Source organism: Microbacterium immunditiarum (assembly GCF_013409785.1).
GTDB classification, from domain to species: domain Bacteria; phylum Actinomycetota; class Actinomycetes; order Actinomycetales; family Microbacteriaceae; genus Microbacterium; species Microbacterium immunditiarum.
In genome coordinates this window covers 2,221,344-2,276,345 of sequence record NZ_JACCBV010000001.1, presented here as the reverse complement: position 1 = coordinate 2,276,345, position 55,002 = coordinate 2,221,344, and the positions used below count along the sequence as shown (strand labels likewise).

The 55,002-nt window shown below is 69.2% G+C and carries 59 protein-coding genes and 3 tRNA genes (2 of these 62 running past the window's edge); 21 read left to right on the top strand and 41 right to left on the bottom strand.

The window, feature by feature from the left end; all coding sequences use genetic code 11:
• Positions 1-171, bottom strand: the start of a protein-coding gene (locus BJ991_RS10570; protein WP_179489800.1) for a DUF72 domain-containing protein. The gene continues 585 nt to the left of window position 1, outside the view; 171 of the gene's 756 nt are visible here — the first part of the coding sequence; the start codon lies at positions 169-171; the stop codon falls past the left edge of the window.
• A gap of 246 nt (positions 172-417) precedes the next feature.
• Between BJ991_RS10570 and BJ991_RS10565 the strand changes: the two genes are divergently transcribed.
• The 3 genes from BJ991_RS10565 to BJ991_RS10555 are packed head-to-tail and all read left to right on the top strand — an operon-like array spanning position 418 to position 3,749.
• Positions 418-1,806 carry an extracellular solute-binding protein gene (locus BJ991_RS10565; protein WP_179489798.1) on the top strand — a complete coding sequence of 463 codons (1,389 nt, stop codon included), beginning with the start codon at positions 418-420 and terminating at the stop codon, positions 1,804-1,806.
• A gap of 39 nt (positions 1,807-1,845) precedes the next feature.
• Complete coding sequence (locus tag BJ991_RS10560) at positions 1,846-2,775, top strand: carbohydrate ABC transporter permease (protein WP_179492716.1); 930 nt, start codon at positions 1,846-1,848, stop codon at positions 2,773-2,775.
• A complete protein-coding gene (locus BJ991_RS10555; protein ID WP_179489796.1) occupies positions 2,772-3,749 on the top strand; it encodes a carbohydrate ABC transporter permease in 978 nt (325 codons plus the stop codon). Before BJ991_RS10560 ends, BJ991_RS10555 begins: the two co-directional genes overlap by 4 nt.
• 51 nt (positions 3,750-3,800) lie before the next feature.
• On the opposite strand, the gene BJ991_RS10550 is transcribed toward BJ991_RS10555, so the two are convergent.
• A tRNA-Glu gene (locus tag BJ991_RS10550) sits at positions 3,801-3,876 on the bottom strand.
• Positions 3,877-3,984: 108 nt separating this feature from the next.
• Between BJ991_RS10550 and BJ991_RS10545 the strand changes: the two genes are divergently transcribed.
• Positions 3,985-4,623: an MBL fold metallo-hydrolase gene (locus BJ991_RS10545; RefSeq protein ID WP_179489794.1), complete on the top strand. Its 639-nt coding sequence runs from the start codon at positions 3,985-3,987 to the stop codon at positions 4,621-4,623.
• A gap of 22 nt (positions 4,624-4,645) precedes the next feature.
• Positions 4,646-5,563 (top strand): aminoglycoside phosphotransferase family protein, encoded by a 918-nt coding sequence (locus tag BJ991_RS10540; RefSeq protein WP_179489792.1) that lies wholly within the window; start codon positions 4,646-4,648, stop codon positions 5,561-5,563.
• Between the two features lies 1 nt (position 5,564).
• On the opposite strand, the gene BJ991_RS10535 is transcribed toward BJ991_RS10540, so the two are convergent.
• From BJ991_RS10535 to BJ991_RS10520, 4 genes are all read right to left on the bottom strand, one after another.
• Positions 5,565-5,936 (bottom strand): hypothetical protein, encoded by a 372-nt coding sequence (locus tag BJ991_RS10535; protein WP_179489790.1) that lies wholly within the window; start codon positions 5,934-5,936, stop codon positions 5,565-5,567.
• A 378-nt stretch (positions 5,937-6,314) separates the two neighbouring features.
• Complete coding sequence (locus BJ991_RS10530) at positions 6,315-6,818, bottom strand: flavodoxin family protein (RefSeq protein WP_179489788.1); 504 nt, start codon at positions 6,816-6,818, stop codon at positions 6,315-6,317.
• A 125-nt stretch (positions 6,819-6,943) separates the two neighbouring features.
• Positions 6,944-7,648 carry a nucleoside/nucleotide kinase family protein gene (locus BJ991_RS10525; RefSeq protein ID WP_179489786.1) on the bottom strand — a complete coding sequence of 235 codons (705 nt, stop codon included), beginning with the start codon at positions 7,646-7,648 and terminating at the stop codon, positions 6,944-6,946.
• A gap of 229 nt (positions 7,649-7,877) precedes the next feature.
• Positions 7,878-8,783 carry a ribonuclease E domain-containing protein gene (locus BJ991_RS10520; protein WP_179489784.1) on the bottom strand — a complete coding sequence of 302 codons (906 nt, stop codon included), beginning with the start codon at positions 8,781-8,783 and terminating at the stop codon, positions 7,878-7,880.
• Between BJ991_RS10520 and BJ991_RS18830 the strand changes: the two genes are divergently transcribed.
• The gene (locus tag BJ991_RS18830; RefSeq protein WP_343048715.1) at positions 8,720-9,319 is read left to right on the top strand and encodes an HNH endonuclease; all 600 of its coding nucleotides are present in this window, start codon (positions 8,720-8,722) and stop codon (positions 9,317-9,319) included. The genes BJ991_RS10520 and BJ991_RS18830 overlap by 64 nt on opposite strands.
• 136 nt (positions 9,320-9,455) lie before the next feature.
• On the opposite strand, the gene BJ991_RS10510 is transcribed toward BJ991_RS18830, so the two are convergent.
• The 3 genes from BJ991_RS10510 to istA all read right to left on the bottom strand — a co-directional run bounded on the left by BJ991_RS10510 (position 9,456) and on the right by istA (position 12,617).
• A complete protein-coding gene (locus tag BJ991_RS10510; protein ID WP_179489782.1) occupies positions 9,456-9,782 on the bottom strand; it encodes a GNAT family N-acetyltransferase in 327 nt (108 codons plus the stop codon).
• A gap of 841 nt (positions 9,783-10,623) precedes the next feature.
• Positions 10,624-11,412, bottom strand: a complete 789-nt coding sequence (gene istB / locus BJ991_RS10505) for an IS21-like element helper ATPase IstB (protein ID WP_179487034.1) — start codon at positions 11,410-11,412, stop codon at positions 10,624-10,626.
• A complete protein-coding gene (gene istA / locus BJ991_RS10500; protein WP_179487033.1) occupies positions 11,412-12,617 on the bottom strand; it encodes an IS21 family transposase in 1,206 nt (401 codons plus the stop codon). The genes istB and istA overlap by 1 nt, the downstream gene beginning before the upstream one ends.
• A 42-nt stretch (positions 12,618-12,659) precedes the next feature.
• Between istA and BJ991_RS10495 the strand changes: the two genes are divergently transcribed.
• The 9 genes from BJ991_RS10495 to BJ991_RS10455 all read left to right on the top strand — a co-directional run bounded on the left by BJ991_RS10495 (position 12,660) and on the right by BJ991_RS10455 (position 19,868).
• The gene (locus tag BJ991_RS10495) at positions 12,660-12,866 is read left to right on the top strand and encodes a hypothetical protein (protein WP_179489781.1); all 207 of its coding nucleotides are present in this window, start codon (positions 12,660-12,662) and stop codon (positions 12,864-12,866) included.
• Positions 12,867-12,935: 69 nt separating this feature from the next.
• Entirely contained in the window at positions 12,936-14,141 is a 1,206-nt protein-coding gene (locus BJ991_RS10490; RefSeq protein ID WP_179489780.1) for an epoxide hydrolase family protein, read from the top strand.
• 8 nt (positions 14,142-14,149) lie between these two features.
• Positions 14,150-15,064 carry an NADP-dependent oxidoreductase gene (locus BJ991_RS10485; protein ID WP_179489779.1) on the top strand — a complete coding sequence of 305 codons (915 nt, stop codon included), beginning with the start codon at positions 14,150-14,152 and terminating at the stop codon, positions 15,062-15,064.
• Between the two features lie 112 nt (positions 15,065-15,176).
• Positions 15,177-15,776, top strand: a complete 600-nt coding sequence (locus BJ991_RS10480) for an NADPH-dependent FMN reductase (protein WP_179489778.1) — start codon at positions 15,177-15,179, stop codon at positions 15,774-15,776.
• 6 nt (positions 15,777-15,782) lie between these two features.
• Positions 15,783-16,331, top strand: coding sequence for a carboxymuconolactone decarboxylase family protein (locus BJ991_RS10475; protein WP_218852926.1), 549 nt, complete (start codon positions 15,783-15,785; stop codon positions 16,329-16,331).
• Positions 16,321-17,394, top strand: a complete 1,074-nt coding sequence (locus BJ991_RS10470; protein WP_179489777.1) for a redoxin domain-containing protein — start codon at positions 16,321-16,323, stop codon at positions 17,392-17,394. Before BJ991_RS10475 ends, BJ991_RS10470 begins: the two co-directional genes overlap by 11 nt.
• Positions 17,395-17,415: 21 nt before the next feature.
• The gene (locus BJ991_RS10465; RefSeq protein ID WP_179489776.1) at positions 17,416-17,973 is read left to right on the top strand and encodes a hypothetical protein; all 558 of its coding nucleotides are present in this window, start codon (positions 17,416-17,418) and stop codon (positions 17,971-17,973) included.
• 324 nt (positions 17,974-18,297) lie between these two features.
• Positions 18,298-18,936: a MerR family transcriptional regulator gene (locus BJ991_RS10460; RefSeq protein ID WP_179489774.1), complete on the top strand. Its 639-nt coding sequence runs from the start codon at positions 18,298-18,300 to the stop codon at positions 18,934-18,936.
• Complete coding sequence (locus BJ991_RS10455) at positions 18,933-19,868, top strand: NAD-dependent epimerase/dehydratase family protein (protein ID WP_179489772.1); 936 nt, start codon at positions 18,933-18,935, stop codon at positions 19,866-19,868. Before BJ991_RS10460 ends, BJ991_RS10455 begins: the two co-directional genes overlap by 4 nt.
• A gap of 541 nt (positions 19,869-20,409) precedes the next feature.
• Here BJ991_RS10455 and BJ991_RS10450 read toward each other — a convergent pair.
• The 3 genes from BJ991_RS10450 to BJ991_RS10440 form a co-directional block, all read right to left on the bottom strand.
• Positions 20,410-20,484 (bottom strand) — tRNA-Gln (locus BJ991_RS10450).
• An 84-nt stretch (positions 20,485-20,568) separates the two neighbouring features.
• The gene (gltX, locus tag BJ991_RS10445; protein ID WP_179489770.1) at positions 20,569-22,083 is read right to left on the bottom strand and encodes a glutamate--tRNA ligase; all 1,515 of its coding nucleotides are present in this window, start codon (positions 22,081-22,083) and stop codon (positions 20,569-20,571) included.
• A gap of 18 nt (positions 22,084-22,101) precedes the next feature.
• A complete protein-coding gene (locus BJ991_RS10440; RefSeq protein WP_179489768.1) occupies positions 22,102-23,079 on the bottom strand; it encodes a LysR family transcriptional regulator in 978 nt (325 codons plus the stop codon).
• Positions 23,080-23,161: 82 nt separating this feature from the next.
• Between BJ991_RS10440 and BJ991_RS10435 the strand changes: the two genes are divergently transcribed.
• Positions 23,162-24,265, top strand: a complete 1,104-nt coding sequence (locus BJ991_RS10435) for an aminotransferase class V-fold PLP-dependent enzyme (protein WP_179489766.1) — start codon at positions 23,162-23,164, stop codon at positions 24,263-24,265.
• Here BJ991_RS10435 and BJ991_RS10430 read toward each other — a convergent pair.
• The 13 genes from BJ991_RS10430 to BJ991_RS10370 form a co-directional block, all read right to left on the bottom strand.
• A complete protein-coding gene (locus tag BJ991_RS10430; protein WP_179489764.1) occupies positions 24,176-25,498 on the bottom strand; it encodes an MFS transporter in 1,323 nt (440 codons plus the stop codon). The two genes, BJ991_RS10435 and BJ991_RS10430, sit on opposite strands and share 90 nt — an antisense overlap.
• A 22-nt stretch (positions 25,499-25,520) precedes the next feature.
• Positions 25,521-26,288: a fumarylacetoacetate hydrolase family protein gene (locus BJ991_RS10425; protein ID WP_179489762.1), complete on the bottom strand. Its 768-nt coding sequence runs from the start codon at positions 26,286-26,288 to the stop codon at positions 25,521-25,523.
• A 46-nt stretch (positions 26,289-26,334) separates the two neighbouring features.
• Entirely contained in the window at positions 26,335-27,441 is a 1,107-nt protein-coding gene (locus tag BJ991_RS10420; RefSeq protein WP_179489760.1) for a branched-chain amino acid aminotransferase, read from the bottom strand.
• Between the two features lie 45 nt (positions 27,442-27,486).
• Entirely contained in the window at positions 27,487-28,539 is a 1,053-nt protein-coding gene (locus tag BJ991_RS10415) for a 3-isopropylmalate dehydrogenase (RefSeq protein WP_179489758.1), read from the bottom strand.
• Between the two features lie 55 nt (positions 28,540-28,594).
• Positions 28,595-30,199 carry a phosphoglycerate dehydrogenase gene (serA, locus tag BJ991_RS10410; protein WP_179489756.1) on the bottom strand — a complete coding sequence of 535 codons (1,605 nt, stop codon included), beginning with the start codon at positions 30,197-30,199 and terminating at the stop codon, positions 28,595-28,597.
• Positions 30,200-30,355: 156 nt separating this feature from the next.
• Positions 30,356-30,706 (bottom strand): bacitracin resistance protein, encoded by a 351-nt coding sequence (locus BJ991_RS10405; RefSeq protein ID WP_246301076.1) that lies wholly within the window; start codon positions 30,704-30,706, stop codon positions 30,356-30,358.
• The gene (locus BJ991_RS10400; protein ID WP_179489754.1) at positions 30,703-31,260 is read right to left on the bottom strand and encodes a DNA polymerase III subunit gamma/tau; all 558 of its coding nucleotides are present in this window, start codon (positions 31,258-31,260) and stop codon (positions 30,703-30,705) included. The genes BJ991_RS10405 and BJ991_RS10400 overlap by 4 nt, the downstream gene beginning before the upstream one ends.
• A 162-nt stretch (positions 31,261-31,422) precedes the next feature.
• The gene (gene ilvC / locus BJ991_RS10395) at positions 31,423-32,448 is read right to left on the bottom strand and encodes a ketol-acid reductoisomerase (protein WP_179489752.1); all 1,026 of its coding nucleotides are present in this window, start codon (positions 32,446-32,448) and stop codon (positions 31,423-31,425) included.
• A 77-nt stretch (positions 32,449-32,525) separates the two neighbouring features.
• Positions 32,526-33,035 carry an acetolactate synthase small subunit gene (ilvN, locus tag BJ991_RS10390; protein WP_179489750.1) on the bottom strand — a complete coding sequence of 170 codons (510 nt, stop codon included), beginning with the start codon at positions 33,033-33,035 and terminating at the stop codon, positions 32,526-32,528.
• Position 33,036: 1 nt separating this feature from the next.
• Positions 33,037-34,839 carry an acetolactate synthase large subunit gene (locus BJ991_RS10385; RefSeq protein ID WP_179489748.1) on the bottom strand — a complete coding sequence of 601 codons (1,803 nt, stop codon included), beginning with the start codon at positions 34,837-34,839 and terminating at the stop codon, positions 33,037-33,039.
• Between the two features lie 72 nt (positions 34,840-34,911).
• Positions 34,912-36,618, bottom strand: a complete 1,707-nt coding sequence (ilvD, locus tag BJ991_RS10380; RefSeq protein ID WP_179489746.1) for a dihydroxy-acid dehydratase — start codon at positions 36,616-36,618, stop codon at positions 34,912-34,914.
• Between the two features lie 9 nt (positions 36,619-36,627).
• Positions 36,628-37,428, bottom strand: coding sequence for a trehalose-phosphatase (otsB, locus tag BJ991_RS10375; RefSeq protein ID WP_343048714.1), 801 nt, complete (start codon positions 37,426-37,428; stop codon positions 36,628-36,630).
• Positions 37,425-38,876, bottom strand: coding sequence for a trehalose-6-phosphate synthase (locus BJ991_RS10370; protein WP_179489744.1), 1,452 nt, complete (start codon positions 38,874-38,876; stop codon positions 37,425-37,427). The genes otsB and BJ991_RS10370 overlap by 4 nt, the downstream gene beginning before the upstream one ends.
• 96 nt (positions 38,877-38,972) lie before the next feature.
• Between BJ991_RS10370 and BJ991_RS10365 the strand changes: the two genes are divergently transcribed.
• The gene (locus tag BJ991_RS10365; RefSeq protein WP_179489742.1) at positions 38,973-39,224 is read left to right on the top strand and encodes a hypothetical protein; all 252 of its coding nucleotides are present in this window, start codon (positions 38,973-38,975) and stop codon (positions 39,222-39,224) included.
• Between the two features lie 62 nt (positions 39,225-39,286).
• Here the strand turns inward: BJ991_RS10365 and BJ991_RS10360 are convergent, their stop codons facing one another.
• The 3 genes from BJ991_RS10360 to BJ991_RS10350 are packed head-to-tail and all read right to left on the bottom strand — an operon-like array spanning position 39,287 to position 41,954.
• Positions 39,287-40,471 (bottom strand): acetyl-CoA C-acetyltransferase, encoded by a 1,185-nt coding sequence (locus BJ991_RS10360; protein ID WP_179489740.1) that lies wholly within the window; start codon positions 40,469-40,471, stop codon positions 39,287-39,289.
• The gene (locus tag BJ991_RS10355) at positions 40,468-41,151 is read right to left on the bottom strand and encodes a 3-oxoacid CoA-transferase subunit B (protein WP_179492707.1); all 684 of its coding nucleotides are present in this window, start codon (positions 41,149-41,151) and stop codon (positions 40,468-40,470) included. Before BJ991_RS10355 ends, BJ991_RS10360 begins: the two co-directional genes overlap by 4 nt.
• Before the next feature lie 2 nt (positions 41,152-41,153).
• Positions 41,154-41,954 carry a 3-oxoacid CoA-transferase subunit A gene (locus tag BJ991_RS10350; protein ID WP_179489738.1) on the bottom strand — a complete coding sequence of 267 codons (801 nt, stop codon included), beginning with the start codon at positions 41,952-41,954 and terminating at the stop codon, positions 41,154-41,156.
• Between the two features lie 116 nt (positions 41,955-42,070).
• Between BJ991_RS10350 and BJ991_RS10345 the strand changes: the two genes are divergently transcribed.
• Positions 42,071-42,862: an IclR family transcriptional regulator domain-containing protein gene (locus BJ991_RS10345; RefSeq protein WP_179489736.1), complete on the top strand. Its 792-nt coding sequence runs from the start codon at positions 42,071-42,073 to the stop codon at positions 42,860-42,862.
• 5 nt (positions 42,863-42,867) lie between these two features.
• Here the strand turns inward: BJ991_RS10345 and BJ991_RS10340 are convergent, their stop codons facing one another.
• The 9 genes from BJ991_RS10340 to BJ991_RS10300 are packed head-to-tail and all read right to left on the bottom strand — an operon-like array spanning position 42,868 to position 51,486.
• Entirely contained in the window at positions 42,868-43,770 is a 903-nt protein-coding gene (locus tag BJ991_RS10340; RefSeq protein WP_246301075.1) for an alpha/beta hydrolase, read from the bottom strand.
• The gene (locus BJ991_RS10335) at positions 43,767-44,522 is read right to left on the bottom strand and encodes a 3-hydroxybutyrate dehydrogenase (protein ID WP_179489732.1); all 756 of its coding nucleotides are present in this window, start codon (positions 44,520-44,522) and stop codon (positions 43,767-43,769) included. The genes BJ991_RS10340 and BJ991_RS10335 overlap by 4 nt, the downstream gene beginning before the upstream one ends.
• Complete coding sequence (locus BJ991_RS10330; RefSeq protein WP_218852923.1) at positions 44,519-45,223, bottom strand: TetR/AcrR family transcriptional regulator; 705 nt, start codon at positions 45,221-45,223, stop codon at positions 44,519-44,521. Before BJ991_RS10330 ends, BJ991_RS10335 begins: the two co-directional genes overlap by 4 nt.
• Positions 45,220-46,782, bottom strand: a complete 1,563-nt coding sequence (locus tag BJ991_RS10325; RefSeq protein WP_343048713.1) for a class I adenylate-forming enzyme family protein — start codon at positions 46,780-46,782, stop codon at positions 45,220-45,222. The genes BJ991_RS10330 and BJ991_RS10325 overlap by 4 nt, the downstream gene beginning before the upstream one ends.
• Positions 46,779-47,879, bottom strand: coding sequence for a branched-chain amino acid ABC transporter permease (locus BJ991_RS10320; protein WP_179489728.1), 1,101 nt, complete (start codon positions 47,877-47,879; stop codon positions 46,779-46,781). Before BJ991_RS10320 ends, BJ991_RS10325 begins: the two co-directional genes overlap by 4 nt.
• Positions 47,876-48,751, bottom strand: coding sequence for a branched-chain amino acid ABC transporter permease (locus tag BJ991_RS10315; RefSeq protein WP_179489726.1), 876 nt, complete (start codon positions 48,749-48,751; stop codon positions 47,876-47,878). The genes BJ991_RS10320 and BJ991_RS10315 overlap by 4 nt, the downstream gene beginning before the upstream one ends.
• The gene (locus tag BJ991_RS10310; protein WP_179489724.1) at positions 48,748-49,461 is read right to left on the bottom strand and encodes an ABC transporter ATP-binding protein; all 714 of its coding nucleotides are present in this window, start codon (positions 49,459-49,461) and stop codon (positions 48,748-48,750) included. The genes BJ991_RS10315 and BJ991_RS10310 overlap by 4 nt, the downstream gene beginning before the upstream one ends.
• Complete coding sequence (locus BJ991_RS10305) at positions 49,458-50,264, bottom strand: ABC transporter ATP-binding protein (RefSeq protein WP_179489722.1); 807 nt, start codon at positions 50,262-50,264, stop codon at positions 49,458-49,460. Before BJ991_RS10305 ends, BJ991_RS10310 begins: the two co-directional genes overlap by 4 nt.
• Positions 50,265-50,283: 19 nt before the next feature.
• Entirely contained in the window at positions 50,284-51,486 is a 1,203-nt protein-coding gene (locus BJ991_RS10300) for a substrate-binding domain-containing protein (protein WP_179489720.1), read from the bottom strand.
• Between the two features lie 217 nt (positions 51,487-51,703).
• Here BJ991_RS10300 and BJ991_RS10295 point away from each other — a divergent pair, with 217 nt between their 5' ends.
• Complete coding sequence (locus BJ991_RS10295) at positions 51,704-51,895, top strand: hypothetical protein (protein ID WP_179489718.1); 192 nt, start codon at positions 51,704-51,706, stop codon at positions 51,893-51,895.
• 42 nt (positions 51,896-51,937) lie between these two features.
• On the opposite strand, the gene BJ991_RS10290 is transcribed toward BJ991_RS10295, so the two are convergent.
• Positions 51,938-52,010: transfer RNA gene (locus BJ991_RS10290), tRNA-Lys, on the bottom strand.
• A gap of 95 nt (positions 52,011-52,105) precedes the next feature.
• Here BJ991_RS10290 and BJ991_RS10285 point away from each other — a divergent pair.
• Positions 52,106-52,960, top strand: a complete 855-nt coding sequence (locus BJ991_RS10285; RefSeq protein WP_179489716.1) for an inositol monophosphatase family protein — start codon at positions 52,106-52,108, stop codon at positions 52,958-52,960.
• Positions 52,957-53,544, top strand: coding sequence for a DUF3558 domain-containing protein (locus BJ991_RS10280; protein WP_179489714.1), 588 nt, complete (start codon positions 52,957-52,959; stop codon positions 53,542-53,544). The genes BJ991_RS10285 and BJ991_RS10280 overlap by 4 nt, the downstream gene beginning before the upstream one ends.
• Before the next feature lie 37 nt (positions 53,545-53,581).
• Here the strand turns inward: BJ991_RS10280 and BJ991_RS10275 are convergent, their stop codons facing one another.
• The 3 genes in view from BJ991_RS10275 to BJ991_RS10265 are tightly spaced (at most 53 nt apart) and all read right to left on the bottom strand, a layout consistent with a single transcriptional unit that may run on beyond the window.
• Positions 53,582-53,767 (bottom strand): hypothetical protein, encoded by a 186-nt coding sequence (locus tag BJ991_RS10275; protein ID WP_179489712.1) that lies wholly within the window; start codon positions 53,765-53,767, stop codon positions 53,582-53,584.
• Positions 53,768-53,820: 53 nt separating this feature from the next.
• On the bottom strand, positions 53,821-54,330 hold the full coding sequence (locus tag BJ991_RS10270; RefSeq protein WP_179489710.1) for a hypothetical protein: 510 nt from the start codon (positions 54,328-54,330) through the stop codon (positions 53,821-53,823).
• Positions 54,327-55,002 carry the final stretch of a cation-translocating P-type ATPase gene (locus tag BJ991_RS10265; RefSeq protein ID WP_179489708.1) on the bottom strand. It continues 2,042 nt past the right edge of the window, so only the last 676 of its 2,718 coding nucleotides appear in the window; its start codon lies beyond the right edge, outside the window — the gene reads right to left on this strand; its stop codon occupies positions 54,327-54,329. The genes BJ991_RS10270 and BJ991_RS10265 overlap by 4 nt, the downstream gene beginning before the upstream one ends.

Below are 55,002 nucleotides of genomic sequence, written 5' to 3'. Positions count from 1 at the left end.
ATAGAAGCTCGTGTTGAGCTCGACCGTGTCGAAGCTCTCGGCATAGACCTCCAGCCGGCGCCCCGACGGCGTGCCCCGCGAGTACAGCACGTCCTTCCAGTGGTCGTAGCTCCAGCCCGAGGTGCCGACGCGCACGTCGCCGGCCCGCAGGCCCGCTCCCGGTGTTGTCATGCGCCGTCCTCCGCCTGTGCGAGCCACCACCGTCTCCGCACCGCGCGGCGCGTGTCAACCCCCTCGAGCCGCCGGGTGGACCGCCGTAGCGTGGCGTCGCAAGAGCACGCGTACCCCGCTCCCCCCGCGTCAAGGACCGGCGAACTGGCACATCCGTGTCACTTGGTCAAGCCCCTTTGGCCTGACAGCGTCGCTTCTTACGTTGGCCGCTCCGCTCACTTCGAAGGGCGGTCGGAGGTGGACAACGTGAGAAGCGGAAACTCGAAGGCGTTCGGCGGGCTGATCCTCGTGAGCGCCGCCGCGATCGCGGTCACCGGATGCGCCGTCGGAACCGGCCAGTCCGAGACCGCTGACATCGACTTCTCGTCGGATGCCGAGCTCACCGGGACGCTGAGCGTCATGGGTTTCTCGGGGGTCGACGAGGTGGCGACCTCCCGCATGGATCTCGCCGAGGAGGCGCTCGGCGATGTGAGCGTGGATCTGATCGAGGGCGACCTGGATCTGCAGCAGTTCCTGTCCGCTGTCGCGACCGGGTCACCGCCCGACATCGTGTACGCCGACCGCGACCAGATCGGCTCGCTCGCCGCGCGCGGCGCGGTGATCCCGCTCGAGGACTGCATCGATGGCGAAGGCATAGACACCGGTCAGTTCGTGGAGGCCGCGATCGACCAGGTTTCGCTCGACGGCACGGTGTACGGCATCCCCGAGTTCAACACCGTGCAGCTGACGATGGCCAACGGCGATCTGCTGTCGGCCGCGGGAGTCGCGATCGAGGACGTCAACGGGTCTGACTGGGAGGCGATGAGCGCCGCGAACCAGGCGCTCACGAAGTCGGACGGCGGCAAGCTGAGCGTCATCGGCGTCGACAGCAAGCTCCCCGAGTTCCTGCCCCTGTGGGCGAAGGCGAACGGCGCCGACCTCATCTCGAAGGACGGCAAGACCGCGCAGCTCGACGCTCCCGAAGTCGTCGAGGCGCTCACGTGGGCCGTCTCGATCTACGACGACCAGGGCGGCTTCAGCGCCGTGAAGGCGTACCGCGACTCGGCCGACTTCTTCGGCGAGGGCAACCAGTTCGCGACCGGCGTGCTCGGCGCGATGCCCATGGAGCAGTGGTACGTGAACGTCCTCAACGACGTCTCCCCGGATGCCCCGATGGCCTTCGACACCGTCCGCGACCGCAACGGCGAGACGATCGCCTACGCGTCCGGCTCGGCATGGGCGATCCCGGCCGGGAGCGACAACCCCGAGGCCGCATGCCGCTGGGCGCGTGTCATGACGTCGATCGACGCGTGGCAGGCCGCTGCGGAGGCCCGCATCGAGGTCCGCGAGGGCGAGGGCAAGCCCTTCACGGGAATCCTCACCGGCAACGCGCAGGCCGACGAGATGATCTCGGGCATGGTGACCTCCGGCGGCGAGCCGTGGGACACGGCGGTCGAGAAGATGTACGAGGCGAACGATGCGACGTTCGCGATGCCCGCCAACCCGGCGGACGCCGAGTTCGAGCAGGCTCTCCAGGACGCGGTCAACGCCGTGCTCAATGGCCAGGCGGAGCCGGAGGAGGCGCTGGCGAACGCGCAGGAGACGGCACAGTCGGCGCTCGACGACGCATGGGCCGAGCTCGAGTCGAGAGAGTGACCCGAGGTGAACATCTCGACCGCCGTTGCCGCGCCGACGATGACGCCGGAGCGGCAGCGGTCGCGCCGCCGAGCGAGGCGCAGGAATGCGGCATCCGCGTTTCTGTTCCTCTCGCCGTGGCTGATCGGGTTCGGCGTCTTCACGGCGTGGCCGATCCTGTACAGCGCGTACCTGTCGCTCACCGACTACGACGTCATCAACGACCCGCGGTTCGTCGGGTTCGAGAACTACGCGCAGCTCTTCGAGGACCCGAAGATCGCGCTGGCGATCGGCAACACACTGCTGTTCACCGCGCTGCAGGTGCCCGCGTACGTGATCGTCTCGCTCATGCTGGCGCTGCTGCTGGACCGGGCGGGGCGCAGCGCGGGGTTCTTCCGGACGATCTTCTTCCTCCCGAAGATGACTCCCCCGGTGGCCGTCGGCATCCTGTTCCTGCTGCTGTTCAACGGGCAGAACGGGCTCATCAACACCGTGCTCGGATGGTTCGGCGTCGCGGGGCCGGCGTGGACGACCGACCCGGCCTGGGTCAAGCCCGGCCTCATCCTCATGAGCCTGTGGACGGTCGGGGCATCCGTCATCATCCTGCTGGCCGCCCTCCAGGACGTGCCGACTGAGCTCTACGAGTCGTCGAAGCTCGACGGCGCCGGGTTCTGGCGGCAGTCGATCAGCGTGACGCTGCCGATGATCAGTCCGGCGCTGTTCTTCATCATCGTCGTCAACACGATCGCGGGGCTGCAGACCTTCGATGAGGCGTACACCGCCTTCTTCGGGTCGGGCAACACCACCTACAGCAACGACGCCGCCCTCTTCTACGTGATCTATCTGTTCCAGCAGGCGTTCGAGTTCCTGCACATGGGCTACGCGTCGGCGATGGCGTGGATCCTGTTCGCGATCATCATGGCGATCACAGCCGTGCAGCTCATCGTGTCGCGACGGCTCGTCTACTACGAGGGCGAGGCACCCAAATGAGCAGAGTCCTGCCACCGGGCGCACCGGATCGCCCGTACGAGATCGAGCCCGTGCCGACCGGACCGTTGGCGACGCTGGACGCCATCCGCGTGCCGGACAGGCGCGAGCTGCGCAGACGGTCGGATGCCGGCGCGGCGCACCGCCGCCGGAAGCCGATCGTGCGCGCTCTCGTCATCGCCGCACTCGTGATCCTCGGCGTCGTCTTCGCCTACCCGTTCGTCTGGCTCGTGAGCGCGTCGTTCAAGCCGCGCGGCGAGGTCTTCGACAACAAGCTCATCCCCGAGACCTTCACGCTCGAGAACTATGTCACCGTCTGGCAGGAGGCGCCGCTGGGGCTGTGGCTGTTGAACACGCTGATCGTAACGGTGCTGGCTGCGGTGACGGTCACGATCTCGAGCGCGATGGTCGCATGGGGTTTCTCGTACTTCCGCTTCCGCGGGCGAGGCGCGCTCTTCGGGCTCGTGCTCGCGTCGATGATGCTCCCGGGCGCTGTCACGATGATCCCGACGTTCCTCATCTGGAACGCCCTGGGCTTCGTGGGAACCCTCGTGCCCCTGTGGGCCGGCAACCTCTTCGGCAGCGCGTTCTACATCTTCCTGCTCCGGCAGTTCATGCTCGGCCTGCCGCGCGACCTGTTCGAAGCGGCGCGCGTCGACGGGGCTTCGCAATGGACGCTGTTCTGGCGCATCGCGCTCCCCCTCTGCAAACCCGCGCTCGCCGTGACGCTCGTGTTCGAGGTGCAGGCCGTGTGGACCGACCTCATGCGGGCGCTCATCTACCTGCGCGACTCGTCGACCTTCACGATTCCACGCGGCCTGAAGTCGCTCGTCGACGCGTTCGGGTTCGGCGGCGAATGGCACTGGGAGATCATCGTGACCGCGAGCGTCATCGCCACGATCCCGATGATCATCGTGTTCTTCATCGGGCAGCGGCAGATCATCCAGGGGGTGAGCACGAGCGGGTTGAAGGGGTAGTGGCGGACGAACGTCAGAAGCCCGGCCGATGGACCGGGCTTCTGACGTTTGTGGTGACCCCAGCGGGATTCGAACCCGCGTTACCGCCGTGAGAGGGCGGCGTACTAGGCCGCTATACGATGGGGCCGTTTTGCAACCGTTCAAGTATGCCATGGGGGAACAGGGCGACCAAATCGAGGCCGGGATGGGGCATCCGGCTTGCCGTCGCCGCCCCGCGGCCGGTTGACTCGAACACATGCGAGTGACGAAGTATGAGCACGCGGCGCTGGCCGTCCAGGATTCCGGCAAGACCCTCGTGATCGATCCCGGATCGTTCACCAACCCCCTCGACGAGCTCGACAACGTCGTCGCGATCATGCTCACTCACGAGCACCCCGACCACTGGACCCCCGAGCACCTCGACAGGCTCCTGACGAAGTTCCCGGGCACGCCGATCTTCGGACCGCAGGGCGTCGCCGACGCGGCCGGCGGCTACGAGGTGACGGTCGTGAGCCCCGGCGACACCGTGACCGTCGACCCCTTCACGCTGCGGTTCTTCGGCGGACGCCACGCCGTCATCCACGAGTCGATCCCCGTCATCGACAACGTCGGCGTGCTCGTCAACGATGCGTTCTACTACCCCGGCGACTCGTACGCCGTGCCCGAAGGCGTCGACGTCAAGCTGCTCGCCGCCCCCGCCGGCGCCCCGTGGCTCAAGATCGGCGAGGCGATGGACTTCGTGCTCGCCGTCAAGCCGCGCCGCGCGTTCGGCACCCACGACATGACCCTGTCGGTCATCGGCCGGGGCATGCATCGCCAGCGCCTCAAGTGGGCGGTCGAACAGAACGGCGGCGAGTTCCTCGAGCTCGACCCGCGCGACAGCGCCGACGTCTGACCGACCCGGTATCGTCGGCGGGATGCCCGACAAGCCCGCGGCCGAGGTCGCGATCGATGAACCGCTGATCCGTGGCCTGCTCGCCGAGCAGGCGAGCGACGTCATTCCGGATGCCCAGACCCGCCCGCTCTCGCTCGCGGAGGCGGGCTGGGACTGCGAGATGTGGCGACTCGGCGACGACTTGGCCGTGCGGATGCCGCGCCGCGCCGTCGCCGCGAAGCTCGTCGTCCATGAGCACGAGGTGGTGCCGACGCTCGCGCGTTTGATCGCCCCGAGCGTCGTCGGCGTGCCCGCTCCCCTAGTGCGCGGGCTCCCGTCGGGCGGCTACCCGTGGCACTGGTCGGTCGTGCCGTGGTTCGACGGAGCGAGCGCGCTGTCGGTCCGGCGCGCGGAGCGCACGCCGTGGGCAGCCGACCTCGCCCGCGCGCTGCGCTTGATGCACGTGGAGGCGCCGGCGGAGCATCCGGTGAATCCGTTTCGAGGAGTGCCGCTCGCGGATCGCGACGAGGCGGTCGAGGCGCGCCTCGCGTCTCTCCGCGCCAGGCGCGCCGCGCCGGAAGACCAGCTCGACGCGGGGCACGAACTGTGGCGCGCGGCGGTCGCGGCGCCCGTCCATTCGGGCCGGCCGGTCTGGGTGCACGGCGATCTGCACCCCGGCAACCTCGTCGCGGACGCCGGCAGGCTCGCGGCGATCATCGACTTCGGAGACGTGACCGCGGGCGATCCCGCGTACGACCTCGCGGTCGCGTGGCTCGCGTTCGACGCGGCCGGTCGCGAGCGCTTCATTGCGATGCTCGCCGATCGGCACGACGCTGACGCGTGGACACGCGCGCGCGGGTGGGCCGTGGCGGTCGCCGCGATGCTTCTCGATCACAGCGACGACAACCCGGAGTACGCCGCACTCGGCGCCGAAGCGCTCGCCGAGGTGACGGCTCGGTAGGTCAGCGCTCGAAGACGCGCGTCGGGCCGTCTCCTTCGTGGATCCACACCTCGACGAGGTCTCCGTCGAGCACCAGGCGGATCGTGCTGCCCTCGGGGAGGTCGGGGTCGGCGATCTCCTGCAGCCCGTAGTCGTCGTTGATGTCGAACACCGCGCCGAGCTCGTCGGGCGCGCACCCGCCGTTGAGCCAGCGCTCGGGCTGAGCCGCCGCCGCGGCGGCGAACCCGACGCCCGCGGCAGCGCCCGCGAGGACGCCGACGACCGCGATCGCCCATCGCGGGATGCGCCGCCAAAGGGCCGACGACCCCGCGACGCGGCTCGGGCACCTCCGGTGCGGGTGCCTCCTCGGTCGCGTCGGCGTCGGGAGGGGCATCCGGTTCGTCCTGCGGTCCGGCGGTCGAGTCGACTCCGCCCTCCGCAACCGGATCCCGGGCGGGCGCGTGCGAGCCGTTGCCCCCGACGGCGGCCATCGACTGCTGATCGGTCACGAGCGTCGCCGACTGTGTCTCGACCGGGTCGACCACTGACGGAGCCTCATCGATGGCCGGAGCCTGCTCGGCCACCTCGGCACGACGGGCGAGTTCCTCGAGCTCGTGAAGCCGCGCGACGGCGGAGCCGTCTTCGTGGATGTCGGCGTGCGGACCGTACGCGCGCACCGCCGCAGAGCGGCGAGCTCATCCAGGCGCTCGGGCGACGGCGACGATGCGGTCATCCACCCATCATCGCCGCCCCACGAGGAGCGGCTCGGCTGTCAGCGAGGTGCCCCGTTCCCGGCGAGCTGCTCGCCCCAACGCCGTGCGCGCTCCAGCTCACCGTCGGCAACCGGGCCGCTGTAGCCGTGGACTCCGAACGACTCGGGCTTGGCAGCGGGGCGGAAGCCGAGGGCGACGAGCCGCTTCATCGCCTTCTTGGCCGCGGAGCCGGGCAGTCGCGGCGTGGTGACCCGTGTGTCGAACGTCGCGACAGCGATGTCCCGCCTCGGCGAGGACAGGGACGTGATCCATTCACGGATGCCGCGGAGCGGGATGTTCTGCGCACCTTGCTGCTTGGCCGACTCACGCGTCTTCTCCGAGGACATCGAGAATGCGTGCGTCGGGCCCCCGACGACCAGAAGGTCGACACTGGACTCGAGATCCGCGGGCGCCGAAACGGCGTCCACCACCTCCGTGGATTCCACTCCGATGCCTTCAGCGATCTCGCGGGCGATCTGCTCCGTATTCCCCCACAACGTCTCGAACACAACTACTGCGTGCATGATGGCTCCTTGGCGGGTTTCTCTCCTTATGATCGCGACTCCTCCGCCCGGTGCGCCAGGGCCCCTTCGTGTGCCGGCGCCTCGCGCGGATCAGCCGGACGACGGAGGTCGCAGCTGCGCGCGGGTCACGCGCCGGTATCGGACGCGAGTCTGAGACGGCTGCCCGAGCGGACGTACACAGTCGGGGCCTCCAAGTGATCATTGTTGAAGATCAAGTCAGCATGCTGTTCTGGCTGCGCTTCGGCCTCGTAGATCTCGTAAGCGGGTCGGTACCGCTTCTCGTACGAGATCCGAGCCTGATCCCTTCCTCCGAGACTGCCAGCGTCGCGATCAAGGCCGCGTGCAAGGCTGACTGTTGGGTCGGTTTGCACGAAGAGTGCAGCATCCCAGTGCGGCGCAAGCTCGGGACGCTGCAGGAACGTCCCGTCGACGATCAGGATTGCATCGTGTGATGCCACCTCGGGCTCGCCGGTGATTGGCTTGTCTTCGATGAGGTCGAACGACGCAGCCCGGAACAGTCGATCGCCACCCCTGTTCAGCGGCTCGAGCAAATACGTGACGATCGCGTCCAGATCGCGCGCGTCATAGTAGTAGCCCTCGGCCGACAGCCGGCCTCGCCGATAGCGTTCGACTTTCGGACGGTGGAACCCATCGATTGATGCCCGAATGACTGGCCGCCCCATATCCCCGATGGTCGATGCGAGCTCATTCGCGAAGGTGGTCTTCCCCGATGCCGTCCGACCATCGACGGCGACACGAAGGGTCTTCCCGTCGGCAAGCCGGACGAGGCGATCGGCGACGTCATTGATCACGGTCTGTCGGTTGCGCATCGCATGAAAGTACCAGCGCGAGAGCGTCGTGATCGGGAGAAGAATCCGACGCGGGGCCAAGCGCGCGACTACTTGGTCTCGTATCTGATCGCCGAGCCAATCGACGCGTGGACACGCGCGCGTGGGTGTGCCGTGGCGGTCGCCGCGATGCTGCTCGATCACAGCGACGACAACCCGGAGTACGCCGCACTCGGCGCCGAAGCGCTCGCCGAGGTGACGGCTCGGTAGGTCAGCGCTCGAAGACGCGCGTCGGGCCGTCTCCTTCGTGGATCCACACCTCGACGAGGTCTCCGTCGAGCACCAGGCGGATCGTGCTGCCCTCGGGGAGGTCGGGGTCGGCGATCTCCTGCAGCCCGTAGTCGTCGTTGATGTCGAACACCGCGCCGAGCTCGGCGGGCGCGCACCCGCCGTTGAGCCAGCGCTCCCCGACGGCGGCGAAGAGGCACTCGTGACCGAACTCGTTGGTGCCGGTGACGACCTGCAGGTCGCCGTACATCTCGTGCATGCGCAGGTCGGACTGCTCGAGCCCGTAGTAGACGAGCGCCCCCGACGGCAGGAACACGGCACCGGACGCCTCACGCGTGGGATCGATCGCGAGCCGCGCCTCGGGTTGAGCCGCCGCCGCGGCGGCGAGCCCGACGCCCGCGGCAGCGCCCGCGATGACGCCGACGACCGCGATCGCCCATCGCGGGATGCGCCGCCAAAGGCCCACGACCCCGCGACGCGGCTCGGGCACCTCCGGTGCGGGAGCCGCCTCGGTCGCGTCGGCGTCGGGATCGGCGTCGGGAGAGGCATCCGGTTCGTCCTGCGGTTCAGCGGTCGAATCGGATGCTGCGCCCACCGTCTCCGGGTCATCGACGGGCGCCGGCGAGCCGTTGCGCTCGACGACGACTGTTGACTGCGGGAATGCCTCGGCCATCGCCGGCTGCTCTCGCACCGGATCGACGGTCGTGGGAGTGTCGGCGGCAGGCGGGGACACCTCGTCCAGCTCCGCTCGCCGGGCGAGCTCCTCGAGCTCGTGCAGCCGCGCGACGGCTCCGGCGTCCTCGTGGATGTCGGCGTCCGGACCGTATGCGCGCGCCCGTAGAGCAGCGAGCTCATCCATGCGCTCGGGTGACAGCGACGATGCGGTCATCCCTCCATTATCGTGCTCGGCCGCGTCTGTGCCGCCGCCCGATCGTCCCGCACCGCGCTCCGGGGCCACCTCCCCGGCCGGGCCACGATGGCGCCCGACAACCTCGTGGCGTCCGAGGCTGCCCTCCGGTGTCGCAGTACCGTGGGAGGGTGTCCTCGAACCGCCGGTTGCCCGCAACGAAGCGATCAGCGGCGGCGCGCGAGCGTTACGCGAAGCGGCGCAGCCGGCGACTCGCCCGCGTCGACAACGATCTCACGACCGCACAATGGGCTGATCTCAGGGCGGCTTGGGAAGGGTGCGCGTACTGCCGGGCGACCGACGTGCCTCTGCAGCGCGACTGCCTCCTGCCGGTCTCTCGCGGCGGGCGCTACACGCTCGAGAACGTGGTTCCGGCGTGCGCGTCGTGCAACGCCAGCAAGCATAACTCCGAAGTCACCGGCTGGCTTCGACGCAAGAGGCTCGACGAGCGGGCGTTCCTGCTCCGCCACGCGACGATCCTGGCAGCCCTCGTCCGAGATATGAACACCGAGCCCTGACGAAACACCGGTCGGCGGCTGTGCGAGCAGATCGATGTCGGTGCTACACGGAGGGGTGACTCAGTAGGTGGTCGGGGTCAAGCGTTGTGCGGCCCCGAGTGCACGCACGTGCGGTGTTCGATGCGCCGTCGAGTCGTCAATAGTCGGGGCGGGATGCGTCGACAAGGTCGAGGTTCTCGGGGTACCTCTCGAGGAACGCTTTGACAACTGGGCACAGAACCGTGATGCGTTCGCTTCGCCGGCGGATGTCGTCGAGTGCGTAGGCAATGAGTTCGTCGGATATCCCCCGGCCCCGGTACGCGGGTATCACGGTGGTCGTCAACAGCACCAGCCGCTCATCGGATCGTTCGTACTGAACGGTCGCGACCTCCAGGTCCGCGAGCGTGGCGACGTACGCGTGGCGGTCCTCGCGGCGCATGACGGCTAGATCGTCGTCGAGCTCCGTGGACGGCTCATCCGACACGACGTCTGCGCGCTGTGGTCTCGAGTGATTCGTCCCCACGATGCGCGGTCCCTTCCGATACGTGGAATCTTCGTAGTCATCTGCGGCGGAGCAGCAAGGCAGGCCATACCCCCGGCTTGTTCCCCGGTCCGCGCGGCGAGCCTCCCTCGCCGCACGGCTTTTGAGGCGACCTCACTGAGGCGGGGACCTTGAGATTCGGCTGTATCGAGACATCGCTCTCACCGGCGGTGGGCCAATGCACCTCGTCCAGCGCTTGCGGACTGGTCATGTGTCGGTGCCTGCACGCGCTCGTTGCGAGCTCGCAACCTCACAGGGATACCGGGACGAGGCGGAAGGTACTCACTCCGGAGGTTGGATCGGGTGACCGCCGCGACGCGTTCCACAGGTGCGCGAAGCGGGGTTGGGGAATCGTGGGGATCGTCCGGATTCCGAACTGCGCCGTCTTCATTGATCCCGACGCGGCACAGGACGATACCGGCATATCGGATCCGCCACAACCCTTGCCGCCGACACGATGCGAGCGTATATTGCCAGCCACGTCCAGCTTCCCCGGCTGGTGATGGCAGATCCTCGTCGCAGTTCACAAGAGGCGGCGCCGGCGGTCTCCCCGACAGTTCGGGTACTCGCAAACCAGCTCGACGACCTCACCCTCGTGCGCCATCTGCGCGCGACCCGCCAGTCGGCCTCCAGTTATTCGCGTCATCGGCGACTCCGCGTCGCCTGAGTGGTTGCGACACTCGTGCGCCCGACTAGCTGGACTTCCTCTGGGAGCGGTGTCGGCGACGGTTGAGAACCAGGCCAAAACGACGGGCGAAAACTAGGCCACCGATTCGTCGTTTCGTCAGTCTGCCGGATCTTGCGTCTTGATGCTGGGGAGGCTGTCGATGCCTCGTCCGCGGAGCCGGTAACTGGCGCCCTTCAGCGTGAGCACGTCGGCGTGGTGGACGATCCGGTCGATCATCGCGGCGGCGACGGCTTGGTCTCCGAAGACGCCGCCCCAGCCAGAGAACGGCAGGTTGCTGGTGAGGATCAATGAGGCGTGTTCGTAGCGGGATGAGACGAGCTGGAAGAAGAGGTTTGCGGCGTCTTGCTCGAACGGGAGGTAGCCGACTTCGTCGACGATGATCAGCCCGTAGCGTCGTAGCCGGGCGAGTTCCTGCGGGAGCCGGCCCTGCCGGTGAGCGTCGGTGAGACGGGTGACCCAGTCCGTCGCGGTCGCGAACAACACCCGGTGCCCGTGCCTCGCGGCAACGATCCCGAGAGCGGTCGCGAGATGAGTCTTGCCGGTTCCGGGCGGGCCGAGCAGGACGACGTTCTGCGCCTCGAGGAGGAACCCTCCGGAGGCGAGTCCGGCGATCTGCTGACGGGCTGCCGGCTGAGCGTCCCAGTCGAAGTCCTCGAGAGTCTTCCGGGCGGGGAACCCGGCGGCTTTGATCCGCAGCTCCGCGCCAGACGCGTTCCGCGCTGAGACTTCGCGTTCGAGGACGGCGGCGAGGTAGTCCTCGAACGACCAGCCCGCGTCCCGTGCTTGGGTGGCCATCCGGCCGGCCGCTTCAGTGATCCTCGGTGCTTTCAGCGCTCCGGCGAGATAGGTGATCTGCTTGACGGCGTCGGTCTGCTTGGCGGCCATCAGGCGACTCCCTCGATCCCGAAGGCGCGGTCGTAGTCAGCGAGATCCCTGGTGAGGTCGTCTCCGACGACGGCAGGGCGGGGCTGCTGGAACTGCTGCCGCAACCGTCGCGCCGTCTCGACATGAGCCGGGTCCGTGACGATGCTTCCGCGCGCCCAGACCCGGGCGTGGTCGGCGACGACGCGCCCATCCATCCTGACTCGGACGCGGTCCAGGTCTGCGGTCACGTCAACGATGCGGCCGATCGCTTGCGGGTCGACGGAGTAGTCGGACGCATCGAGGCGGACGTAATAGTCCCGGCCGAGCCTGACCCGTTCCCGCCAGCCCAGCTGCAACGGGATCGGCGGCAACGGCAGCATCCTCGAGCGGTCGTGCTCGATCAGATCGACCGGACGTGCCTTGAGGGTCCGCACGACCCTGCCGTTCGCGTTCTCCAGCCAGTCGGCGAGCTGGGCGTTGAAGTCCGCCGGTGAGGCGAAGGCCCGGCCGGGCATGAACGAGGTCTCGAACCAGCCGTTGCGCCGCTCGACGATCCCCTTCGACTCCGGGTCGAAGGGGCGCAGCTGCACGACCTTCGCCGCGAGGGTCCCCGCGAATGCGGCGACGCCTTGCGCGAGCCGCCCCTTCTGACCGATGCCGGGCTCGTTGTCCCAGATCAGCCGTCGCGGCACCGCCCCTAGTTGCTGGATCAGCTCCCACGACCCGAGCAGCAGATCCTCCGTCTTGCGCGTCGGGATCATCCTCGCGGTCACGAACCTCGAATGCGCCGCGACGATCACCAACACCGGCAGCAGCACCGCCGTGCCGTCCTCGAGCGGGATCTTCCGGGGCGGGAACCACAGGTCGCACTGCGCCGCATCACCCGCTGCCCAACTGAGCCGATCAGCGGGATCGACCGGGCGGTGCTCCGGCCGCAGCCGACGCACGTTCTCCCGGAACCAGGTGATCGACCCCGACCACTCAAGCCGCTCCGCGATCACCGTCGCCGGCATCGACGGATGCTCCGCCAGCAACGCTCTGACTCTCGCCTCGAACGGCGAGAACGACGTCGGCTGCAGCGGCCGCTGATACCTCGGCGGCCGGTCAGACCGCACCGCCGCCGCGACCGTGTCCCGCGCGATACCGAGATCTCGAGCAACCTGACGCTGCGGAACACCGTCCGCGACAAGCCGCCTGATCAACGCCCAATCTTCCAAGGAGATCACCCACCCAATCTGGTCCGGGTGGCCTAGTTTTCAAGCGTCGTTTTGGCCGGGTTCTGGAGCGTCGTCGACAAGCGGTTCGCCGACCCCTCCGCCGGCCTGCACGGGCAACTTGACCTCCGCGCGGGCAGACCCACCGGCTCCTCCTGGGAGGCGGCCAACTTCGACATCATCCTGTGGTCCGCTTCCTGGGGGGCATCGGTCCTCTACTGGGACGTGCGCACCGCGCTCGACGCCGATTGGAGCCCATGAACACCCGCATCACCGCACCAGTCCCCTCAACCCAATCCACAAATCGTCCCGAACAGAACGGACACTGTCATGGTCATCTCCGCTGAAGCCGAAGTCGGCCTGCGGCCCTTCCAGATCGACATCCCCGAAGCCGACCTCGCCGACCTCCGCGCCCGAATCGACGCCACCCGCTGGCCCTCACGCGAACTCGTCGACGACCGCTCACAGGGCGTGCAACTCGCCACCCTCAGAGCCCTCGCCAAGTACTGGGCCACCGAGTACGACTGGCGGCGAGTCGAAGCCCGGCTCAACGCCATGCCGCAGTACATGACCGAGATCGACGGCATCGACATCCACTTCATCCACGTCCGCTCTCCGCATGAGAACGCGATGCCGCTCATCATGACCCACGGCTGGCCCGGGTCGGTGATCGAGCTGCTGGACGTCATCGACCCGCTCACCAACCCCACCGTCTACGGGGGCAGCGCTGAGGACGCCTTCCACGTGGTCCTCCCGTCCCTTCCCGGCTACGGCTTCTCGGGCGAGCCGACCGAACTGGGCTGGGAGAACGGACCCATCGCCCACGCGTGGGCGCAGTTGATGGACCGCCTCGGCTACACCGAGTACGTCGCGCAAGGCGGCGACGTAGGCGCGGCTGTCACCGACGCGATGGGCCGGCAGGCCCCAGCGGGACTTCGCGGCATCCACGTGAACCTGCTCGCGCTGGCCATCGCACTCAAAGACCACCTGCCGTCCGCCACCGAGCAAGAACGTGCCGCCCACGAAGCCCTCGCGACTTTCACCTCGGACGGCTACGGGTACTTCCTCGAACAGACCACCAGACCGCAGACCATCGGCTATTCCTTGCTCGACTCTCCCGTGGGCCTGGCCGCGTGGATGCTCGACCACGACACCGACAGCTACTACAAGATGTCCCGCGCTTTCGTCGAGCAGGATCCGGTGGGCAACCTCACCCGTGACAACATCCTGGACAACATCACGCTGTACTGGCTGCAAGGGAGCGGCGCATCCGCGGCCCGCTGGTATTGGGAGTTCGGCCGGTTCCTCGCCGCGGCCGGCGCTTCCGGCCAGGCTCCTCCCCCGGTGGCTGTCCCCGTCGGCTTCACTGCGTTCCCTGGCGAGATCTGGGCTGCGCCTGAGAGCTGGGTCGAAGTCGCCTACCCCGGCGTCGCCTACTACAACGCGGTTGAAGAGGGCGGCCACTTTGCCGCGTGGGAGCGGCCTGCGCTGTTCGCCTCCGAGGTCCGAGCTGCGTTCCGTCCCCTCCGAGGATGAGATGCCTCATGAAGGCGATCACTGTCGCGGAGCAGGGCATCGGCGTCGAAGCGATGACATACGGCGACGTGGACTACCCCCACGCCGCCGAGAATGACGTCATCGTCCGGGTGCAGGCTGCCGGCTTCACCACCGGGGAACTGACCTGGCCGGGCACCTGGACCGACCGAGCCGGCCGGGACCGGACGCCCAGCATCCCGGGGCATGAGCTGGCCGGCGTCGTCCACGAACTCGGATACGGCACAACCGGGCTCACCGTCGGGCAGCGGGTGTTCGGACTGACCGACTGGACACGCAACGGATCTCTGGCCGAGTACACCGCGGTGGAAGCCCGCAACCTCGCACCCCTGCCAGCCAACGTCAGCTATGTGGACGGTGCAGCCCTCGCGATCTCCGGGCTCACATCCTGGCAAGGACTGTTTCAACACGGACGGCTCGAAGCCGGGCAGGTGGCCATCATCCACGGCGCCGCCGGGGCAGTCGGATCCACCGCGGTACAGCTCGCGCACCAAGCTGGCGCTAGGGTCATCGGGACTGGACGGGCAGGGGACCGCGCGGCAGTCCTGGAGATGGGAGCGCACGAGTTCGTCGACTTGCAGAGCGACGAGCTCGAGAAGGTCGGTGAGGCGGACCTCGTCTTCGACGTTCTCGGTGGCGAGATCTTCCAACGCTCACTCAGCGTCCTCCGCGATGGCGGCCGCATCGTCACGATTCCCGCCCCGCCGCCGCGACAGCCGGAGAACGGCATCGCCCTCTACTTCGTGGTCGAGCCGAACCGCCCAGAACTGGCCGAACTCGCTCGGCAAGTGCAGGAGGGCAGGCTCCGACCACGAGTGGGGGCGGTCCGCCCACTCGCCGAGGCAGCGGCGGCATTCGCCCCAGGGAAGGGCGGCCGTGGCAAGACCATCATCACCGTCGGGTGACTGCCGTCACCAACACAACAAACGCATTGCAGGAGTGCTGCGGCCAGCCCGCACGCGGGTCCGGTCGCTGGCCGCGGCACTTCCCCTAACGTGAACAGATTGGAGCCCACCGATGTCCACCTACAACATCGGGTTCTTCGTAGGGAGCTTGTCGAGCACCTCCATCAACAGGATCCTCTCGAAAGCGCTGATCACCCTCTCTCCGCCGGACCTCACCTTCACTGAGATCGAGATCCGCAACCTGCCCCTCTATAGCCAGGACTACGACGCGGACTTCCCGGCTCCGGCCCGCGTGCTCAAGCAGGCAATCGACGCCTCGGACGGCATCCTGTTCGTCTCTCCGGAGTTCAACCGCTCCATCCCCGGCGCGCTCAAGAACGCCATCGATTGGGGCTCGCGACCCTGGGGTTCGAACTCCTTCGCCATGAAGCCCACCGGCATCATCGGCGCCTCGCCCGGACACATCGGGACCGCGGTCATGCAAGCCTCGATGCGGAGCGTGCTGAGCTTCCTCGACGCGCCACAGCTGAACGCGCCAGAGGCGTACATCATCTTCGACTCCGATCACTTCGGCCAGGACGGCTCGGTAAGCGACGCCCGTACGGCCGACTTCCTCCGCCACTACATGGAGGAGTATGACGGATTCGTTCGGCGAGTTCTCGCGTCCGCCCCCGGACACATCGGCGACCCGCATCCCGAGAGCACCAAGTAAGCCAGGGTGCAGGCATCGGTTATGGATCACTCACCTGCTGGGACTAGCGGCGACGTCACGTTTGAGGACATCCGCTTTCATCCGGACGACTCCGCCCTCTACCCGCTCGCCCTCGCAATGGCAGCACGATTCGGGTACACCGCCGAACTGATCCTCGACCGCCAACTGGCAGAGCTGCTCCGCCTTCGCGTGGCGCAGCTCAACCCGTGCGCGTATTGCCTCATCCTGCACACCCGGGTCGCCCACGACATCGGGATCCCCCCGTTCCTCATCGCCCACCTTGCGGCCTGGCAGGACAGCGCTTCCTTCACCCCTCGAGACAAGGCGGCACTGGCGTACTGCGAGAGCCTCACGCTGTACGACACCGCCGTGTTCGCATCACGCCACGAAGAGCTGACGCGACACTTCTCCCCCGCCGAGATAGCCGAAATCGCGGCCGTCGTCATCAACATGGCCGTGTGGACGCGGCTCAAGCTCGCGCAGGGCAGCGTGCCCGTCGACCGCAGACCTGCTCTCGACCAATCCGGACTGGAGAGACCACCCCATGAGCGCTGAACCCACCTCTTCAGTCGAACCCACGGCGCCAGGTCCTCAACGCAATCGAATCATCAGCACCATCGCCCACTGGCTGACCGGCGACGCGGGCACGCTGCCCGACGAGGGGCCGCTCGCACCTCTGGACGGAGCATCGGGTTGGCTTAACTCCGAGCCACTCACCGCCGCCGACATGCGCGGGCACGTCGTCCTCGTCGACTTCTGGACTTACACCTGCGTGAACTGGATCCGCACCCTCCCCTACCTCCGCGAATGGCACGCCAAGTACGAGGCCGACGGGCTCCTCACCGTCGGCGTCCACAGTCCCGAGTTCAGCTTCGAACGAGAAACCGACAACGTCACGCGTGCTGCCCGAAACCTCGACGTCAGCTACCCCATCGCGCTCGACAGCGACTTCCAGGTCTGGCAAGCGTTCAGCAACCGGTTCTGGCCCGCTCTGTACATCGCCGACGCGAATGGTCGCCTCCGGCACCACCACTTCGGCGAAGGCGAGTACGCGCAAACCGAGATGGTGCTGCAGCGACTGCTCTTGGAAGCAGGGGCGGACATGCTCGATACCCGCCTCGTCGAACCCTCGTCAAGCGGACTTGAAGTTGCCGCGGACTGGCGGTCTCAACGGTCGCCGGAAACCTACCTCGGGTTAACGCGTGCCAACGGCTTCGTGCGAGCGGGCGTCGCTCCCCCGGGCGTCGCGTACGAGTACAGCGGCCAGAGCGTCCTAACACTCAACTCCTGGGATCTCGAGGGGACGTGGACTGACACAGGCGAGGCGATCATCGCCGGCGGCGCGGGCGCTCGTATCGCCTTCGAGTTTCACTCCCGAGACGTCAACCTCGTCATGGGACCTGGTTCCTCGGGCGCCCCAATACCGTTCGCTGTGACGCTCGACGGCAACCCGCCGGGCAAAGCCGCTGGAGGTCACGTCGACAGTTACGGCCACGGCGTCCTGCGGCACCACGACGCACACCAGCTCATCCGCCAGCCCAACTTGTTCGCCTCACACCGGTTCGAGATCGAGTTCTTTGCGCCCGCGGCGGCCGCCTACTGCTTCACGTTCGGGTGACTCACACGAAAGGAGCGCACGATGGGCGCTTTTGACTGGCTCTTTGGCCGCAATCGGGACACCGCAACAGAGCAAAACCCGCCCGGCGAGAGTGCCTCCAGCGTCGCAATCGTAGAGTATGAACGGATGCTCGCCACCGCGCCCCCGGAAACGGTCGAGAAGATCCACTATGAGACCTTCGAACGACTCACCACCGAACAGCGCGGGACGATCTTCCACAGGCTCAACGACATAGCGATCGGCGACGCCGCCAGGCCGCATGACGCCAGTGCCGCGAGCTTGGCGGCCGCCGCAACGAGGGCGGAGCGCCATAACCCGGGGACTATGAGGAAGGTCCTGTACGACCCCCACGGTGCACCCGGCGACGACCCTCGCGCGGGCTTGGACAACAACACGCTGGCGACCTTTCTCGCCTACGAGTTGTTTTGCACGTTCGCGTTGACGACCTTGGCGTGGCAAGCATGGAGCCCGGTCGGTGACTCGGCCACAGGAGACGAGGCGCCCGACTCGGGCGCGCAAGACGCTTTCGCCGGTCCCGACGCAGACAGCGGGTTCGACGGATTCTTCGACCTCGGCTAACCCGTGACTACCTCCGCGGGGGTCACCGCTACACGAGCACCATACCCGCCCGTCACAGAGCAGCGGCTGCAACAGCTACTCGCCCGGGTCGCCAAAGAAGCGGCCCGACGCCCGTCCAACCGACGTCGACGAGCTGTCTGACCGTGGCGCAGACCCGAACGAACTCGTCAACCGCGGGTCTGTCAGATGAACGGTGGATCGGTATGGTCCGCGACGCTCAAGCCGAGATCGACGGCACCGCCACCGGGCGCTCGTTCCGCCGCGCCACGGCCTCGCGCTGATCCTTGCTGGTAGTATCACTATCGATAGTGATACTATCAGTAAGTGAGAATCGGTGAAGCGGCCGCAGCAGTCGGTGTGACCACTGCGACGTGGAAGTACTACATCCGTGAAGGCCTCGTGCCGGAGGGCGAGCGACTCGGCGCCAACCGCACCGACTACGACGAGGCGCACGTGCAACGGGCGAGGCTCGTGCGCGCGTTGCTCACCACCGGCGGTCTCACCATCAGCGCTGCACGAGACGTGCTGGGCGTGCTCGACTCGCACCATGACCTCGTCTACGCGTTCGCGGCGGTGCAACATGCGCTCGACGCGGGCCGCCCGCCCGGCTCGGCGGCATCCCGAGACCGAGTTGACGAGGTCGTTTTGGCGAAGGGCTGGCACACGTCGGGCGGCAACCCAGGTCTCGACACCGCCGCGCGGGCGCTCGATGCGTTCGACGCGATCTCGGCGCACGTCGGTGACGACTATCTGGCCGCCTATGCCGACGCGGCCGAGCGCATCGCCCAGGCCGACCTCGCTCTGCTGGCCGGCCTCGACCGACCCGATCACGTCGTCGAGGCGATGGTGGTCGGCACGGTGATGGGCGACAGCCTCATCGCGGGCCTGCGCAGGCTCGCTCAGGAACACGAGACGTCTTTCGTCTCGAACACAAAACAGGACCGGAGAAAGGAATCCACGTGAATACTCATGTCGTGCTCGGTGGCAACGGTTCGGCCGGTCGCGCCACCGTTGCCGCGCTCATCGCAAAAGGGCTCGATGTCGTCTCGGTGAGTCGCACATCCGCAGCTCCTTCCGGTGCTCGCTCTGCGGTCGCCAATCTGCTGGATCTCGCGCAGACGAGGGCTGCCGTCGATCGTGCCAGCGTCGTGTACCTGGCAGCCGGGCTGCCGTACTCCACGAAGGCATGGCGCGCGCAGTGGCCGGTCGTCATGCGCAACACGATCGCCGCCGCGCGCGACTCCGGCGCGCACCTGGTGTTTCTCGACAACGTCTATCCATATGGCCAGGTCGACGGCCCGATGACCGAACAGACTCCCTATCGACCCACGACCGGAAAGGGCCGTCTGCGTCTGGAGCTGATCCGGATGCTGCAGTCGGCCACCGACGGCGGTTTCGGTGCCACGATCGTGCGGTCCGCCGACTTCTACGGACCCGGTGTGGCTACGAGCGTGTTCAACACGTTTGTGATCGACAACGTGGTGGCCGGAAAGCCGCCGGTGTGGATGTTCGACGCGAGCCATCGGCACTCGATGACGTTCGTTCCGGACCTCGGGGAGGCGCTCGCGCTCGTCGGCACGACCCCCGCGGCGCAGGGCCGCACCTGGCATGCGCCGACCGCAACGCCGGCCCTCACGGGCGAACAGCTCATGCTCCTGGCAACGGGTGGTGCGCGCCCCGTGCGCACCATGTCGCGATTCACGGTGCGCCTCGGCGGACTGTTCGTGCCGACGGCGCGCGAGACGCTTGAGCTGTCGTACCAGAACACGAGCGACTATGTGTTCGACTCGAGCGCGATCGAGCGCGAGCTCGGGCTCGTGCCGACCTCGTACGAGGAGGGGATCGCACGGTCGCTCAAGGCGGCACGGTCGGGGGCGTCCGCCGCGGCGCGCTGACGCGCGCGGAGGGCGGCGACCGGCGGCGGCTGCTCTGAGCGCGTTGGGTCGTAAGGCCGCGCTGTTCGAGCATGTCGACGCGGCGGAGGTCCGCGTTCGGGTAACGCAAGCCCGCCCGTAGTAGTCGGCGCCGCGGACATACCCGGCAGGTTCCTCCTAAGCCGACGGTTCGAACCTCGGTAGCCGTCTGCCGGTCTGGTCCTGGCCCGACTCCAGGATCGGTCGCAGATGCGCGTATCGCGGAGACCGGACCCGGGATTCGAGCGCGATCCCAGCAGCGGCTTCGACCCGCGCAGCGGAGTAGCGGGGGGTCATCCGCGGCACTGCCAGCGCAGCGCCGAGCCCCTGCGCGTCGAACCCGACCGCATTCGCGTCACGGGCGACCGTCAAGTCGTCAACGCCCGGATCCGCGAGATCAGCGCCGAGCTGGCCGTTACGCGGCAGCGCAGCGGTGGAAAAACAAGAACTCCCCTCTCGCAAGAGGGGAGTTCAGTTCGTTCCATGGCCAGTTCATTTGACCATGGTTCGAGTAACGTTCGTATGGCTGGGGTACCTGGACTCGAACCAAGAACAACTGAACCAGAATCAGCCGTGTTGCCAATTACACCATACCCCACCGGTCTCGACCGGGGTCGTGCCGAGGATCAAGTCTAGACGACCGGCACCCCTGCTCCAAACCGAGCGGATCCCGCGCGCGTCGTCAGCCGCGGTGGTCGACGAACGCCGCGAGGCGACGGAGCGTCTCGCCCTTGCCGAGCAGCTCCATCGACTCGAACAGCGGCGGCGAGACGCGGCGTCCGGTCAACGCGACGCGCAGCGGGCCGTACGCGACGCGCGGCTTGAGCCCGAGTCCCTCGACGAGCGCGCCGGCGAGCGCCGCCTGCACGGACGCGGCCGTGAACTCCGACTCCGGGATGAGCTCGAGCGCCGAAACGGACGCGACCGCGACCTCGGCGGCGTTCTCGGGGAGCGACTTCAGGGCGTCCTCGGCGTACGTGATCGAGTCCGTGAACAGGAACCCGAGAAGGCCCGGCACCTCGCCGAGCAGTTGCACGCGCTCCTGCACGAGCGGGGCGGATGCCGCGATGAGCGTCTTCTGCTCTGGCGTCGGGCTCTCGGCGACGAGCCCGGCGGATGCCAGGTAGGGGACGATCCGCTCCGCGAAGTCGGCGGGCTGCAGCATCCGGATGTGGTCCCCGTTGATCGCCTCGGCCTTCTTCTGATCGAAGCGCGCCGGGTTCGGGTTCACGTCGGCGATGTCGAACGCGGCGATGAGCTCGTCGAGCGTGAAGACATCGCGGTCGGAAGCGATCGACCAGCCGAGCAGCGCGAGGTAGTTCAGTAGGCCCTCGTGGATGAAGCCCTTCTCGCGCTGGAGGAACAGGTCGGCCTTCGGGTCGCGCTTGGACAGCTTCTTGTTGCCCGTCTCGCCGAGCACGAGCGGCATGTGCCCGAAGCGCGGCACGAACGTCGTGATGCTGGCGTCGATGAGCGCGCTGTAGAGCGCGAGCTGCCGGGCCGTCGAGGGCATGAGGTCTTCGCCGCGGATGACGTGCGTGATGCCCATGAGCGCGTCGTCGACCGGGTTCACGAACGGGTAGAGCGGCACTCCCCCGGCGCGCACGAGCACGAAGTCGGGGAACGAGCCCGCCGGGAACGTCACCTCGCCGCGGATGAGGTCGACGTACGTGAGGTCTTCGTCGGGCACGCGCAGACGCCACGCGGGCTCGCGGCCCTCGGCGCGGAACGCCGCCTTCTGCTCGTCGGTCAGGTGGCGGTCGTAGTTGTCGTAGCCGAGCTGCTTGGCGCGGCCGTTCGCCTCGTTGCGGGCGTCGATCTCCTCAGCGGTCGAGTAGCTCTCGTACACGGCGCCGGTCGCGATGAGCTTGCCGAGCACCTCGCGGTAGATCTCATGCCGCTCCGACTGGCGGTACGGAGCGTGCGGCCCGCCGACCTCGACGCCCTCGTCCCAGTCGATCTGCAGCCAGGTGAGCGCCTCGAGCAACTGGAGGTAGCTCTCCTCGCTGTCGCGCGCGGCATCCGTGTCTTCGATGCGGAAGATCAGCTTGCCGCCGTTGTGGCGCGCGTACGCCCAGTTGTAGAGGACGGTGCGGATGAGACCCACGTGCGGCAGCCCCGTCGGCGACGGGCAGAAGCGCACGCGCACGTCGGCGCCGGTCGCGGTCGTGGTGCGGGGATCGGGGGTGGAGGCCATTCGATCGATTTTAGTCGACTAACCGTCGGCGCCCCTGCCGGTGAGCACCGTCGGCAGCACGTGCAGCATCGTGTCGAGCGCCGCCCGGATCGATGGCACTCGCTCCGCGCCGTGCGCCGTCACGAGGTGAAGCGTGCGACGCTCGCCTACCGGGAGCGGCCGGGTCACGACACCGCCCAGCTTCGGGAACGCCTCGACCGCGAGGCGAGGAAGCGTCGCGACACCGATCCCCTGCGCCACGAGCCCCTCGACCGCGACGAAGTTGTCTGTCTCGAACGTGATGCGCGGCTCGAACCCCGCGCGTCCGCACAGCTCCATCAAGTGCCCCCGGCACCGCGGGCATCCGGCGATCCAGTTCTCGGACGCGAGGGTCGCGACGTCGAAGTCGTCGTGCTGAGCGGCCGGATGCTCCAGCGGCAGCACCGCGAGCATGTCGTCGTGCCCGGCCGTACGCACCGAAAGTCCGCGTGCGCTCGCCCCGTGCGGATCGTCGCGGTCACCGGGGTAGCTGAACGTGAGTGCGAGGTCGGCGCGGTCCTCGCGCACGGCCTCGACCGCCTCGGGCGGCTCGGCCTCGACGTACGTGACCTGGATGCCGGGATTCGTCGCCGCGAGCTCGCGCAGCAGGCGCGGGACGACGGTCGGCGACGCCGACGGGAACGAGACGAGCCGCACCCGGCCCGTGCGACCGCCGCGCAGCTGCGCGAGCTCACCCGCCGCCGCATCGAGGGCCGTCGTGACCGCGGGCGCGTGCCGTGCGAGCACCCGCCCCGCCTCGGTGAGGCGCACGCTGCGGCCGACGCGCTCGACGAGCGGCACCCCGAGGCGAGTCTCGAGGCGTTTGAGGTGCTGGCTGATCGCGGGCTGGCTGTAGCCCAGCACGGCAGCGGCGCCGGTGATCGACCCCTCGTCGGCGACGGCTTTGACCAGCCGCAGCGATTGCACGTCGAGACCGAGTCCGTCGGCGTCGAACGGATCGATGGTCGTGTCGGTCATAATTCGATCATAAGGCCACGTGATGTTTTGCATCGAATACCTGCTGTAGACGAATGGAACGGCCAGGACCAGACTCGACCCCATGGTCCAGGCACTTCTCCTCGCCCGTCCCGCTCGCGACGATGCGCCGCGGCGTGGCCTGAGCGTCGCCGACGTCCAGGAGCGGTTCGCGGGAGGTCGCGGCTACCTCGCCGCCTGCACGGCGGGGCTGCCGCCGCGCGCGGCGCACGCCGCGATCATCGCCGACGCGGATGCCGCAGCCCGCGGCCGCGTCGACGTCGCGGGCTACTCGGCGGCCGCCGAGCGCTCGCGCGCGCACTTCGCCGCACTCGTCGGCGTCTCCCCGACCCGAGTCGCCATCGGCTCGCAGACCTCTGTCTTCGCGGCGCTGGTCGCGGCATCCGTCCCCGCCGGCGGCGAGGTGCTGTGCGTCGAAGGCGACTTCGCCTCTCTGCTCCTCCCGTTCGTCCACGCACCGCAGGGGCTTCGCGTGCGTGCCGTTCCACTGCGCGAGCTCGCGGACTCCGTGACGGCGGACACCGGCATGGTCGTGTTCTCACTCGTGCAGTCCGCGACCGGCGAGGTGGCCGACGAGCGGGCCATCCGCGCGGCGGCGGCTCGCCACGGCGCCCGCACGTTCTGCGATGCGACGCAGGCGGTCGGGTGGCTGCCGGTCGAGGCATCCGGATTCGACGCTCTCGTGTGCCACACGTACAAGTGGCTATGCGCGCCGCGCGGCGTCGCGTTCCTCGCCCTCTCGCAGGAGTTCGAGCGCCAGCTGCCCGCGCTGTTCGCCGGCTGGTACGCCGGCGCCGACCCGTGGACGTCGTGTTACGGCCACGACGTGGCCCTCGCCGAGGACGCGACGCGCTTCGACGTGTCGCCCGCGTGGCAGGCGTTCGTCGGGGCCGAGCCGGCGCTCGAGGTGTTCGCGGCGGCCGACCTCGACGCGGTGCACGACTACACCACGGGGCTCGCGGCGAACTTCCGCCGGGGGCTCGGGCTCGAGATCCCCGAGATCGCGAGCGCGATCGTCACGTGGGATGACCCCGACGGCTGCGATCTCGCGCGCCTCACCGCCGCGGGGATCACCGCGTCAGGACGAGCCGGGCGCGCCCGCGTCGCGTTCCACGTGTTCAACGACGACCTCGACGTCGAGATCGCCCTCGCCGCTCTCGGTCGCTGACGACGGGCGGCGCCCCAGCGGCGACAGGGCGATCGTCGCGACCACGAGGAGGCCGGCGACGAGCGCGAGCCCGGCGTAGCCGATCCACGACAGGACGACGCCCGAGCCGATCGCGCCGACGGCTCCGACGAGGCTCATGATGAGGTCGCTGCGGCCCTGCCGCCGGGTGCGCAGCTCTTCGGCGGATGCCTCGGTGAGCAGTGTCGAGCCGGCGACGGTCGACGCACTCCAGCCGAGGCCTAGGAGCACGAGGGCGACCGTGACCGCGGTGGTGGACGCCTCGCCGAACGACGCTGTCAGCAGCGCCGCGATGAGCAGCGCCTGACCGACGAGGATCGTGGGCACACGCCCGAGGCGGTCGGCGAGGATGCCGAACACCGGCGACAGCGCGAACATGCCGGCGATGTGCAGGCTGATCGTCGTTCCGATGACGGTGAGCGAGGCGCCGTGGTGCAGCAGGTGCACGGGCGTCATCGCCATGACCGAGACCATCGTGCCGTGCGCGGCGGCGATCGCGAAGATCGCGTACCGCGCGACGAGGGGCTGGTCGGGCTTGGCGATCGCACGTGCGGTCTTGCCGGCGTCGCGAGCGACGAGGCGCTGCGCGAGGATGAGCGGGTCGGGACGCAGCGCGATCACGTACAGCGCGATGCCGAGGAGCTGGGCGACGATCGTGAACAGGTACGGCCCCGTGAGGGGCGGCATGCCGAGGAGCCGGCCGAGGTCCTCGCCCGGCCCCGTGAGATTCGGTCCGAGCACCGCGCCGATCGTCGTCGCCCACACGACGAGCGACAGGTCGCGCCCGCGCGTCGCATCGGTCGCGAGGTCGGCGGCGGCGAAGCGCGTCTGCAGGTTGACGGCCTGCCCTGCTCCGACGAGCCCGAACGCGAGGAGCAGCAGCGGGAACGAGCCCACCGCGACGCTGAACACGACGAGGATGACACCGACGAGTGCGATCGCCATGCCGAGCGCGAGCGAGGGGCGGCGCCCTCGAACCCGCGCGAACGCGGCGAACGGCACGGCGAGGGCGGCGGTGCCGAGGGTGATCGCCGCCGCGGCGAGACCGGAGAACGCCTCGTCGCCCGACAGCTCGGCGGCGAGCACCGCGCCGAGCGAGACCGTGGCGCCGAACGCGAGTCCGCCCAGGATCTGCCCGATCGAGAGCACCCAGACGGTCCGGCGCTGGATGCGCCCGACATCCGAGATCGTCAGGCTCGCGGTGTCCGTCTTCATCGTGTGGACCGTCCCGGCGCCGTCACGCGGCACGCGCGGGATTGCGCAGCGTGCCGAGACCCGTGATCTCGACCTCGACGGTGTCGCCCGCGACGAACGGGCCGACGCCCGCAGGCGTGCCCGTCAGGATGACATCGCCCGGCAGGAGCGTGAACGCGGCCGACGCGTACGCGATGACGTCGGCGAGCGAGAAGATCATGTCGCTGATCGGACCCTGCTGCCGCACCTCGCCGTTCACGCGCGTCGTGATCACTGCGTCGCCCGCGACGTCGAAGTCGGTCTCGATCGCCGGCCCGAGCGGGCAGAACGTGTCGAAGCCCTTCGCACGCGCCCACTGGCCGTCGGTCTTCTGCAGATCGCGTGCGGTGACGTCGTTCGCGATCGTGTATCCGAACACGTACTCGAGCGCGTCCTCGGCCGGCACGCTCTTCGCGATGCGGCCGATGACCGCCGCCAGCTCCCCCTCGAAGTCGACGCGCGACGACTGCGACGGCAGCACGATCGTGTCACCCGGCCCGATCACCGATGTGTTGGGCTTGAAGAACAGCATCGGCGCGTCGGGCACGTCGTTGCCGAGCTCGGCGGCATGGTCGCGGTAGTTGCGGCCAACGCACACGATCTTCGACCGCGGAATGACGGGCGCCAGGAGCACGGCGTCGGACACGGGCACGCGCTCGCCGGTCGTGTCGAAGCCCGCGAACATCGGGTCGCCCGAGAGGACGACGAGGTCGGTGTCGTCGACGATGCCGAACCGGATGGAGTCCTGGTGACTGAAGCGCGCGATTCTCACCGGATCACCCTATCCACCGGCTCCGACGCCGTCCGCTCCCGAACGGTCAATCGTCGAGCCGAAGCAGCCATCCGTGCTTGTCTTCGCGACGCCCGTACTGGATGTCTGTCAGCTCCTCGCGCAGCGACAGCGCGAGCTCGCCGATGGGCTGCTCGTCGAGGAAGTCCTTGCCCTTGAGCACGCCGATCGGGGTGACGACGGCGGCGGTGCCGCACGCGAACACCTCGACGATGTCGCCGGATGCCACGCCCTCGCGCCACTCCGCGAGCGAGATCGCGCGCCCTTCGACCTTGTGGCCACGATCACGCGCGAGCTGCAGGATCGAGTCGCGCGTGACGCCCTCGAGGATCGACTCGGACTGGGGGGTCACCAGCGTGCCGTCCTTGAAGACGAACACGACGTTCATGCCGCCGAGCTCTTCGACGTTGCCGTCCTGATCGAGGAACACGACCTGGTCGCACTCGTTCTCATACGCCTCGGACTGCGGCAGAAGGCTCGCCGCATAGTTGCCGCCCGTCTTGGCAGCACCCGTGCCGCCCTTGCCGGCGCGCGCGTAGTCCTCGCTGAGCCAGATCGACACCGGCTGCACGCCGCCCTTGAAGTACGCACCCGCGGGCGACGCGATCACGTAGTAGCCGACCTTGTGCGCGGGGCGCACGCCGAGGAACGCCTCCTTGGCGAACATGAACGGCCGCAGGTACAGGCTCTGGTCATCGCCTGCGGGAACCCAGTCGCCGTCGACCGCGATGAGCTCGCGCAGCGACTGGATGAAGTACGGCACGGGAAGCTCGGGCAGCGCGAGGCGACGCGCGGAGCGCTGCATCCGCCTGCCGTTCTGATCGGGCCGGAACGTGTGGATCGACCCGTCGGCGTGACGGTAGGCCTTGATGCCCTCGAAGATCTCCTGACCGTAGTGCAGCACGGCTGCGGCCGGGTCGAGCGAGAGCGGGCCGTAAGGCTGGACGCGCGGGCGGTGCCACCCGCCGCCGACCGACCAGCAGATGTCGACCATGTGGTCGGTGAAGCTCGTGCCGAAGCCCGGGTTCTCGAGGATCTTCTCGCGCTCAGCGGCGGATTTCGCCTGGAGGTTGCGGTGGACGGCGAACTCGAGCGGAGCGAGTCCGGTGTCCGGGTCGGAGTCGATGAGGGTCATGTCACGTCCTGAGGTTCTGTGTGGCGACGTGCCGGAGACTCCAGGTTACGCCTGGACGGCTCCGGCGATGGCGTCGCCGATCTGGGCGGTGGTGCGGGCAGCGGTCCCGCGTGCCGCGACGTCGGCCTCGACCGCGCGGGTGACGCGGGCGGCCTCGTCGCGCAGCCCGAGGTGATCGAGCAGCAGCGCGACGGAAAGGATCGCAGCGGTGGGATCGGCCTTCTGCTGACCTGCGATGTCGGGCGCCGAACCGTGGACGGGCTCGAACATCGAGGGGAACGCGCCGTCGGGGTTGATGTTGCCCGAAGCGGCGAGGCCGATGCCTCCTGTGACGGCGCCGGCCAGATCGGTCAGGATGTCGCCGAAGAGGTTGTCGGTGACGATCACGTCGAAGCGGCCCGGGTTCGTGACCAGGAAGATCGTCGCCGCATCGACGTGCAGGTAGTCTACGTCGACTTCGGGGTGCTCCCGCGCCACATCGTCGACGATACGCTTCCACATGGAGCCCGCGTGCACGAGCACGTTCGTCTTGTGCACGAGCGTGACCTTCTTGCGCCGCTGCTCCGCGAGGTCGAACGCGTAGCGCACGATGCGTTCGACGCCGAACGCGGTGTTGACGGACGTCTCGTTCGCGACCTCGTGCGGCGTGCCCTTGCGGATCGCGCCGCCGTTGCCGACGTACGGCCCCTCGGTGCCCTCGCGCACGACGACGAAGTCGATGTCGCCGGGCTCGGCGAGCGGGCCCGGCGCCCCCGCGTACAGCTTCGACGGCCGCAGGTTCACGTAGTGGTCGAGCTCGAACCGGAGCTTGAGCAGCAGCCCGCGCTCGATGTTCGCGTCCTTGAGGCGCGGGTCGCCTGGCACTCCCCCGACGGCCCCGAGGAGGATCGCGTCGTGCTGCCTGATCGCGTCGAGGTCGGCGTCCGTCAGCGTGTCGCCGGTCTCGAGATAGCGCGCGGCCCCCAGCGAGAAGCGGGTCTTGTCGAACCGGATGCCGCTGCCCGCGGTCGCCGCGTCGAGCACCTTCTCGGCCTCGGCGATGACCTCGGGTCCGATTCCGTCACCGGGGATGACAGCGAGCTTCACGACGCGCGACATTGCTCTCCTTGCTCGGGGTGGGGTGCGCGGAACGCGCAGGGCTCCAGGCTACGGGTCAGTCTTCGGTGATCTCGATCTGCCGGAAGAGGTCGGCGCCCACGGCCTCGCGCATCTGGTTGAGCACGGCCTCGGGCACGGGCGAGTCCACGGTCAGCACCGACAGGGCCCGGCCGCTCGCGTCGGGGTGCGCGACCTGGAGCCCTTCGATGTTGATGTTCTGGTCGCCGAGCTCCTTCGCGTAGATCGCGACGATTCCCGGGCGGTCCTGGTACCGCATCACGAGGTGGTACTGCGCGAACGGCACCTCGATCTCGTACCCGTTGATTCCCACGACCTTCGGCACCATGCGCGTGCCCGCGAGCGTGCCGGCGACCGTCAGGACCGTGCCGTCGGCGAGCGTGCCGCGCAGGATCGTGATGTTGCGGTACAGCGGGCTCTCGGCCTCCACGATGAGGCGCACCTCGATGCCGCGCTGCTCGGCGAACAGCGGTGCGTTCACGTACGACACGTTCTCGGAGACGATGCGCGTGAAGATGCCCTTGAGCGCCGCGAGGCGGTAGACGCTCACGTCGTAAGCGGCGAGCTCGCCGCGCACCTCGATGTCGAGGCTCGTGAGCGCGCCGTGCGCGAGGCCGGTGAAGAACTGCCCGAGCTTCTCGACGAGCGCGATGCCGGGGCGCACGAACGGGTCGATGACGCCGCCCGCGACGTTGACGGCGTCGGGCACGAGGTCGCCCTCGAGCGCGAGCTTGACCGAGCGTGCGACCGAGATGCCCGCCTTCTCCTGAGCCTCGTCGGTCGACGCGCCGAGGTGCGGCGTGACGACGACGTTCGGCAGGGTGAGCAGCCGGTGGGCGGAGCCGCCGTCGACGGGGGGCTCGCTCGTGAACACATCGAGCGCGGCGCCCGCGATCACGCCGTCCGACAGCGCCTGGTAGAGCGCGTCCTCGTCCACCAAGCCCCCGCGCGCGACGTTCACGAGGTAGGCGGTGCGCTTCATCGAGCTCAGCTGCTCGGTGCCGATCATCCCGGTCGTCTCGGGCGTCTTCGGCATGTGCACCGTGACGAAGTCGCTCTGCGCGAGGACCTCGTCGAAGCTCAGCAGCTCGACCTGGAGCTGCGACGCGCGGGCCGGCGTCACGTACGGGTCGTAGCCCACCACCCGCACGCCGAAGGCGCGCAGGCGCTCGGCGATGAGGCCGCCGATGCGGCCGAGGCCGATGATGCCGACCGTCTTCTCGAAGATCTCGGTCCCGGTGTAGGCGCTGCGCTTCCACGCGCCGCCCGCCAGCGAGGCGTGGGCGGCCGGGATGTGGCGCGCGAGGCTCAGGATGTGGCCGATCGTGAGCTCGGCCGCCGAGATGATGTTCGACGTCGGGGCGTTCACGACCATGACGCCCGCGGCCGTGGCGGCCTTGATGTCGACGTTGTCGAGGCCGACGCCCGCGCGGGCCACGACCTTCAGCTGCGGAGCAGCGGAGAGCGCCTCGCCGTCGATGCGCGTCGCCGAGCGGATGAGCACCGCGTGCGCGTCTGCCAGCGCCGCCAGCAGCGCCGAACGGTCCGTTCCGTCGACATGACGCACATCGAAGTCGGGTCCGAGTGCGTCGATCGTGGCGGGAGAGAGCTGTTCGGCGATGAGGACGACGGGCTTCGTCACGTGATGGTCCTTCGGAGCGGGCATGCCAGAGCGATTCGGATGCGACGGTGCGGTGGAAGTTCCTCGCTCGGGCCCGCGATCGGCAGGCGGCGAGGCCGTTCCCCAGCCTAGCGCGAGGCGCCTGCCGCGCTTGAACTCGTGACGCTCCGCTACGTCTCACCCACCGAGGAGCGACGCGCCGTAGACGGTCGCGTACCCCACGACGTTGAGCCAGAACACCGCGACGAGACCGAGGCCGGCGAGCAGCGCGAGGGCGAACTCGCCCGCGCGACGCCGGTAGCCGAGCCAGAACGCGATCGCGAACGCGATCAGCGGGAAGATCACCGCTGAGAGCAGCAGAGCCCACCCGTACCCGTTCAGCCCGAGCGGGCCGGTCGCCTGGATCAGGAGGAACGCGAGCGCGTTCCACACCGCGTACGCGTAGAAGAGGCCGAACACCCCGGCGATCGTCGCGGTGAGCCACACCGGCATGGGGCGGGTGGGCGTGGCATCCGTCATGTCGGTCATCGCCCGATCGCCCCCACCATGATGAACGGCCACGGGATGAGCAGGAGCGCACCGGCGGCGAGCCACACGAAGCGCACCCACAGGGGCGAGGTGCGCGTCAGGACGTAGACCGCCCCGAACCAGATGACGGGGCTCGCGGCGGCGAGCCACATCGCGACGTCGTACGCGACCGGCGAGACGAGGAACTGCGCGGTGCCGCGCAGGCGCAGACCTCCGACGATCCATCCGATGACGTAGAGGAGGTAAATGCCGCCGAGGACGCCGAGGCCGATGAGGGCGGCATTGCCGAGCGAAGCGGATGCCGCGCCCGCCGTCTCGCGATCGGCGAGCACTTCGGTCTCGCGACCGCCGAGGGCCGTCGTCTCGTCGGCATCCGCGCCCTTGGCGAACTCCTCGCTTCCCTTGCCCACGGCCGTGAAGCCCTCGGGGAGGACCTTCGTCGCGTCGGGCTCGGGCTCTGGCTCTGCCCCGGCCGGGGCGGCCGCACCGACGTCGAGCGTGGGGTCGTCGTCGCCCTCCCACGTCAGGGCGTCGTCGTCGCGTCCCGCTGTCACGGTGCCAGCGTAGTGGGCGGGACGCCCTCGGCCGCGCCACTTCGGCGCAGATGCTCACTGCTGCGGCAACGAGAACGCCGGCCGCCGCCGCCCCGGTTGGGGGCGACGACGACCGGCGGAAGCCGTGCCGGATCGGCAGGCCGTCTCGAAGCCGAGGTCAGCTCAGCGCGCGGCGGAGCCCTCGGTGTAGTCCTCGTCGGTCTGCTTCCACGCGAACAGGGCGCGCAGCTCCCTGCCGACGCCCTCGATCGGGTGCTGGGCAGCCTTCTCGCGGAGGGCGTAGAACTCGGCGCCGCCGTTGTCCTGGTCCTCGATGAAACGCTTCGCGAACGCGCCGGACTGGATGTCGGCGAGAACGGCCTTCATGTTCTCCTTGACGCGCGGGTCGATGACGCGCGGGCCCGAGACGTAGTCACCGTACTCGGCGGTGTCGGAGACGCTCCAGCGCTGCTTCGCGATGCCGCCCTCCCACATGAGGTCGACGATGAGCTTGAGCTCGTGCAGCACCTCGAAGTAGGCGATCTGCGGCTGGTAGCCCGCCTCGGTCAGCGTCTCGAACCCGTACTCGATGAGCTGCGAGACGCCACCGCACAGGACGGCCTGCTCGCCGAAGAGGTCGGTCTCGGTCTCTTCTGTGAATGTCGTCTTGATGCCCCCCGCGCGCAGGCCTCCGATCGCCTTCGCGTACGACCACGCGGTGTCCCACGCCTGGCCCGACGCGTCCTTCTCGACCGCGACGATGACCGGCACGCCACGGCCTGCTTCGTACTCGCGGCGAACCGTGTGGCCCGGGCCCTTCGGGGCGACCATGACGACATCGACGCCCTCGGGCGCCTGGATGTAGCCGAAGCGGATGTTGAAGCCGTGGCTGAACAGGAGGGTCTTGCCCTCGCTCAGGTTGTCCTTGATCGACTCGGCGTAGATGCCGCGCTGGTGCTGGTCGGGCGCGAGGATCACGATGACGTCGGCCCAGGCCGCGGCATCCGCCACCGTCTTGACCTCGAAGCCCGCCTCCTGCGCCTTCTCGATCGACTTGGAGCCCTCCTTCAGGGCGACGACGACCTCGACGCCCGAGTCGCGCAGGTTGAGGGCGTGCGCGTGGCCCTGCGAGCCGTAGCCGACGATCGCGACCTTCTTGCTCTGGATGATCGACAGGTCGGCGTCGGCGTCGTAGAAGATCTCGGTCACTTCGTGTTTCTCCTTGGTGTCGTCGTTTCGTCTCGCTTCGCTCGCCCAACGACCGGGGCGAGCAAGCAGGTTTCGGGTCAGCCGCGCGCGACGCGCTCGGTGATGGACTTGCCGCCGCGGCCGATCGCGAGAAGGCCGGACTGGGCGAGTTCCTTGATGCCGAAGGGCTCGACGGCCCGCAGGAACGCCTCGACCTTGCCCTTGTCGCCGGTCACCTCGACGACGAGCGCGTCCGGCGCGTAGTCGACGATCTGGGCGCGGAAGAGGCTGACGACCTCGAGCACGTTGGAGCGCGTCTGGTTGTCGGCGCGCACCTTGATGAGCATGTGCTCACGCTGCACGGATGCCCCGGGGTCGAGCTCCACGATCTTGATGACGTTCACGAGCTTGTTCAGCTGCTTCGTGACCTGCTCGAGCGGAAGCTCCTCGACGTCGACGACGACCGTGATGCGCGACAATCCGGGCACCTCGGTCACGCCCACGGCGAGCGACTCGATGTTGAATCCGCGACGCGCGAACAGTCCCGCGACGCGCGTGAGCAGACCGGGCTTGTTCTCGACGAGAAGGCTCAGCACATGACTCGGCATCTCACGCCTCCTGCTCGAACGCCGGCGAGTGATCGCGCGCGTACTGGATGTAGCTGTTGCTCACGCCTTGCGGCACCATCGGCCACACCATCGCGTCGGCGCTCACGACGAAGTCGATCACGACCGGGCGATCGTTGGTCTCGAGGGCGGTGCGGATGGCCGCGTCGACGTCCTCCTCCTTCTCGACGCGGATCGCGAGGCACCCGTACGCCTCCGCGAGCTTCACGAAGTCGGGGATGCGCGCCGTGCCGTGGCCTGTCTCGAGGTCGGTGTGGGAGTAGCGGCCGTCGTAGAACAGCGTCTGCCACTGGCGCACCATGCCCAGGGACGAGTTGTTGATGATCGCGACCTTGATCGGGATGTTGTTGATCGCGCAGGTGGCGAGCTCCTGATTGGTCATCTGGAAGCAGCCGTCGCCGTCGATCGCCCACACGGCGCGCTCGGGCTCGGCGACCTTCGCGCCCATCGCAGCGGGCACCGCGTAGCCCATCGTCCCGGCGCCGCCCGAGTTGAGCCACGCGTTGGGACGCTCGTACTTGATGAACTGCGCCGCCCACATCTGGTGCTGACCCACGCCCGCGGCGTAGACGCCCTCGGGTCCGGTCAGCTCCCCGATGCGCTGGATCACGTACTGCGGCGCGAGCAGGCCGTCGCTCGTGGGCGAGAAGCCGAGCGGGAACTCGTCGCGAAGGCCGTCGAGGAACGACCACCACGCGGCGATGTCGGGCTTCGAGCCGCCTGTCGCCCCGGCGAACGCGGCGTCGAGGTCGACGAGCACGTCCTTCAGGTCGCCCACGATGGGTACGTCGGCCGTGCGGATCTTCGAGATCTCGGCCGGGTCGATGTCGACGTGCACGACCTTCGCGTGCGGCGCGAACAGCGCGGACTTGCCCGTCACGCGGTCGTCGAAGCGTGAGCCGAGCGCAAGGAGGAGGTCGGCCTCCTGGAGCGCGAGCACCGCGGGGACGGTGCCGTGCATTCCGGGCATGCCCAGGTGCAGCGGATGCGAGTCCGGGAACGCCCCGCGCGCCATGAGCGTCGTCACCACCGGGGCTCCGGTCGACTCCGCGAAGGTCACGAGCTCGCTCGCCGCGCCGGCGCGGATCACGCCGCCGCCGACGTACAGCACGGGCTTCTTCGCCTCGGCGAGCAGCCGCGCCGCGGCTTGGATCTGCTTGCCGTGCGCCTTCGTCACCGGTCGGTAGCCGGGGAGCTCGATCTTCGGCGGCCACACGAACGGCACCTCGGCCTGCTGCGCGTCCTTCGTGATGTCGACGAGCACGGGGCCGGGGCGGCCGGTGCCGGCGATCTCAAACGCCGCCGCGATCGCGCCGGGGATCTCCTCGGCGCGCTTCACGAGGAACGAGTGCTTCGTGATCGGCATCGTGATGCCGACGATGTCGGCCTCCTGGAAGGCATCCGTCCCCATGAGGTTCGAGAAGACCTGCCCCGTGATGCACACGATCGGGACCGAGTCCATGTAGGCGTCGGCGATCGCGGTGACGAGGTTGGTCGCGCCGGGACCGGAGGTGGCGATCGCGACGCCGACCCTGCCGGATGCCGCGGCGTAGCCCTCGGCGGCGTGACCGGCGCCCTGCTCGTGCCGCACGAGGATGTGGCGGATCTTCGACGCGTCCATGAGCGGGTCGTACACGGGCAGGATGGCGCCGCCCGGCAGACCGAACACGTCGGTCACGCCGAGCAGCTCGAGCGAGCGGACGACCGCCTCGGCGCCCGTGAGCACGGGCGCGGACGCGGTGCGGGCGGGAGGCCGGGGAACGGCCGGGGCGGAGTCGGCGGACATGGTGATGGATCCTCGGATCTGTGGGTCAGGGTGCGAAGCGCGGCAGCGCCGTTTCTCGACGACCGACGGGCGTCACCCCGTCACGGCGCCTTCAGCGGCGGAGCGCACGAGTCTGGAGTACTTGGCAAGGACGCCACGGGTATAGCGCGGAGGAAGGGGCTCCCAGCCAGAGCGGCGGGAACTCAGCTCGGCCTCGTCGACGAGTAGGTCGAGAGAGCGAGCCGCGATATCGACCCGTATCAGATCACCATCGCGCACGAAGGCGATGGGACCAGCGTCCACCGCTTCGGGTGCTATGTGGCCGATGCACAGGCCGGTTGTGCCGCCTGAGAATCGTCCGTCCGTCAAGAGTAGTACATCTTTTCCGAGCCCAGCGCCCTTGATGGCCGCCGTGATCGCGAGCATCTCCCGCATGCCGGGGCCGCCCTTCGGGCCCTCGTAGCGGATCACCACGACGTCGCCCGCGTCGATCTCGCCGGCCTCGAGCGCGTCCATCGCGGCGCGCTCCCGCTCGAACACTCGCGCGGGTCCTTCGAACACGGCGGCGTCGAAGCCGGCGGTCTTGACGACCGCGCCTTCGGGCGCGAGCGACCCGTGCAGGATTGTGATGCCGCCCGTCGCGTGGATCGGGTCGTCGAACCGGTGGATGACCTTTCCGTCGACCGGGTCGGGGTCGAGGTCGCGCAGGTTCTCGGCGAGCGTCTTGCCCGTCACGGTGAGCGCGTCGCCGTGCAGGAGGCCCTCGTCGAGCATGGCCTTCATGACGACCGGGATGCCGCCGTGGCGGTCGACGTCGTTCATGACGTACTGGCCGAACGGCTTCATGTCCGCCACGTGCGGAACCTTGTCGCCGATGCGGTTGAAGTCGTGGAGGCTCAGCTCGACGTCCGCCTCGCGCGCGATCGCCAGGAGGTGGAGCACGACGTTGGTCGATCCCCCGAGCGCCATCGCAAGGGCGATCGCGTTCTCGAACGCCTCCTTCGTGAGGATGTCGCGCGTCGTGATGCCGAGCCGCAGCAGGTTGACGACGGCTTCGCCCGAGCGATGCGCGAACGCGTCGCGGCGGCGGTCGGCCGACGGCGGCGCGGCCGAGCCGGGGAGCGAGAGCCCCAGCGCCTCGGCGACCGACGCCATGGTGTTGGCGGTGTACATGCCGCCGCACGCACCCTCACCGGGTGCGAACGCGCACTCGATGCGCTTGAGGTCTGCCTCGCTCATGCGGCCGGCGACGCACGCCCCGACTCCCTCGAAGGAGTCGATGATCGTGATCTCCTTCTCGGTGCCGTCGGAGAGCTTCACCCAGCCGGGCGCGATCGATCCGGCGTAGAGGAACACGCTCGACAGATCGAGGCGCGCCGATGCCATGAGCATGCCCGGGATGGACTTGTCGCACCCGGCGAGCAGCACGGTGCCGTCAAGGCGCTCGGCCATGACGACGGTCTCGACCGAGTCCGCGATGACTTCGCGCGACACGAGCGAGAAGTGCATGCCCTCGTGACCCATCGAGATGCCGTCCGAGACCGAGATCGTGCCGAACTGCAGCGGGTAGCCGCCGCCGGCGTGCACGCCCTCCTTGGCACCCTGCGCGAGCCGGTCGAGGCTCAGGTTGCACGGCGTGATCTCGTTCCAACTCGACGCGATGCCGATCTGCGGCTTGTCCCAATCCTCGTCGCCCATCCCGACGCCGCGGAGCATTCCGCGAGAAGTCGTGGCTTCGATGCCGTCGGTCACCACGCGACTGCGCGGCTTGATGTCGATCGCTTCTCCGGACTGTGGCATTGCCCCAGTCTAGATCCGGGCGCGACGCCTCTCTTGCGCGAGGAGCTCCAAAGCGGAGGCCATCTTCGGGATGCTGTCCACACGGACCCGCGCGGCGGAAGGCCGGTCGCCGACGAGGATCCCGAGGTCGCCCGGGCCGAGGCTGCCCAGCGCGTCCTCGTCGGTCACGTCGTCACCCGCGTAGAGTACCGCGTCGGCGTGCGTGAGCTCGCGGAGCGTGCGGACGGCGGTGTCCTTCCCCTCGTCGCGGAACGCGTACTCGACGATGTTCCGTCCCGTGCGGCGCCGCCACGACGGCGCCTCGGCGGCCACGAGGTCATCGACCTCGGCGTCGGCGCGCGCGGCGGTCGCGGCATCCGTCAATCTCGTGTGCACGGCGAAGCCGAACGTCTTCGGCTCGATCCACACGCCCTCGTACTTCGACACGAGCGACTCGGCGTGCGCGCGCAGCTCGTCGCGCAGGGCGACGTCGCCCTCGTCCTCGACGGGCTCGCGCGGCCCCTCCCCCGGGAGCCAGTACTCGGCGCCGTGCGACGCGGCGAGGTAGATCGGCGAGTCGTCGCGGTGCTCGGCGATGTGTCGCAGGTCGACGAGGCTGCGCCCCGACACGAAGGCGACCGTGACGCCCGGCTCGGTCGTGAGCGCCTCGACGGCCGCCGCCGCCTCGGGCAGCATGCGGGCGTCGAGCGGGACGTCCTGGAGCGGTGCGAGCGTGCCGTCGAAGTCGAGGGCGACGAGGAGATGGTCGGATGCGGCGATCCGCCGCAGCTCGGCGTGCAGCGTCTCTTCGGCGTCGTCGGGGATGTTCACGCTGTGGCCCTCCTCGGTCGTCGGCCCTTCTCGGCGCGGGCGACCTCGAGCGCGTCGAGGAACGACCTCGACCAGCGCTCGACATCGTTCTCGATGACCTTGCGACGCAGCGCCCGCATGCGGCGCCCCTGCTCGGCCGGCGGCATCACGACGGCGCGCATGATCGTGTCCTTGAGCGCCTCGATGTCGTGCGGGTTGACCCGCAGGGCCGATCCGAGCTCGTCGGACGCGCCGGTGAACTCGCTCAGCACGAGGACGCCCCGGTTGTCGATGCGCGACGCGACGTACTCCTTCGCGACGAGGTTCATGCCGTCCCGCAGCGCGGTCACGAGCATGACGTCGGCGGCGAGGAAGAGCGCGACCATCTCCTCGCGCGGGTACGCCTGATGCAGATACCGGATCGCGGTATGGTCCATCGTGTCGTGGTCGCCGTTGATGCGCCCCACGGTGAGCTCGATCTCGTCGCGCAGCTGCACGTACGCATCGACGCGTTCGCGACTCGGGCTCGCGACCTGCACGAGGGTGGTGTGCTCGACGTCGAGCCGGCCGTCTTCGAGCAGCTCGCCGTACGCCTTCATCCTGTGGCGGATGCCCTTGGTGTAGTCCAGCCGGTCCACTCCGAGGAGGATCTTCGACGGGTTGCCGAGACTCTCGCGGATCTCGGCGGCGCGCGCCTGCACGTCGGGACGCTTCGCGAGCTCGATGTACGACTCGGTGTCGATCGAGATCGGATACGCACGGGCGAGCGCCGACCGCGTACTGCCGTCGGCCTCGGGCACCGTGATGCGCGAAGACCGCGTCTCATAGTGCAGCAGGCGACGGATCGCGCGCGCGAAGTTGCCGGCGTCGGCGACGCGCTGGAATCCGACGACATCCGCTCCGAGCAGTCCCTCGAGCACTTGACGCCGCCACGGCAGCTGCGAGTACAGGCCATATGCCGGGAACGGGATGTGATGGAAGTAGCCGATCGTGAGGTCCGGACGCGACTCGCGGATCATCTGCGGCACGAGCTGCAGCTGGTAGTCCTGCACCCACACCGTGCCGCCTTCGGCGGCGACGTCGGCGGCGGCATCCGCGAATCGGCGATTCACCCGCACGTAGGAGTCCCACCAGACGCGGCGGTAGCGCGGCACGGCGATCACGTCGTGGTACAGCGGCCAGATCGTCTCGTTCGAGAAGCCCTCGTAGTAGAGCTCGACGTCTTCGACGCTGAGCGCGACGGGCACGAGATTCACGCCGTCGAATTCGAACGGGTCGACCTCGAGACCAGGCCGCCCCGGCCAGCCGACCCACGCTCCGTCGGTGCGGCGCATGACCGGTTCGAGTGCCGTCACGAGACCGCCGGGCGAGCGCCGCCAGGAGCCCTCGCCGTCGCCCGATTCCGCCGAGTCGGGCGACCAATCGACAGGCAGACGGTTGGCGACGACGACGAACTCGGCTCCGGACACGCGGGCTCCTCACTCGGGGGGACGCGGCAATAGCCAGGCTATCGCGAGCCCGCAACCCCGACGCCCGCGTTGACATGCGGGCGCTAGCGTGGTCGCATGCGCAAGTACCTGTTCGGCACCGGCCTGCTCACCGCGATCACCGGCGGCATCACGCTGCTGCGCGGCCTGCGCGACGACCAGTTCACGTGGCGCACGGCTCTCGCGTGGCTGAGCTGGGGCATCTCGCTCGCGCTCGCGATCGGCGCCGTCGTCGATGTGCGCCGCGCCCGCCACGGCGAGCTCGCTCCCGCCGACTCCCCCGTGCACGGCAAGGAGTCCAAGATCCTGCGCAAGAGCGTCCGGCGGTGACAGGCGCGATCCACCCGTGCGACCTGGCGAGGTCGCACGGGCGGATCTGTGTCGCCTGTGGCTCAGCGCGTGATGATGAGCGCGTCGCCCTGCCCGCCGCCGCCGCACAGCGCGACCGCGGCTGTGCCTCCTCCGCGGCGCACGAGCTCGTGCACGGTGTGGACGACGAGCCGGTTCCCGGATGCGCCGATCGGATGGCCGATCGCGATGCCGCCGCCGTGGATGTTCACGATGTCGTCCGACAGGCCGAGCCGGCGCTGCGACGCGACCACGACCGATCCGAACGCCTCATTGATCTCGACGAAGTCGAGGTCGGCCGGCGTGATGCCCTGCTTCGCGCAGGCCTTCTCGATCGCGTTGGCGGGCTGCGCCTGCAGCGAGTTGTCGGGCCCGGCGACCTGCCCCGACGCGCCGACGACCGCGAGGAGGGCCCACCCCTTCTCGGCGGCGTGGGCGCGCGTCGTCAGCACGATCGCCGACGCGCCGTCGGAGATCTGGGACGAGTTGCCCGCCGTGATCGTGCCGCCCTCCGCGAAGGCGGGGCGCAGGCGGGCGAGGGTCTCGACGGTCGTCTCGGGGCGGATGCCTTCGTCGCGCGTCACGCGGATGGGGTCGCCCTTGCGCTGCGGGATCTCGATCTCGACGATCTCGTCGGCGAAGACGCCCGAGTCCCACGCAGCGGCAGCGCGCCGGTGCGACCGGGCCGCGACGGAGTCCTGGTCCTCGCGCGTGACCTTGTGCTCGGGGTTGCGCCGCTCGGTCGAGGCGCCCATGCTCTCGCGGTCATACGCGTCGGTGAGCCCGTCGTACGCCATGTGGTCGAGGACTTCGACCGAGCCGTACGTCCAGCCGTCCCGCGAGCCCATGAGCAGGTGCGGTGCGCGCGTCATCGACTCCATGCCGGCGGCCACGACGACCCTCGCGTCGCCGGCGGCGAGCATACGGGCCCCGTCGATGACGGCGGTGAGCCCCGACAGGCACACCTTGTTGACCGAGGACGCGTGCACGTCCCATCCGAGGCCCGCGCCGACCGCGGCCTGGCGCGCGGGATTCTGTCCCGAGCCGGCCGGCAGCACCTGGCCGACGATGACCGCGTCGACCTCGCCGGCGGGGATGCCGCCCTTCTCGAGCGCTCCGCGGATCGCGGCGCTGCCGAGCTGCACCGCGGTCAGCGGCGCGAGCTGGCCCTTGAGCCGTCCCTGCGGCGTGCGGGCGGCGGCGACGATGACGATGTCGTCGTTGTTCATGAGTTCTCCTCCACGGGCTCCTTGACCCCTGCCACGACCTGCAGGTGGTCGGACACAGTGAGCGGCGGCTCGGTCGCGGCGATCACCTCGTCGACCGTCACGCCGGGCGCGACCTCGACGAGGACGAGGCCGGCGGGCGTGACGTCGATGACGCCGAGGTCGGTGATGATGCGGTCGACCACTCCCTTGCCGGTGAGCGGCAGCGAGCACTCATTCACGATCTTCGCCGAGCCGTCCTTCGCGACGTGCTCCATGAGCACGATGACCTTGCCGGCGCCGTGCACCAGATCCATCGCGCCCCCCGGCCCCTTGACCATCTTGCCGGGGATCATCCAGTTGGCCAGGTCGCCCTTCGCCGAGACCTGCATCGCGCCGAGGATCGCCGCGTCGATCTTGCCGCCGCGGATCATGCCGAAGCTCGTCGCCGAGTCGAAGAACGCGGTGCCGGGAAGCGTCGTGACCGTCTCCTTGCCTGCATTGATGAGATCGGGATCCACGTTCTCTTCCGTCGGGTACGGCCCGACCCCGAGGATGCCGTTCTCGGACTGCAGCACGACTGTGACGTCGTCGGGGACGAAGTTCGGCACGAGGGTCGGCAGGCCGATCCCGAGGTTGACGTACGAGCCGTCGGAGAGCTCGCGCGCGGCGCGCGCGGCCATCTCGTTGCGGGTCAGGCCCACGGTCATGCTCCTTCCGGCATCTCGCGCGCGGCGGCCTGTGCGACTGAGACCGTGCGCCGTTCGATGCGCTTCTCGATGTCGGTTCCGACCTCCACGATGCGGTGCACGTAGACGCCGGGAAGATGGATGCTGTCGGGGTCGAGCTCACCAGGCTCGACGAGCTCCTCGACCTGCGCGATGCACACGTGGCCGGCCATCGCGGCGAGCGGGTTGAAGTTGCGCGCGGCCTTGTTGAAGACGAGGTTGCCGTGCCGGTCGCCGCGCAGCGCGTGGACGAGGGCGAAGTCGGTGACGATCGCCTCTTCGAGCACGAACTCGCGAGGCCCGCCGTTCAGGTCGAACGTGCGCACGTCCTTCGCGGGCGATGCGACCGCGATGCTGCCGTCGGGTGCGTACCGGCGCGGAAGGCCGCCCTCCGCGACCTGCGTGCCGACGCCCGTCTGGGTGTAGAAGGCGGCGATCCCGGATCCTCCGGCGCGCAGCTTCTCGGCGAGGGTGCCCTGCGGCGTGAGCTCGAGCTCGAGCTCGCCTGACAGGAACTGGCGCTCGAACTCCTTGTTCTCACCCACGTACGACGACGTCATCTTGCGGATGCGCTTGGCGTTCAGCAGGATCCCCAGGCCCCAGTCGTCGACCCCGCAGTTGTTCGAGACGATGCTGAGGTCGGTCGTCCCCTGCGCGAGCAGCGCCTCGATGAGGCCGACGGGGTTGCCCGAGAGGCCGAAGCCGCCGACCGCGAGGGTCGCGCCGTCTGGGATGTCGGCGACCGCCTCGGCGGCGGACGGGTACGTCTTGTCGATCACCCGGTACTCCTTCGTACGTGTCGATTTCACCGTGTGCCTCCATCGTCACCACTGCCGGTGCGCTCGCGCACGCCGGGACTTGCGATGTGGATCAACTGGGGCCTAGTGTCCATATCGTGGACACCGCGCCGAGGAATGCGATCCCGGGAACGCAGTCCGTGTCGCGGGCGGCACGCCTCCTGCGGCTGGTGACGGCGGGCGGCGACGAGGGCGCTCCCGTCGCGGAGCTCGCCCGCAGCGCGCAGCTGACGCGGCCGACGACGCACCGGCTGCTGTCGGCGCTGCGCGCGGAGGGGCTCGTCGACCTCGACGAGCGCACGGGGCGCTGGATGCCCGGACCCGAGCTGTACCTCATGGGAACCGTCGCCGCCTCGAGATACGACATCACGGCGATCGCGCGCGACATCGTGCGCTCGCTCGCCGTTCGCACCGAGGAGAGCGCCTTCCTGTCGGTGCGGCGCGGCGACGAGACGGTGTGCCTCCTCCGTGAGGAGGGCAGCTTCCCGATCCGCTCGTTCGTGCTGAGCGAGGGCGTGCGCTTCCCGCTCGGCGTGGCATCGGCCGGCCTCGCGATCCTCGCGTTCCTGCCGCCTCACGATGTGGACGCCTACTTCGAGCGCCACCGCGAGCTCGCCGAACGCTGGGGCGCCGCCCACAGCGAGGCCCGCCTGCGCGTGCGACTGCGCGAGACGGTCGAGCGCGGCTGCGCGCTCAACCCCGGACTCATCGTCGAAGGCAGCTACGGCATGGGCGCCGCGGTGTTCACGAAGGAGGGCCACCCGCAGTGGGCCCTCAGCATCACGGGCGTCGAGTTCCGCTTCGGGGCCGACCGGCTTCCCGAGCTGACCCGCACGCTCCTCGCGCACGCGCACCAGCTCACGTCGCGCATCCAGGCCGCCGGCCGCTGACAGGCTCAGGCGCCCGGGCTCGAGACGACCGGCTCCTCGCGGACGATGCGGGCGACGGCATCCGCCCCCCGCTTGGAAAGCACGATCGTGTAGTGGTTCACGCCCGGCACGGCCACGTGCTGCAGCCCGGGGTACTGCTCGATCAGCGTCGGGATGCGCTCGGCTGCATAAAGGGCGGGCACCTGATCGAGCAGGCCGCGCTCGGCGGTCAGGAAGACGGTCGGATGCCGCAGCCCCGCCAGCGCGTCGGCGAGGGCGGTGCCCGTGTTCTGGTCGATCGAGTCCTCGGCCACCGTCTCGTACGAGGTCGCGGGCCGCAGCTCGGGCTCCTCCCCCACGAGGTCGTACGCGAGGTAGCGCTCGAGCTCGGGCGTCCAGTCGTTCGCGAAGGCGGGGTGCGCGCGCCAGAAGTCGAGGTAGTCCCCCGTCGAGGCGAACCGCATCGCGAGGCGCTCCGCGGTCGGGCCGAGCACATGCTGGATGACCTCGTCGGGCGACATGCCGGCGGGGACGTCGAGCGGAAGCCCGCCGTCCACGAGCACGAGGCGCGACACGCGGTCGGCGTGCCGGTCCGCGAACACGAGGCTGACGAACGCGCCCATCGAGTGTCCGACGACGAGTGCCCGCGGCACCTCCAGCAGGTCGAGCACGGCCGCCAGGTCGTCGGCGTGCGCATTCATGCCCGCATGACCCTCCAGCTCCGTGCTCGCGCCGCGACCTCGCAGGTCGGGCGCGATGATCCGTGCGCCGGGCAGCGCGTCGACGACGAACGGCCACGCGAGGTGCGACGACGTCACGCCGTGCACGGCGAGCACGTCGACGGTGCGCTCTCCGTCCGGCTCCCACACGCCCACGCGCAGGTCGCCCCCTCGCACGGGGACGTCGATCGTGCGATAGGTGTGCGTCATCGAGCCGTCCATCCGCCGTCCATCGTGTACGAGGCGCCGGTCACCATGCCGGCCTTGTCCGACGCGAGCCATCCCGCGAGCGATGCCACCTCGTCGGCCTCGACGAGCCGCTTGACCGCCGTCTCGGTGAGCATGATCTTCTCGACCACCTCGCTCTCCGGGATGCCGTGCACGCGCGCCTGGTCTGCGATCTGCTTCTCGACGAGCGGTGTGCGCACGTACGCAGGATTGATGCAGTTGCTCGTCACACCGTGCGGCGCGCCCTCGAGCGCCGTTACCTTCGAGAGTCCCTCGAGCCCGTGCTTGGCCGACACGTACGCGGACTTGTACGCGCTCGCACGCAGGCCGTGCGCGCTCGAGATGTTGATGATGCGACCCCAGCCCCGCTCGTACATGCCCGGAAGCACCGCGCGGATGAGCAGGAACGGCGACTCGAGCATGAGCCGCAGCAGCAGCCGGAAGTTCTCCGGATCGAACTCCGTGATCGGCGCGACGCGCTGGATGCCGGCGTTGTTCACGAGGATGTCCGCCTCGAGCGACAGCGACTCGAGCGAGCGTGTGTCGGACAGGTCCACGACCCACGGCTCACCGCCGACCGCAGCGGCCGCGGCATCCGCCGATTCGGCATTGACGTCCGCGACGATCACGTGGGCGCCGCGACGGGCGAACTCGTGCGCGCACGCGAGTCCGATGCCGCTGGCGCCGCCGGTGACGATCGCGCGTCGGCCTTCGAGGTCGTGTTCGGTGGTCATCGGCCGCCTTCCTGGGACGAGTCGGATGCCGCGCCCTCACGCGGCGCGAGTGCGTTGTCGATGAAGCGCATGAGCGCGTCGAAGATCTCCTGGTCGAGCTCGGCGGGCGGGCGGCCCTTCTCGTCGCGCTCCCACAGGATGAAGCGCATGCCGACGAGCTCGCCCATGCCCATGAGCGCCCACGCCGTCACGGTCGGGTCGAGCCGGCGATCGACGTCGCCGACCTGCTGAGCCGCGCGCAGTCCCGCCTCATAGCCCTCGACGATGCGCGTGTAGTGCAAGTGCAGCGTCTCCGGCGAGACGAACTCCGCCTCGCGCACGACCCGGTAGAGGGAGGGGTGCGCGGCGGTGAAGCGGAAGAAGCCCGAGAAGCCCGCGCGCTCTGCTTCGAGGCGCGAGCCCGCTCCGGCCATTGCCTCGGACATCGAGCGGCGCACACGGCGGTTGAGGTCGAGCACGAGCGCTTCGAAGATCGTCTGCTTGCTGTCGAAGTACAGGTAGAAGGTGCCCAGCCCGATGCCCGCGCGCTCGGTGATCTTGACGATCGAGGCCTCGTGGTACCCCTGCTCGGCGAAGACCGCCTCGGCGGCTTCCAGCAGCCGCGTGCGCGTGGCTTCGCCGCGCTTGGTGAGCGGACGGCCGGTCGCCGACGACACGGGCGCTTCTTCTTCGGCCATGTCGACGCTGTCGTGCAGGCTCATACTCGATCCCTTCGTTCCGCACCGGCCATCAGGCGCTCGGCCCGTTCGCGCAGGCGCGCCCGCGCGAGCTTCTCGATCGTGGAGCGCGGCAGCGCCTCCACGAACTCGACCCGCACGGGCACCTTGAACGCGGCGAGGTGTCGCCGCGCGTGTGCGAGGACCTCGTCGTCCGACAGGACAGCCCCGGTCGTCGGCACGACGAACGCGACCCCGCGCTCCCCCCACACGGGGTCGGCCACGCCGACCACGGCCGCCGACTCGATGAGCGGATGCCGCGTCAGCGCCGCCTCCACCTCGGCGGGCGCCACGTTCTCGCCGCCCGAGATGAAGATGTCCTTGAGGCGGTCGACGATGCGGAAGACGCCGTCCTCGTCGCGGTGCACGACGTCGCCCGTGCGCAGCCAGCCGTCGCGCATGGCCCGGTGGGTGGCATCCGCGTCGCCCAGGTATCCGGCGAAGACGCTCGGACCGGCGACCCACAGCTCCCCCGTCGCGTCGCCGTCGAGCGGCAGCAGCGTCTCGGTGTCGACCACGCACGTCTGCACGTACGGGTACGGGCGGCCGACCGTGCCCGGGCGGGCGGTTCCGTCAGATGGTGCGTGCAGGACATTCGGACCGGCCTCGGTGAGACCGTAGCCCTGCGTGAGCGGCGCACCGCGGTCGGTCCACGTGCGCTGCAGCGCGTCGGGCATCGTCGCACCGCCGACCAGCGCGAGGCGCAGCGACGAGAGGTCGCTCGACTCCCAGTCGCGGTCGGCCGCGAGGAGCGCGTACTGGGTCGGCACGCCCATCATCGCCGTGACGCGGCGCTCGCCGATGAGCTGCAGCACGCGGCCCGGCTGGAAGGAGCGCTCGAGCACGACGGTCGCACCCGTCCACCACCCGAGCAGCGGCTGGCAGTTCCACGCGGCGACGTGGAACTGCGGGAGCATCGCGAGCACGACGTCGTCGTGCGTGAGCGGCAGTGCGCGGGCGAGTGCGAGGTTGTTCCAGAAGCAGTTCGCGTGCGTGAGCACGACGCCCTTGGGCGCCGCCTCGCTGCCCGACGTGAAGATGACGAGCAGCGGGTCGTCGTCGCGCACGAGGCGCGCGGCGCGGGTCTCGTGCGGAGCGGGCACCGCGATCTCGACGCCCGTCGTGCCGAGGGGAGCGACCGGCGGCACAGGCCCCGCGCCCGACCAGCCCCGCAGCGCCTCGGCCGCGAGCGCGCTGTACTCGTCCTCGACGAGCACGAGCGCGGGGGCGCAGCGCGACACGACGTCAGACAGCTCGCTCGGGGTGAGCCGCCACGACAGCGGCACGAACGCGAGACCTGCGAGCGCGCATGCGAAGAATGCGACGACGTGGTCCGTCGAGTTGCCCGACACCGTCGCGACGCGGTGGCCCGGGCCGTAACCCGCGTCGCGCAGCGCCTCGGCGAGCGCCTCCGCGCGGCGCGCGAGCTCGGCGTACGCGATCGTTACCCCGCGGTCGTCGATCGCGATGCGCTCGGGCGACTGCGCGGCACGATCGGTCAGCCAGCGGCCGATCGTGTGCGGCTCGTCGTGCGGCTCGATCACGCCTTCACCTCCACCGGCGAGGAGGTCTCGTCTTCGGCATCGTCCATCGTGCGGAGGGCTCCCCTCACGCGCTCGCCCCGGCGGCGGCGCACCCATGCGTCGATCGTGCCCGCGATTCCGCCGGGAAGGAACATCACGACGATGATGAACAGCACGCCGAGAAGGAAGAGCGGCTCCGACAGGGGCACGCGGAGGAACTCGGGAAGCCCTGCGATCGCCTCGGACCCGGCGAGCACCGTGAGGCGCTGGTCGAGGAGCGTGTAGAGCACGCCGCCGAGGATCGCACCCCACCGGAAGCCGACGCCGCCGAGCACGACCATCACGAGGATCGTGATCGTGAGGTCGGCCGACACCGCGCGCGGCACCGTGCCGGACTGCAGCAGCAGGTATGCGACGCCGGCGAGGCTCGCGAGCACCGCCGCGATGACGAACACCGCGAGCCGCACGCGGTACGGCTGCAGCCCCAGCACGCGCACGCGCTGCTCGTTCTCGCGGGTCGCGCGCGCGAGGTGCCCGAGGCGGGACGTGTCGACCCACAGCGTGACGAGGTAGACGATCACGAGGACGACCAGGCACAGCCAGTAGAGGTTGCGCGTGTTGATCACGCCGACGAGGAAGTCGGGCACCTGCTCGGTCGCGAGGCTCAGCCCCTCCTCACCGCCGGTCACCGCGGAGTTGCGCCGCACGAGCACGGAGCCCGCCTGTGCGAACGCGAGCGTGACCATCGCGAACGGGATCCCCGCCACCCGCATCGCGACCGCCCCCGTGGCCATGCCGACGATCATGCCGCCCACGAGCGCGAGGAACACGCCGGGCCACAGCGGCACGCCGAAGTGCTCGAGCGCGATGCCGAGGCCGTAGGCGCCCGCGCCGAAGTACAGCGCATGGCCGAACGACAGCATGCCGGCCGAGCCGAGCAGCAGGTTGTACGACAGCGCGAGCGCCGCGAACACCATGCACAGCGACAGCAGCGCGAGCGTGCCCGGCATGTACGTCGGCGTCGGGAGGATCCCGGGGATCGAGATGTTCAGCAGCGGCAGGATCGCCATGAAGACGACCAGCACGACGCCCGCGATCGCGGGGATGAACCGCCTCATGCCTTCCTCCCGAGCAGACCTCGCGGGCGCACGAGCAGCACGACCGCGAGAAGGATCACGACGATGAAGTCACCGGTGCCGCCGAGGTAGAAATTGGCGAACTGCTGCAGCACCGCGACGAGGACGGATGCCACAGCCGCACCGGTGAGCGACCCGAGGCCGCCCACCACGGTCACGATGAACGCGAAGATGAGCAGCGTCTGCCCGAGATGGGCCGACACGAACGTCGAGTAGTGCATGGCGAGCACGCCGCCGATCCCGGCCGCCGCGCCGCCGATCGCGAACACGAGCGTGAACGAGGTGCGCACGTCGATGCCGAGCGCGGTGACCATGGACCGGTTCTCGACGCCTGCGCGGATGATCATGCCGTATCGCGTCTTGCGGAGGAACAGCACGAGCGACAGGAGCACGAGCGCCGCCGCGATCATGAGCACCCAGTACGTGTTCGGGATGCGGGCGCCGAGCACTTCTGTCGTCTGGCGCAGCCATGGCGGGCCGGAGATGTTGATGGGGTCGGTGCCCCAGATGCCCTCGAACAGCGCGACGGCGGCGAACGAGAGGCCGACCGTGACGAGCACCTGCTCGATGTGCCGCTCGTACAGCGGACGGATCAGCACGAGCTCGGTCACGGTGGCGAACAGCGCTCCGACCGCGGCGCCGACGAGCACCGAAACGAGGAACGAGCCCCACGACTGCGTGCCGAGGGAGCCGGCCACGAGGTATCCGGCGAACGCGCTCAGTGTCAGGAACGCGCCGTGCGCGAAGTTCAGCACGTGCATCAGGCCGTAGATGAGGCTGAGACCGGATGCCACGAGGAAGTACAGGGCGCCGAGGCCGACGCCCGTGATGACGGTCAGGACGACGGTGCTCATGCGGCCGCCTCCACGTGCACGCCGAGGAGCCGGCGGGTCATGTCGTCGTCGGAGAGGAGCTCCGCTGCGTCGCCGACGTGCACGACCCGGCCCGCGCTGATGACGATGGCGTCCTTCGCGAGGCGCCGTACGACGTCGAGGTTCTGCTCGACGAGCAGGATCGGGACGGTGCGCGACGCCTCGGCGAGCGCGTCGGCTACCTCGCCCACGATCTTCGGCGCGAGGCCCTTCGTGGGCTCGTCGACGAGCAGGAGTCGGTTGTCGTTGAGCAGCGCCCGGGCGACCGAGACCATCTGCTGCTGTCCGCCCGAAAGGGTTCCCGCGGCCTGGTCGCGACGCGCCACGAGGTCGGGGAACAGCTCGGCGACGAATTCGCGGCGCGGGTTGCGCTGACGCTCCGCGAGCGCGAGGTTCTCGGCCACCGTGAGCGATGCGAACACCTCGCGGTCTTCGGGGACGTAGCCGACGCCGCGCTGGACGACCTTGTGCGGCGGAAGCCCGTCGATGCGCTCACCGCCGAGGCGGACGTCTCCGCGGCGGTGGATGAGCCCGAGGATGCCGCGCAGCGTAGAGGTCTTGCCGACGCCGTTGCGGCCGAGTACGGCCGTGATGCCGGTGGCCGGCACCTCGAACGTGACGTCCTCGACGACCTGCTGCCCCGCGATCGAGCAGCGCAGGTTCCTGACGGTGAGGATGGGTTCCGTGCTCATGCTGCGCTCCCCAGGTACGCGGACTGCACGAGCGGGTCGGCCATGATGCTCTGCGGCGTGTCGTAGGCGATGATGCTCCCCGAGTACATGACGGCGACCTTCTCGACGAGGCCCATGAGCACGTCGATGTGGTGCTCGACCATGAGGACGGTGCATCCGGTCTCGCGGTGCAGCACCCGGATGTTCTCGACCAGGCCTTCGACGTCACCGGACCCGACGCCCGCCATCGGCTCGTCGAGCAGCACGATGCTCGCGTCGGTGGCCAGCAGCACCGCGATCTCGAGCTTGCGCTTGTCGCCGTGCGAGATGTCTCCCGCGGGCGTGTCGAGCTTGTGCGAGAGCCCGACGGCCTCGAGCTTCTCGAGCGCGGTCAGTGTCGCGGCATCCGTCTTCGTCGGGAATCGGAACAGCGACGTGGCGCCGCCGAGCGCGACCTGCGCGGCCAGCCGCACGTTCTCGAGCACGCTCAGCCGCGGGAACAGGCTCGAGGTCTGGAAGGTGCGCCCCAGTCCCGCCCGCGCCCTCGCGGGCACGGACGTGTTGGTGATGTCTTCGCCGTCCATCCGGATGCGGCCGGCGGTCGGGACGACGAGTCCCGACACCACGTTGAAGAGCGTGGTCTTGCCGGCGCCGTTCGGCCCGATGACGCCCACGAGCGAGCCCGCGGGAACGTCGAGGTCGACGTCTTTCAGGATGGTCGCTCCGCCGATCTGCAGGCCGATGCCCTCGATCGAGAGTGCGGAGCCGCGGCGCTCGCCCGTTTCGGGTTCGGGCGCAGGCGCGGACGGGACAGGGGTGCTCATCGTCGTGCGGCTCCGGGTGCTACTCGGCCTCGGCCGGAGCGACCTCGTCGGCCGCGGAGGTGTCGACGAGCTCGGGCACGAAGGTGTCGCCGTCGGCGACGAGCCTGGCCTGGTACATCTCCTGGATGAGGGCGTGGTCGCCCGCACGGACCGTCGTGGTGCCCTTCGGGCCCTCGAACTCGAAGCCCTCGAGCGCCGCGATCATCGCGTCGACGTCGCCCTTGCCCTCCTTGACCGCCTGGACGATCATGAGCGCCGCGTTGAAGCCGTCGGGGCTGAACAGGTCGGGCGTGCCACCGGCGCCCTCGATGAGTTCCACCATCGCGTCGTTGACGTCGTTGTCGGGGGCTCCCGGGAAGTAGTGGTTCAGGAAGTTGATCTTCTCGGATGCCTCGCCGTACGCGCCGAACGTGGCCGCGTCGCCGAGGCCCGTGACGACCGGGATCTCGTCGAGCACGCCCTGCTGGCTCATCGCCTGCCACATCGCACCCGAGGTGGCGCCCGCCCACGCGACGAACACGAGGTCGGGCGAGCCCGCGAGCACCTGCTGCGCGAACGGCGTGAACTCGGTGACGTCCTCGGCGACGAGCACGGGCGTCACGGTCGCGCCCTTCGCGCCGAGGATCGCCTCGACGGCGGCCACGTTGCCCTGGCCGAACGCGTTGTCCTGCGCGAAGACGGCGATCGTCTTGCCCTCGACGTCGTCGAGGAAGGTACCGGCGGTCGCGACGTCCTGCGCGCTCTGGCGGCCGGAGCGGAACGTGTACTCGTTGATTCCGGTGATCGCGTCGCTCGCAGCCGGGCCCGAGATGTAGAGCACCTTGTTCTGCGCGGCCTGCTCGGCGAGCGCGAGTGCGACGCCCGACGACGCGGTGCCCGCGATGACGTTGATGCCGGCGCCGATGAGCTCCTTCGCCGCGGTGACCGCCTTGTCGGGGTCGCCCGCGTCATCGCGGTACTCGACCTCGATCGCGATTCCGTCGACCTCGTTCGTGCCGTCGGTCGCGTACTCGAGGCCGGCCTTGAAGCCGGCGAGGTACTGCGCGCCGTAGCCGGCGAGCGGACCCGTCTCGCTCGTGACGATGCCGACCGTGATCTCGGTCGGGCCCTCGCCGCCGTCGCCCGCGTCGCCGCCCGTCGACGCCTGCGGCGCACACGCCGCCAGCACGAGAGCGGATGCCACGACCGCGGCACCCAGGATGGACTTCTTCGTAACGCGCATGTGCGTGCCTTGCCTTTCGCCGTTGGAAGGGGACTCTCTTCACCTGGACCGGGGCCGGTGCGGGCGATCCGATCTTTATGAAAGGTGATTCAGGTATTTGGACTGTAGCACGCGCCGAGCCCCGGTCAAGGTCCCGGTCGTGCTTGACATACGCGCGTCAACTCCATCGACCGGAATGCGCCGAACCCGCAGGCTGGGTGACCGGAAGGAGCACGACATGAGCGACGAGCGAGACCTCCCCGACGGCGTCATCGACGCCGACCCGCCAGGAGGCTGGGACGAGACCGGCGACGCCGAGGCGTTGGAGCGCAACGCCGCGGCGGCCGGAGACATCGAGTCGGCCGAGGCGACCCAGGGCGCGGATCTGGACCTCGCGACCGACGCGGACGGCGAGAACGAGTCGCCGTAGGAACGAGAAGGGCGGCTTCTCTGGCCGCCCTTCGCACGCTTGTGCGCCCCCAGGGACTTGAACCCTGAACCCACTGATTAAGAGTCAGTTGCTCTGCCGATTGAGCTAGAGGCGCGTGGTTCGCGACGCGGCGAACCGAGGGTCAACACTACCATCACGATTGTGTCACCGTGAAATCGTCCCGGGTCGCGCGACGCATATCCTATCCGTGTGACTCCCCCCGCCACTCCACCGTCCGCCGCCGCGGCTGCTGGGGAGTCCTGGCAGGTCGATCTCGACCTCGCACTGCGTCTCGCCGACGCGGCGGATGCGGCATCCGTCGCCCGTTTCGACGCGGCCGACCTCGAGATCAGCGTCAAGTCCGACGCCACGCATGTGACCGAGGCCGACCTCGCGACCGAGCGCGCGATCCGCTCGCTGCTCGAGCAGGAGCGGCCCGGCGACGGCGTCTTCGGCGAGGAGTTCGGTGCGACGGGCGGCACCGACCGCCAGTGGATCATCGACCCGATCGACGGCACCGCGAACTACCTGCGGGGCATCCCGATGTGGTCGACGCTCATCGCACTCGCGGTCGACGGCGTCCCCCAGGTCGGCGTCGTGAGCCAGCCGGCGATCGGCCGGCGCTGGTGGGCGGCATCCGGTCTCGGCGCCTGGACGAACGCGCCCGACGCGGAACCCCGGCGCATCTCGGTCTCGACGATCGACTCCCTCGACCAGGCGAGCGTGAGCTTCCAGAGCATCGGGCAGTGGCGCGACGCGGGGCAGCTCGACGCCCTCGAGCGCCTGACGTCGTCGGTGTGGCGCGACCGGGGCTACGGTGACGCCTGGCCGTACATGCTGCTCGCCGAGGGCCGCCTCGAGCTCGTCGCCGAGTTCGACGTCAAGGAGTACGACCTCGCGGCCCTCGTCCCCATCGTCACCGAGGCCGGCGGGCGCTTCACCGCGTTCGACGGCACCCCTTCGATCTCCCGCCGGTCGTCGCTCGCGACGAACGGCGCCTTGCACCGGACCTTCCTCGACCTGCTCCACTCCCCCGCCCCCGTCCCCCCGGAGAACGACCGATGACCCGCCAGCTCCCCCGCCTCGGCGCCGCTCTCGTGATCGCCTCAGCCGCCCTCCTCGTGTCGGCGTGCGGCTCAGCCGATCCGGATGCCGCAGCCACACCCGAGACCAGCGCGACCTCGCCCGCACCCGAGCCCACGCAGCCCGAGCAGACGCCTGAGCCTGCTCCCGCGGGCGAGGAGGCCGACCCGACGTGCGAGACGATCATCGACGCGACGACCGTCGCGGACTTCGAGTCGATCGGCTGGACGTCGCGCACCGACCCGTTCTACGTCGGCTCGCACGAGATGACCGATGGGATCTCGTGCGTGTGGGCGAACTTCGACGCACCTGCGAGCGACCACCTGCAGCTCTTCGGATGGGCGCGCAACGACGACTCCGAGGCGCGCGCCGCGCAGGATGAGCTGGTCGGGCAGGGCTGGATCCGCGAAGAAGCGCCCGAGGGCGTGTACATCACGGAGAACCCGCAGACCACGATCGCGACCGACGACCAGGGCTACGGCATGACGTATCTCTTCGCCGACGGCTCGGTCAAGCTCGCCGACACGAAGCAGGGTCTGCTGCTCATCACCTGGCCCAAGGGCTGAGCACGCTGATCGGATACCGCAGCCCGCGGCATCCGGATCATGCCTGCTCGTCCTCCTCGGGTTCGAAGGTCGACTTCTCGCCGGTGTAGCCGGCGGCGACGCCATCCGGCTCGTTGGGGATGGTGCCTTCCTCGCCGAGACCTCCGGGTTCAGGAGTTCCACCCGAAGCAGTCGTGTCGTCTTCCTCGTCGCCCCGCGGGCGGTCGTTCGCGTGCGTGTCCATGACCGCACGCTAGGCCGCGCCGGATGCGGCGACCCACCCCCTTGACAGTGACGTCAGTGGGTGACGACCGCCTTCAGCAGGATGAGGACGCCGCCGAACGACGCGGTGATGACGGCTCCGATGAGACGCGCGGTCCAGTGCGTGCTCCAGCGCGCGACGGCCCACCATCCGAGCGCGCCGAGGATGATCGTGTTCGCGATGAGCGCGAACCAGATCGCGCGGCTGTCGTCGATGACGCGGAGCGTGCCGAGGAGGAGGATCACCAGCGGCACGATGCTCACGAAGAGCAGGCCGAACGTCTGGCGGGCCGCCGACCAGACGCTGGAGCGGATGCCGGACCGACCGCCCGAGGCGGCCAATCGTGCCAGCGCGCCGGCGAACACATGCGCTCCGAAGAAGACGATGACCGTCAGCAGCACCGTCACGAATGCGTTGAACGCGGTGCCCGCGTTCGTGCCGCTGATGACGAGCATGCCCGAGACCAGGATCAGCCCGTACACCGCCTCCTCCGTCATGAGGATGCGCGAGACGGGCGTCGTGAGCTCGGAGCTGTCGTCGGTCATCGCATCGACTCCACCTGCTCTCGCACGCGGCGCGCGCGGGACCGACGGATCCACTTCTCGAGCTCGATCACGACGGGGACGACGAGCGCCAGCCCCAAGACGACGAGCCATTGCCGCCCGTCGAGGCCGGTCGTGCCGATGAGCCGCTGCAGGAAGCCGACCTCGACCGCTGCCACCGTGATGGCGAGCGGGATCGACAGCCACTTGACCGCCACGAGGATCGGCGGGGTGAGTCCCGACTCCGGGTCGCGCCGCGTGACGAGCCCCGCGAAGATCGAGCCGAGGGCGGCGATGGCGAAGGTCATCGTCACAGGGGCGTTGGGCTCGGTCGAGCTGGCTTGGTCGGCGAAGAGCAGCAGCGGCAGCAGCGACGTGATGAAGATGAGCAGGCCGTAGAGCAGCCATTGGGCGACCGCGGCCGGGTTGGCGATCGTCTTCTTCGGATCGCGCGGCGGCTTCTGCATGATGCCCTCGGGTGCGGGGTCGAGCATGATCACGATCACCGGGAAGATGGTGATGAAGAAGTTCAGGAACAGCACCATGATCGGCGTGAGCGGAACGCCGTCGTTGATGGCGAAGATGCTCGCGACGAGGAACAGCAGCACGAGCGAGAAGAGCTGCGCCATCTGGTAGCGCACGTAGCTGACGATCTTGTCGTAGATCGCACGTCCG

Excerpts from the sequence above, each read along its gene's own strand:
- BJ991_RS10320 (WP_179489728.1), bottom strand. The coding sequence starts at position 47,879 with ATGAGGCGGTTCATCCCCGCGATCGCGGGCGTCGTGCTGGTCGTCTTC.
- BJ991_RS10480 (WP_179489778.1), top strand. The coding sequence starts at position 15,177 with ATGTCCACCTACAACATCGGGTTCTTCGTAGGGAGCTTGTCGAGCACC.
- BJ991_RS10440 (WP_179489768.1), bottom strand. The coding sequence starts at position 23,079 with ATGACCGACACGACCATCGATCCGTTCGACGCCGACGGACTCGGTCTC.
- BJ991_RS10520 (WP_179489784.1), bottom strand. The coding sequence starts at position 8,783 with ATGACCGCATCGTCGCTGTCACCCGAGCGCATGGATGAGCTCGCTGCT.
- BJ991_RS10275 (WP_179489712.1), bottom strand. The coding sequence starts at position 53,767 with ATGGACACGCACGCGAACGACCGCCCGCGGGGCGACGAGGAAGACGAC.
- BJ991_RS10405 (WP_246301076.1), bottom strand. The coding sequence starts at position 30,706 with ATGACCGACATGACGGATGCCACGCCCACCCGCCCCATGCCGGTGTGG.
- BJ991_RS10270 (WP_179489710.1), bottom strand. The coding sequence starts at position 54,330 with ATGACCGACGACAGCTCCGAGCTCACGACGCCCGTCTCGCGCATCCTC.
- BJ991_RS10560 (WP_179492716.1), top strand. The coding sequence starts at position 1,846 with ATGACGCCGGAGCGGCAGCGGTCGCGCCGCCGAGCGAGGCGCAGGAAT.
- istB (WP_179487034.1), bottom strand. The coding sequence starts at position 11,412 with ATGGCCGCCAAGCAGACCGACGCCGTCAAGCAGATCACCTATCTCGCC.
- gltX (WP_179489770.1), bottom strand. The coding sequence starts at position 22,083 with ATGGCCTCCACCCCCGATCCCCGCACCACGACCGCGACCGGCGCCGAC.
- BJ991_RS10470 (WP_179489777.1), top strand. The coding sequence starts at position 16,321 with ATGAGCGCTGAACCCACCTCTTCAGTCGAACCCACGGCGCCAGGTCCT.
- BJ991_RS10465 (WP_179489776.1), top strand. The coding sequence starts at position 17,416 with ATGGGCGCTTTTGACTGGCTCTTTGGCCGCAATCGGGACACCGCAACA.
- BJ991_RS10385 (WP_179489748.1), bottom strand. The coding sequence starts at position 34,839 with ATGTCCGCCGACTCCGCCCCGGCCGTTCCCCGGCCTCCCGCCCGCACC.
- BJ991_RS10535 (WP_179489790.1), bottom strand. The coding sequence starts at position 5,936 with ATGCCCCTCCCGACGCCGACGCGACCGAGGAGGCACCCGCACCGGAGG.
- ilvD (WP_179489746.1), bottom strand. The coding sequence starts at position 36,618 with ATGCCACAGTCCGGAGAAGCGATCGACATCAAGCCGCGCAGTCGCGTG.
- BJ991_RS10315 (WP_179489726.1), bottom strand. The coding sequence starts at position 48,751 with ATGAGCACCGTCGTCCTGACCGTCATCACGGGCGTCGGCCTCGGCGCC.
- BJ991_RS10435 (WP_179489766.1), top strand. The coding sequence starts at position 23,162 with ATGGTCCAGGCACTTCTCCTCGCCCGTCCCGCTCGCGACGATGCGCCG.
- BJ991_RS10545 (WP_179489794.1), top strand. The coding sequence starts at position 3,985 with ATGCGAGTGACGAAGTATGAGCACGCGGCGCTGGCCGTCCAGGATTCC.
- BJ991_RS10360 (WP_179489740.1), bottom strand. The coding sequence starts at position 40,471 with ATGAACAACGACGACATCGTCATCGTCGCCGCCGCCCGCACGCCGCAG.
- BJ991_RS18830 (WP_343048715.1), top strand. The coding sequence starts at position 8,720 with ATGCGCGCGCCCGTAGAGCAGCGAGCTCATCCATGCGCTCGGGTGACA.
- BJ991_RS10430 (WP_179489764.1), bottom strand. The coding sequence starts at position 25,498 with ATGAAGACGGACACCGCGAGCCTGACGATCTCGGATGTCGGGCGCATC.
- BJ991_RS10420 (WP_179489760.1), bottom strand. The coding sequence starts at position 27,441 with ATGACCCTCATCGACTCCGACCCGGACACCGGACTCGCTCCGCTCGAG.
- BJ991_RS10310 (WP_179489724.1), bottom strand. The coding sequence starts at position 49,461 with ATGAGCACGGAACCCATCCTCACCGTCAGGAACCTGCGCTGCTCGATC.
- BJ991_RS10280 (WP_179489714.1), top strand. The coding sequence starts at position 52,957 with ATGACCCGCCAGCTCCCCCGCCTCGGCGCCGCTCTCGTGATCGCCTCA.
- BJ991_RS10490 (WP_179489780.1), top strand. The coding sequence starts at position 12,936 with ATGGTCATCTCCGCTGAAGCCGAAGTCGGCCTGCGGCCCTTCCAGATC.
- BJ991_RS10305 (WP_179489722.1), bottom strand. The coding sequence starts at position 50,264 with ATGAGCACCCCTGTCCCGTCCGCGCCTGCGCCCGAACCCGAAACGGGC.
- BJ991_RS10330 (WP_218852923.1), bottom strand. The coding sequence starts at position 45,223 with ATGAGCCTGCACGACAGCGTCGACATGGCCGAAGAAGAAGCGCCCGTG.
- BJ991_RS10525 (WP_179489786.1), bottom strand. The coding sequence starts at position 7,648 with ATGCGCAACCGACAGACCGTGATCAATGACGTCGCCGATCGCCTCGTC.
- BJ991_RS10530 (WP_179489788.1), bottom strand. The coding sequence starts at position 6,818 with ATGCACGCAGTAGTTGTGTTCGAGACGTTGTGGGGGAATACGGAGCAG.
- BJ991_RS10540 (WP_179489792.1), top strand. The coding sequence starts at position 4,646 with ATGCCCGACAAGCCCGCGGCCGAGGTCGCGATCGATGAACCGCTGATC.
- BJ991_RS10340 (WP_246301075.1), bottom strand. The coding sequence starts at position 43,770 with ATGACGCACACCTATCGCACGATCGACGTCCCCGTGCGAGGGGGCGAC.
- BJ991_RS10485 (WP_179489779.1), top strand. The coding sequence starts at position 14,150 with ATGAAGGCGATCACTGTCGCGGAGCAGGGCATCGGCGTCGAAGCGATG.
- BJ991_RS10415 (WP_179489758.1), bottom strand. The coding sequence starts at position 28,539 with ATGTCGCGCGTCGTGAAGCTCGCTGTCATCCCCGGTGACGGAATCGGA.
- BJ991_RS10555 (WP_179489796.1), top strand. The coding sequence starts at position 2,772 with ATGAGCAGAGTCCTGCCACCGGGCGCACCGGATCGCCCGTACGAGATC.
- ilvN (WP_179489750.1), bottom strand. The coding sequence starts at position 33,035 with ATGCCGAGTCATGTGCTGAGCCTTCTCGTCGAGAACAAGCCCGGTCTG.
- BJ991_RS10365 (WP_179489742.1), top strand. The coding sequence starts at position 38,973 with ATGCGCAAGTACCTGTTCGGCACCGGCCTGCTCACCGCGATCACCGGC.
- BJ991_RS10295 (WP_179489718.1), top strand. The coding sequence starts at position 51,704 with ATGAGCGACGAGCGAGACCTCCCCGACGGCGTCATCGACGCCGACCCG.
- BJ991_RS10300 (WP_179489720.1), bottom strand. The coding sequence starts at position 51,486 with ATGCGCGTTACGAAGAAGTCCATCCTGGGTGCCGCGGTCGTGGCATCC.
- BJ991_RS10335 (WP_179489732.1), bottom strand. The coding sequence starts at position 44,522 with ATGACCACCGAACACGACCTCGAAGGCCGACGCGCGATCGTCACCGGC.